The 45718-nt window shown below is 64.8% G+C and carries 49 protein-coding genes, 1 tRNA gene and 1 pseudogene; 32 read left to right on the top strand and 19 right to left on the bottom strand.

Features of this window, described 5'->3' with window-relative positions; all coding sequences use genetic code 11:
- Positions 1–75: 75 nt before the first annotated feature.
- Positions 76–1173 carry a two-component system sensor histidine kinase NtrB gene (locus U1E69_RS07020; RefSeq protein ID WP_322243639.1) on the bottom strand — a complete coding sequence of 366 codons (1098 nt, stop codon included), beginning with the start codon at positions 1171–1173 and terminating at the stop codon, positions 76–78.
- Positions 1170–2120, bottom strand: a complete 951-nt coding sequence (dusB, locus tag U1E69_RS07015) for a tRNA dihydrouridine synthase DusB (protein WP_322243638.1) — start codon at positions 2118–2120, stop codon at positions 1170–1172. The genes U1E69_RS07020 and dusB overlap by 4 nt, the downstream gene beginning before the upstream one ends.
- A gap of 206 nt (positions 2121–2326) precedes the next feature.
- Between dusB and U1E69_RS07010 the strand changes: the two genes are divergently transcribed.
- The 5 genes from U1E69_RS07010 to U1E69_RS06990 all read left to right on the top strand — a co-directional run bounded on the left by U1E69_RS07010 (position 2327) and on the right by U1E69_RS06990 (position 6462).
- The gene (locus U1E69_RS07010) at positions 2327–3445 is read left to right on the top strand and encodes a bifunctional 2-C-methyl-D-erythritol 4-phosphate cytidylyltransferase/2-C-methyl-D-erythritol 2,4-cyclodiphosphate synthase (RefSeq protein ID WP_322243637.1); all 1119 of its coding nucleotides are present in this window, start codon (positions 2327–2329) and stop codon (positions 3443–3445) included.
- Positions 3442–3948 (top strand): phosphatidylglycerophosphatase A, encoded by a 507-nt coding sequence (locus tag U1E69_RS07005; protein WP_322243636.1) that lies wholly within the window; start codon positions 3442–3444, stop codon positions 3946–3948. Before U1E69_RS07010 ends, U1E69_RS07005 begins: the two co-directional genes overlap by 4 nt.
- Positions 3936–4412, top strand: coding sequence for a nicotinamide-nucleotide amidohydrolase family protein (locus U1E69_RS07000; protein WP_322243635.1), 477 nt, complete (start codon positions 3936–3938; stop codon positions 4410–4412). The genes U1E69_RS07005 and U1E69_RS07000 overlap by 13 nt, the downstream gene beginning before the upstream one ends.
- Before the next feature lie 108 nt (positions 4413–4520).
- Entirely contained in the window at positions 4521–5447 is a 927-nt protein-coding gene (locus U1E69_RS06995) for an IS1595 family transposase (RefSeq protein ID WP_322243634.1), read from the top strand.
- Positions 5440–6462 (top strand): P63C domain-containing protein, encoded by a 1023-nt coding sequence (locus U1E69_RS06990; protein ID WP_322243633.1) that lies wholly within the window; start codon positions 5440–5442, stop codon positions 6460–6462. The genes U1E69_RS06995 and U1E69_RS06990 overlap by 8 nt, the downstream gene beginning before the upstream one ends.
- 523 nt (positions 6463–6985) lie before the next feature.
- Here the strand turns inward: U1E69_RS06990 and U1E69_RS06985 are convergent.
- Together U1E69_RS06985 and U1E69_RS06980 are read right to left on the bottom strand one after the other, a co-directional pair.
- Positions 6986–7852 carry an alpha/beta hydrolase family esterase gene (locus U1E69_RS06985; protein WP_322243632.1) on the bottom strand — a complete coding sequence of 289 codons (867 nt, stop codon included), beginning with the start codon at positions 7850–7852 and terminating at the stop codon, positions 6986–6988.
- A 56-nt stretch (positions 7853–7908) separates the two neighbouring features.
- Complete coding sequence (locus U1E69_RS06980; protein WP_322243631.1) at positions 7909–8367, bottom strand: type II toxin-antitoxin system RatA family toxin; 459 nt, start codon at positions 8365–8367, stop codon at positions 7909–7911.
- Positions 8368–8490: 123 nt separating this feature from the next.
- Here U1E69_RS06980 and hpt point away from each other — a divergent pair, with 123 nt between their 5' ends.
- The 5 genes from hpt (at position 8491) to U1E69_RS06955 (ending at position 11806) form a co-directional block, all read left to right on the top strand.
- Positions 8491–9036 carry a hypoxanthine phosphoribosyltransferase gene (hpt, locus tag U1E69_RS06975; RefSeq protein ID WP_322243630.1) on the top strand — a complete coding sequence of 182 codons (546 nt, stop codon included), beginning with the start codon at positions 8491–8493 and terminating at the stop codon, positions 9034–9036.
- Positions 9033–9209, top strand: coding sequence for a hypothetical protein (locus U1E69_RS06970; RefSeq protein ID WP_322243629.1), 177 nt, complete (start codon positions 9033–9035; stop codon positions 9207–9209). The genes hpt and U1E69_RS06970 overlap by 4 nt, the downstream gene beginning before the upstream one ends.
- Positions 9210–9268: 59 nt before the next feature.
- Complete coding sequence (locus U1E69_RS06965; protein ID WP_322243628.1) at positions 9269–10156, top strand: c-type cytochrome; 888 nt, start codon at positions 9269–9271, stop codon at positions 10154–10156.
- 140 nt (positions 10157–10296) lie between these two features.
- Positions 10297–10761 carry a c-type cytochrome gene (locus U1E69_RS06960; protein WP_322243627.1) on the top strand — a complete coding sequence of 155 codons (465 nt, stop codon included), beginning with the start codon at positions 10297–10299 and terminating at the stop codon, positions 10759–10761.
- A gap of 169 nt (positions 10762–10930) precedes the next feature.
- Positions 10931–11806, top strand: coding sequence for a hypothetical protein (locus U1E69_RS06955; RefSeq protein ID WP_322243626.1), 876 nt, complete (start codon positions 10931–10933; stop codon positions 11804–11806).
- 47 nt (positions 11807–11853) lie between these two features.
- Here the strand turns inward: U1E69_RS06955 and lipA are convergent, their stop codons facing one another.
- Positions 11854–12804, bottom strand: a complete 951-nt coding sequence (gene lipA / locus U1E69_RS06950; protein WP_322243642.1) for a lipoyl synthase — start codon at positions 12802–12804, stop codon at positions 11854–11856.
- A 122-nt stretch (positions 12805–12926) separates the two neighbouring features.
- Here lipA and U1E69_RS06945 point away from each other — a divergent pair, with 122 nt between their 5' ends.
- The 3 genes from U1E69_RS06945 (at position 12927) to U1E69_RS06935 (ending at position 15149) form a co-directional block, all read left to right on the top strand.
- Positions 12927–13610: an aquaporin gene (locus U1E69_RS06945; RefSeq protein WP_322243625.1), complete on the top strand. Its 684-nt coding sequence runs from the start codon at positions 12927–12929 to the stop codon at positions 13608–13610.
- 191 nt (positions 13611–13801) lie between these two features.
- The gene (locus U1E69_RS06940) at positions 13802–14455 is read left to right on the top strand and encodes a hypothetical protein (protein ID WP_322243624.1); all 654 of its coding nucleotides are present in this window, start codon (positions 13802–13804) and stop codon (positions 14453–14455) included.
- 121 nt (positions 14456–14576) lie between these two features.
- Positions 14577–15149 carry a hypothetical protein gene (locus U1E69_RS06935; protein WP_322243623.1) on the top strand — a complete coding sequence of 191 codons (573 nt, stop codon included), beginning with the start codon at positions 14577–14579 and terminating at the stop codon, positions 15147–15149.
- 9 nt (positions 15150–15158) lie between these two features.
- Here U1E69_RS06935 and U1E69_RS06930 read toward each other — a convergent pair whose 3' ends face one another.
- Positions 15159–16124, bottom strand: a complete 966-nt coding sequence (locus U1E69_RS06930; protein WP_322243622.1) for a DUF6456 domain-containing protein — start codon at positions 16122–16124, stop codon at positions 15159–15161.
- Positions 16125–16526: 402 nt separating this feature from the next.
- Here U1E69_RS06930 and U1E69_RS06925 point away from each other — a divergent pair, with 402 nt between their 5' ends.
- Complete coding sequence (locus tag U1E69_RS06925; RefSeq protein ID WP_322243621.1) at positions 16527–16811, top strand: DUF6477 family protein; 285 nt, start codon at positions 16527–16529, stop codon at positions 16809–16811.
- 51 nt (positions 16812–16862) lie between these two features.
- On the opposite strand, the gene U1E69_RS06920 is transcribed toward U1E69_RS06925, so the two are convergent.
- Complete coding sequence (locus tag U1E69_RS06920) at positions 16863–18404, bottom strand: trimethylamine methyltransferase family protein (protein WP_322243620.1); 1542 nt, start codon at positions 18402–18404, stop codon at positions 16863–16865.
- A gap of 165 nt (positions 18405–18569) precedes the next feature.
- Here U1E69_RS06920 and guaA point away from each other — a divergent pair, with 165 nt between their 5' ends.
- Positions 18570–20144 (top strand): glutamine-hydrolyzing GMP synthase, encoded by a 1575-nt coding sequence (guaA, locus tag U1E69_RS06915; RefSeq protein WP_322243619.1) that lies wholly within the window; start codon positions 18570–18572, stop codon positions 20142–20144.
- A gap of 22 nt (positions 20145–20166) precedes the next feature.
- Positions 20167–20907 (top strand): class I SAM-dependent methyltransferase, encoded by a 741-nt coding sequence (locus U1E69_RS06910; RefSeq protein ID WP_322243618.1) that lies wholly within the window; start codon positions 20167–20169, stop codon positions 20905–20907.
- A gap of 76 nt (positions 20908–20983) precedes the next feature.
- On the opposite strand, the gene U1E69_RS06905 is transcribed toward U1E69_RS06910, so the two are convergent.
- Complete coding sequence (locus U1E69_RS06905; protein ID WP_322243617.1) at positions 20984–21577, bottom strand: nitroreductase family protein; 594 nt, start codon at positions 21575–21577, stop codon at positions 20984–20986.
- A gap of 126 nt (positions 21578–21703) precedes the next feature.
- Here U1E69_RS06905 and U1E69_RS06900 point away from each other — a divergent pair, with 126 nt between their 5' ends.
- From U1E69_RS06900 to U1E69_RS06860, 9 genes are all read left to right on the top strand, one after another.
- Positions 21704–22723: a zinc-dependent alcohol dehydrogenase family protein gene (locus U1E69_RS06900; RefSeq protein WP_322243616.1), complete on the top strand. Its 1020-nt coding sequence runs from the start codon at positions 21704–21706 to the stop codon at positions 22721–22723.
- Between the two features lie 79 nt (positions 22724–22802).
- Positions 22803–23690 carry a DMT family transporter gene (locus U1E69_RS06895; RefSeq protein ID WP_322243615.1) on the top strand — a complete coding sequence of 296 codons (888 nt, stop codon included), beginning with the start codon at positions 22803–22805 and terminating at the stop codon, positions 23688–23690.
- Positions 23691–23784: 94 nt separating this feature from the next.
- Positions 23785–24861 (top strand): hypothetical protein, encoded by a 1077-nt coding sequence (locus tag U1E69_RS06890; protein WP_322243614.1) that lies wholly within the window; start codon positions 23785–23787, stop codon positions 24859–24861.
- A 103-nt stretch (positions 24862–24964) separates the two neighbouring features.
- Positions 24965–25822, top strand: coding sequence for an ATPase (locus tag U1E69_RS06885; protein WP_322243613.1), 858 nt, complete (start codon positions 24965–24967; stop codon positions 25820–25822).
- A gap of 72 nt (positions 25823–25894) precedes the next feature.
- On the top strand, positions 25895–26812 hold the full coding sequence (gene metA / locus U1E69_RS06880; RefSeq protein WP_322243612.1) for a homoserine O-acetyltransferase MetA: 918 nt from the start codon (positions 25895–25897) through the stop codon (positions 26810–26812).
- A complete protein-coding gene (locus U1E69_RS06875; protein WP_322243611.1) occupies positions 26787–27719 on the top strand; it encodes an alpha/beta hydrolase in 933 nt (310 codons plus the stop codon). Before metA ends, U1E69_RS06875 begins: the two co-directional genes overlap by 26 nt.
- A gap of 43 nt (positions 27720–27762) precedes the next feature.
- Positions 27763–28632 (top strand): polyphosphate kinase 2, encoded by an 870-nt coding sequence (gene ppk2, locus U1E69_RS06870; protein ID WP_322243610.1) that lies wholly within the window; start codon positions 27763–27765, stop codon positions 28630–28632.
- Positions 28629–29243 carry a TetR/AcrR family transcriptional regulator gene (locus U1E69_RS06865; RefSeq protein WP_322243641.1) on the top strand — a complete coding sequence of 205 codons (615 nt, stop codon included), beginning with the start codon at positions 28629–28631 and terminating at the stop codon, positions 29241–29243. The genes ppk2 and U1E69_RS06865 overlap by 4 nt, the downstream gene beginning before the upstream one ends.
- A gap of 258 nt (positions 29244–29501) precedes the next feature.
- Complete coding sequence (locus tag U1E69_RS06860) at positions 29502–30074, top strand: SH3 domain-containing protein (RefSeq protein WP_322243609.1); 573 nt, start codon at positions 29502–29504, stop codon at positions 30072–30074.
- A gap of 83 nt (positions 30075–30157) precedes the next feature.
- Here U1E69_RS06860 and U1E69_RS06855 read toward each other — a convergent pair whose 3' ends face one another.
- From U1E69_RS06855 to U1E69_RS06835, 5 genes are all read right to left on the bottom strand, one after another.
- Entirely contained in the window at positions 30158–31231 is a 1074-nt protein-coding gene (locus tag U1E69_RS06855) for an ABC transporter ATP-binding protein (protein ID WP_322243640.1), read from the bottom strand.
- Positions 31232–31254: 23 nt separating this feature from the next.
- Positions 31255–32064: an ABC transporter permease gene (locus tag U1E69_RS06850; RefSeq protein WP_322243608.1), complete on the bottom strand. Its 810-nt coding sequence runs from the start codon at positions 32062–32064 to the stop codon at positions 31255–31257.
- Positions 32061–32924 (bottom strand): ABC transporter permease, encoded by an 864-nt coding sequence (locus U1E69_RS06845; RefSeq protein WP_322243607.1) that lies wholly within the window; start codon positions 32922–32924, stop codon positions 32061–32063. Before U1E69_RS06845 ends, U1E69_RS06850 begins: the two co-directional genes overlap by 4 nt.
- Before the next feature lie 145 nt (positions 32925–33069).
- Positions 33070–33330, bottom strand: a complete 261-nt coding sequence (locus U1E69_RS06840) for a hypothetical protein (protein ID WP_322243606.1) — start codon at positions 33328–33330, stop codon at positions 33070–33072.
- A gap of 122 nt (positions 33331–33452) precedes the next feature.
- Positions 33453–34856 (bottom strand): PLP-dependent aminotransferase family protein, encoded by a 1404-nt coding sequence (locus tag U1E69_RS06835; protein ID WP_322243605.1) that lies wholly within the window; start codon positions 34854–34856, stop codon positions 33453–33455.
- 91 nt (positions 34857–34947) lie between these two features.
- On the opposite strand from U1E69_RS06835, the gene U1E69_RS06830 reads away from it, so the two are divergent.
- Positions 34948–35151 carry a DUF1127 domain-containing protein gene (locus U1E69_RS06830; protein ID WP_322243604.1) on the top strand — a complete coding sequence of 68 codons (204 nt, stop codon included), beginning with the start codon at positions 34948–34950 and terminating at the stop codon, positions 35149–35151.
- Between the two features lie 68 nt (positions 35152–35219).
- On the opposite strand, the gene U1E69_RS22600 is transcribed toward U1E69_RS06830, so the two are convergent.
- The 5 genes and pseudogenes from U1E69_RS22600 to U1E69_RS06810 form a co-directional block, all read right to left on the bottom strand.
- Positions 35220–35648: a CatB-related O-acetyltransferase gene (locus U1E69_RS22600; protein WP_416200263.1), complete on the bottom strand. Its 429-nt coding sequence runs from the start codon at positions 35646–35648 to the stop codon at positions 35220–35222.
- A gap of 354 nt (positions 35649–36002) precedes the next feature.
- A pseudogene (rpsI, locus tag U1E69_RS06825) lies at positions 36003–36484 on the bottom strand (30S ribosomal protein S9).
- Between the two features lie 2 nt (positions 36485–36486).
- On the bottom strand, positions 36487–36951 hold the full coding sequence (rplM, locus tag U1E69_RS06820) for a 50S ribosomal protein L13 (protein ID WP_322243603.1): 465 nt from the start codon (positions 36949–36951) through the stop codon (positions 36487–36489).
- Positions 36952–37142: 191 nt separating this feature from the next.
- A complete protein-coding gene (locus tag U1E69_RS06815; protein WP_322243602.1) occupies positions 37143–37937 on the bottom strand; it encodes an SseB family protein in 795 nt (264 codons plus the stop codon).
- Positions 37937–38515, bottom strand: coding sequence for a uracil-DNA glycosylase family protein (locus tag U1E69_RS06810; protein ID WP_322243601.1), 579 nt, complete (start codon positions 38513–38515; stop codon positions 37937–37939). The genes U1E69_RS06815 and U1E69_RS06810 overlap by 1 nt, the downstream gene beginning before the upstream one ends.
- Before the next feature lie 410 nt (positions 38516–38925).
- Between U1E69_RS06810 and U1E69_RS06805 the strand changes: the two genes are divergently transcribed.
- From U1E69_RS06805 to U1E69_RS06785, 5 genes are all read left to right on the top strand, one after another.
- Positions 38926–40134 carry a Na+/H+ antiporter NhaA gene (locus U1E69_RS06805; protein ID WP_322243600.1) on the top strand — a complete coding sequence of 403 codons (1209 nt, stop codon included), beginning with the start codon at positions 38926–38928 and terminating at the stop codon, positions 40132–40134.
- A 139-nt stretch (positions 40135–40273) separates the two neighbouring features.
- Positions 40274–40927, top strand: coding sequence for an ABC transporter ATP-binding protein (locus tag U1E69_RS06800; RefSeq protein WP_322243599.1), 654 nt, complete (start codon positions 40274–40276; stop codon positions 40925–40927).
- The gene (locus tag U1E69_RS06795; protein ID WP_322243598.1) at positions 40911–42710 is read left to right on the top strand and encodes a capsule biosynthesis protein; all 1800 of its coding nucleotides are present in this window, start codon (positions 40911–40913) and stop codon (positions 42708–42710) included. The genes U1E69_RS06800 and U1E69_RS06795 overlap by 17 nt, the downstream gene beginning before the upstream one ends.
- A 10-nt stretch (positions 42711–42720) precedes the next feature.
- On the top strand, positions 42721–43551 hold the full coding sequence (gene kdsA, locus U1E69_RS06790; protein WP_322243597.1) for a 3-deoxy-8-phosphooctulonate synthase: 831 nt from the start codon (positions 42721–42723) through the stop codon (positions 43549–43551).
- A gap of 53 nt (positions 43552–43604) precedes the next feature.
- Complete coding sequence (locus U1E69_RS06785; protein ID WP_322243596.1) at positions 43605–44084, top strand: VOC family protein; 480 nt, start codon at positions 43605–43607, stop codon at positions 44082–44084.
- A gap of 30 nt (positions 44085–44114) precedes the next feature.
- On the opposite strand, the gene U1E69_RS06780 is transcribed toward U1E69_RS06785, so the two are convergent.
- On the bottom strand, positions 44115–45281 hold the full coding sequence (locus U1E69_RS06780) for an NAD(P)/FAD-dependent oxidoreductase (RefSeq protein ID WP_322243595.1): 1167 nt from the start codon (positions 45279–45281) through the stop codon (positions 44115–44117).
- Positions 45282–45393: 112 nt separating this feature from the next.
- On the opposite strand from U1E69_RS06780, the gene U1E69_RS06775 reads away from it, so the two are divergent.
- A tRNA-Gln gene (locus U1E69_RS06775) sits at positions 45394–45468 on the top strand.
- Positions 45469–45718 lie beyond the last annotated feature (250 nt).

Here is a 45718-nt window from a genome sequence, read left to right as displayed (position 1 = left end):
GCGCGCGTCAGCGCCTGGGTCAGGACCGTGCGGATCGTGCGGTCGTCGTCGGCGACGAGAATGGTGCCATCCATTTCAGCGGGACTCCTTCTTCTTCTCGCGCGGCGCCATTGGCAGCGAGACGCGGAATACGGTGCGGCCAGGGGTGGAATCGACGGTGATCCAGCCCTCGTGGTCAGTGATGATCTTAGAGACAAGCGCCAGACCCAGGCCGGTGCCATTCTCGCGGCCCGAGACGAAGGGCTCGAAGATATTGGCGGCGATGTCGGGACGAATACCGGGGCCATCGTCGATGATCTCGACGTTCAGCGGCAGGGCGGCCGAGGGGCCATCCTTGCGGCGCAGGCGCAAGCTGAGGTCGTAGAAGGTGTGCAGGCGGATCGTGCCGCCGTTGCGGCAGGCCTCGGCGGCGTTCTTGATCAAGTTCAGGAAGACCTGCATCAGCTGGTCGCTGTCGGCAAAGGTGGGCGGCAGCGAGGGGTCGTAATCCTCGGTGATGGTCATGTGGGCGGCAAATCCTACCAGCGCCGACTTCCGGGCGCGGTCCAGCGCGTCGTGCAGGTTCACCGGCTTGCGGTCCGGGGGCCGCAGGTTGCCGAACTGCTCCACCTGTTCCAGAAGCTTCACGATGCGGCGGGTTTCCTCGACGATGAGGTCGGTCATCTCCTGGTCTTCGGGCGCGAGGTTCATCGACAGCAGCTGCGCGGCACCGGAAATCCCGGCGAGCGGGTTCTTGATCTCATGCGCCAGCATCTCGGCCATGCCGATGGCGGACCGGGCGGCGGTCTTGGCCCCCATCGAGCGGCCCAGACGGTCGGCCAGTTCCCGGGGCGACAGGATCAGCATCACGATGCCGGGATTGTCGTGCATCGGCGCGAGGTGGATCGTGCACTGAACCGGGGGCCGTTCGCCGGTGGTCACGTCGACGTCGTTGATGTTCAGGGGCGACTGGTTGGCGCGGACGCGGATCAACGCCTCTTCCATCGGGGCCTCGATCGACAGCCGGTCAAAGACCGGCTGGCCGATCAGGCTTTTCTGCGAGGTGTTGAGGAAGGTCTCGGCCGCGGGGTTCGCCTCCAGGATCATCGCGCCCTGGTCGATCAATAGCGTCGGTAAGGGCAGCGAGGCCCAGATGACACCGGGCACCGGATAGGGCGCGCGGTAGGGGGTCATGCGGCAAGCTCCAGCTCGGCGAAGGCCTGTTCCAGAAGCTGGATCACGTCGGCCGGGTCGGTGGAGGTCAGGATCGCCTCGCGGGCATGGGGCAGGCCCGCCTCGTCCAGGTACCAGCCAAGGTGCTTGCGGGCCATGCGCAGGCCAAGCTCGCGGCCGTAGAAGGTGAGCATGTCCTCATAATGATCCAGGATCATCCGGCCCAAGGCGCCGCCTTCGGGGACCTTCGGCGCGGGCGTGCCGTAAAGGTCGTGGGCGATCTGGGCCAGCTTCCAGGGTGCGCCCTGCGCGCCACGGCCGATCATCACGCCATCGGCACCGGACAGGCGCAGCGCCTCACGCGCCGTGGCGGTGTCGGTGATGTCGCCGTTGGCGATGACGGGGATGGTCACGGCCGTTTTCACCGCCCGGATCGCAGCCCAGTTGGCGGACCCCTTGTAGAACTGGCAGCGGGTCCGGCCGTGGATGGTGATCATCTGCACGCCTGCACCTTCCGCGCGCTGCGCAAGCTCGGGCGCGTTGTGCAGGGTGTCGTCCCAGCCAAGCCGGGTCTTCAGCGTCACAGGGACCTTGACCGCCTTGACCACCGCCTCGATCAGCGTCAGCGCCAGGTCCAGGTCGCGCAAGAGGGCCGAGCCGCAAAGGCCGGTCGTCACCCGTTTGGAGGGGCAGCCCATGTTGATGTCGATGACGCGGGCGCCCTGCCCTTCGACGAACTTCGCGCCTTCGGCCATCCAGTAAGGCTCGCGCCCCGCAAGCTGCACGCTGGTCGCCTGTTCACCCAGGCCAAGTTCGGCGCGGGCACGGGCCTCGGGCTGGGCGCGGACAACCTCGGCGCTGGCGACCATCTCGCTGACCACCAGCCCCGCGCCGAAGCGGGCGACAAGACGACGGAACGGCAGGTCGGTGATCCCGGCCAGGGGGGCCAGGAAAACCGGAGGTGTCAATGACAGTGGGCCAAGAGGCAGGGACAAAGCCTTATCCTTGTGCAGTTGCTTACGGTGCTAGCGCCGCCACCTGACAGGACCAAGGCAGCGCGACGGGATTATGACTGAAAAACATGCGATGCACAATTTTTAGGCGTCAGCAGGTGCAAAGCGCCAGATTGTCATGCAGGTCGGGCTGGATTAGGCAGAGGACAAAGGAAGGTGCCATGCAGACAGCCGTGATCATCGTGGCCGCAGGTCGCGGCAGCCGCATGGGCGGAGAGGTGCCGAAGCAGTGGCAAATGCTGGCGGGTAAGCCAGTGCTGGCGCATACCCTGGCAGCCTTTGCGGGGATGCGGGTTGTGCTGGTGATCCACCCCGACGACCGCGCCCGCGCGACGGGCCTTGGCGTCGAACTGGTCGAGGGCGGGGCGACGCGCGACGCCTCGGTCCTGGCCGGCTTGCGGGCGCTGGAGGGGGCGGGTGTCGAGGCGGTGCTGATCCATGACGGGGCTCGACCGCTGGTACCGCGCGCGCTGATCGACCGGCTGGTTTTGGCGCTGGAGGAGCACATGGGCGCGGCCCCTGCCCTGCCGGTCACGGATGCGCTGTGGCGCGGCGATCACGGCAAGGTCTCGGGGACGGTCGACCGGACGGGCCTGTGGCGCGCGCAGACTCCGCAAGCGTTCCGCTTTGCGCCGATTCTGGCGGCACATCGGGCGCATCCGGGCGCGGCGCTGGACGATGTACAGGTTGCGCGGGATGCAGGCCTTGACGTGGCCATCGTCGAGGGCGACGAAACCAATCTGAAGCTGACCTATCCCGGCGATTTCGCCCGGGCCGAGGCGATCCTGAAGGGGCAAGCGATGGATGTGCGGCTGGGAAATGGCTATGACGTGCATGCCTTCTGCGAGGGCGACCATGTCTGGCTGTGTGGGGTGAAAGTGCCGCATGGGAAGGGGTTGCTGGGCCATTCGGATGCCGATGTCGGGATGCACGCCCTGACCGACGCGATCTATGGCGCGCTGGCCGAGGGGGATATCGGGCGGCATTTCCCGCCTTCGGACCCCCAGTGGAAGGGCGCGGCAAGCCACATCTTCCTGGCCCATGCCATCGGGCTGGCGCGGTCACGCGGCTATGATCTGGGGAATTGCGACGTGACCCTGGTCTGTGAGCGTCCGAAGATCGGCCCGCATGCCCTTGCAATGCAAGCGGAATTGGCGCGGATCATGGGGGTGGATGCAGGCCGGGTTTCGGTGAAGGCCACCACCTCGGAGCGGCTGGGGTTCACCGGGCGTGAGGAAGGCATCGCGGCGATTGCCACGGCGACGCTGGTGAAGGCATGAGCCGCGCGATTGCCACCTTCTTCGGCGCAGGGTTTCTGAAACCGGCCAGCGGGACCTGGGCCTCTGCGATCACGGTGGTCTTGGCGGTGGCGGCCTATCAGGCGGGCTGGGCGCTGGCGGTGCCGGTGGGGTTCGTGGTCGCGACGGGGCTGGGGTTCTGGGCGGTGCCGCAGTATCTGCGGGCGACGGGGGGCGAGGACCCTTCGGAGGTGGTGATCGACGAGGTGGCGGGGCAGCTTCTGGCGCTTTCGTTCACGGTGATCCCGCTTTGGCGGCACGATGTCCCGGACCTCTTGTTCGGGGCCTGGCCGGGCTGGGTCGCGCCCTTCCTGTTGTTCCGGCTGTTCGACATCTGGAAGCCCTGGCTGGTGGGCCGGGCCGACCGCATGGCGGGGGCGAAGGGCGTTATGCTGGACGACCTTTGGGCGGGGCTGTTCGCCGGGCTTTGCTCGGTCGCGCTGGCGGGGCTTTATCACGGGGTGGTGCAGCCGTGGCTGGGGTAGAAGTCGCAGACCTGCTGGCGCGGGCGCGCTACTGGGGCGTCAGGATCGCCACGGCGGAAAGCTGCACCGGGGGCCTGGTCGCGGCGGCGCTGACCGATGTGGCGGGGTCCTCGGACGTCTTCGAGCGCGGGTTCGTGACCTATTCCAACGCGGCGAAGGTCGAACTTCTGGGGGTGTCCGAGGCAACGCTGGCCACATATGGGGCCGTGTCCGAAGAGGTCGCGCGCGAAATGGCCGAGGGGGCGCTTGCGCAGTCCGCGGCCGACCTCGCGGTCTCGATCACCGGGATCGCTGGGCCCGGCGGGTCCGAGTTCAAGCCCGAGGGGCGGGTCTGCTTTGGCCTTGCGCGCAGAGGTCAGGCGACACAGGTCGAGACGGTGGAGTTCGGGGCGCTGGGTCGGGCGCAGGTGCGCAAGGCCGCGACCGAGCACGTGCTGGGCCTGCTGGTCGCGGCGCTGGTGTAGGGCCAAATCCTTTCGAAAAGATTGGGACCTATATACTTAACTAGCCAAAAATCGCTTGACCCCGGCGCCCATTTTGGCTAGCTATATTCGTTAGCGATGGAGTTCACGATGCAAAAGCCCGAAACCCTCAGCACCTTTGAGTTCTTCCGCAAGTTCCCGGATGAGGAAGCGGCGCGCAGGTTCTTCGAAGAACGCCGTTGGGGTGGTGAGCCGGTTTGCGGCCACTGTGGCAGCGTCTCGGTCACTGAATGCAAAGACCACAAGCCGATGGCCTATCGCTGCAAAGACTGCCGCGCGCACTTCAGCGTCCGCACGGGCACTGTGCTTGCCGAAAGCCGCCTGCCGCTGCTGAAGTGGCTGCTGGCCATCTACATGCTCACCTGCGCCCGCAAGGGCATCCCATCGACCCAGATGGCCCGTGAACTTGGCATCACTCAGAAATCGGCTTGGTTTCTTGCACAGCGCATCCGCGAAACTTGGCTGAAAGACCGCGACGACCACATGGACGGCGATCTTCAGGTTGATGAAACCTACGTCGGCGGCAAGGAAAAGAACCGCCATATCGACAAGAAAACCAATCCCGGCGGTGGGGCGAAGGGCAAGGCTGTTGTCGTCGGTATCCGTGACAAGAACGGCGAAGTCCGCGCCAAGCATGTCGCCGATGCCAAGGGCGAAACCCTAAACGACTTCATCTGCGAAAACGCGGCAGTCGGCTCAACCGTCGTCACTGACCAACTGCGAGTCTACCGCGCGCTTCCTGGCCTTGGGTATCGCCATGTGACCGTCAATCACCAAGTCGGCCAATACATCAACGGCCAAGCCCATACAAACGGCATTGAAAGCTTCTGGGCGCTTCTGAAGCGCGGCCACTATGGCATCTATCACTTCATGAGCGCCAAGCACCTGCACCGCTACGTCAAGGAGTTCTCCTTCCGGCACAACACGTCGCAGGTTGGCGCCATGCAGCTCATCAACATGACCATCGACCGGATGGTTTCCAAGCACCTGTCCTATGAGGAGTTGATCCGTGGCTAAGAAACCCGAAGAAATTGCGCCGATTGATGACACCTTTGAGAGTGTCGTCGATGCGATGGTTGGCGTGGGCAGCGGACCCGCCGACGATGAGATCCCCGGCAAGGACCTCGCTGACATGGTTTCGGCAACCCACAAGGGGATACTGCCCATCGGTGGTTTGCAGTTGGAATGCTACGTCTTGGAAGACGGAAGGCGTGTTTTTCACAAGCGGGGCATGGCTAAGGCGCTTGGGTTGAAGTCGGAGGGCGGGAACGCCTTCATGAAGACTTTGGGCGGGAAGAAGCTTGGATCCGAAGTGGCAGAAGATCTTCTGAAAAAGATCGAAAACCCCATCCTTTTCAATGCTGTGGGGTCGGATCCAGCCCACGGCTACGAAGCGGAGATCCTGGTCGAGGTTTGCAAGGCTGTTATCCGCGCCCGCGACAGCGGGAAATTGAGCAAAGCGCAGGAGCCGATGGCTCGTCAAGCGCAGGCTATCATCAACGCTTTGGCGAAGGTCGGCATTGTCAGCCTTATTGATGAAGCTACCGGCTACCAGACGGAGCGCAGCCCCGACGCCTTGCGCCTCATGGTGCAAGCCTACATTGAGCAAGAAAAGCGCGAATGGGAAAAGGAGTTCCCGGATGACTTCTACATCACACTGAACAAGGTGTATGGCTCAAGCCAGTATGTGAAGAGGCAAGGCGGCGCTACCGTCATCAACAAGCCTCAGCACTTCGGTAACTTCACCAATAAGTACGTCTATGGCCCCCTTGAGCGGGGAGAAGTCCTCAAGGAACTTCAAAGGTTGAACCCCAAGATTGATGCGAAGGGGACGCGCAAGGAGCGGCTGCATCAATTCTTGAGCAAGGGCTATGGACTGGAGAAACTCAGAGCGCAGCGCCAAGAAGTTCTCACGATGCTGAAGCTGGCCGATGACATTGAAGACTTTAAGCGCCTTTACGAGAAGCGGTTCGGCCCCCTGGACGGCCAACTGTCACTTTTCCCTGATTTCTTCCCAAGCAAAGGCAAGTGAAACCAAGACGTGTAAACTACCTTAGACCAAAAACGCGGCCAATCTTCAATGCGGACTCATCATCTGGAATGCGCGCCAAAATGGTAACTGCCCCAGTTGCATCTTCTGTTTCCTCTTCGGTGAGGAAGTATCCCGCCGTATCACTCGGTGGTTCTGGGCATCGCGCCAGCATCCTCGACGTGATTGGAGCGATCATCAGCCGCTTTCCATTCTGCGACTTCCCGGTAAGATAAAGGTCCGCCATGTTTGCCTCAGGGGTTTTTTGGAATGAGTGAATCACCGACACATCGCTTGGTCAAGACACCCAGCCCCATCAGACGCGACCCGCCGCTTTCAGAACATGGAAGCGGCCTGCAAGACGATAGCGGAATGGTGGGATAGCATCGAGCCGCCAGAGGGCGCGATTTTCTGATACCCACCAAATGCCCGATGATTGGGCCGTAACTGGTTGGCCGGTGTGGCCAGTTCTGTATATAGACCCCAAAAGATTTGCAAATTCCTTCGAAGGAATTTGTCCCGGACGTCAGGGATGCGCCGCGAAAAAGCGCAGGATCTCGGTGTTGGCGTCGATCTCTTGCGTCTTTCCCTCGGTCAGCCGCGCCTTGCGGCCGCCGGGCCAATGGTGGCCCCCACCCTGGACGGTCATCAGTCGCAGGACGACTTTGCCGCGCCTTTGGTAGTCGGTCACGGTGATGGACGTGCCGTCGTCGCGAGTGTCGATGCTGCGCCGGGTCTCGGCCAGAACGCCGCCCCAGGGCGCCAGAAAAGCCTGCACCACGGATGGAACCGAGGCGAAATCGGTCCGCGTCAGGCTGGTGTCGCCCTGCCCACCCTCGTAGGGGACCATCGTGTCGGCGGTGCCGTGGATGATCAGCGCGGGGACCCGGCCTTGAACGCGGGTGCGGGACGTGTCCATCGTGCCCGAGACGCCCGCCACGGCACGGACAAGGTCCGGGTTCTGCGCAGCAAAGGTTTCCGCCAGGATCGCGCCGTTGGACATGCCGGTCAGGTAGACGCCTTGCCCGTCCACTCCGAACCGCTGGGCGGCGTCGGCGATCACCTGCTTCAGAAACCCCATGTCATCAACACCGCGACGTGCGGAAGGGCCGCAGCAGTAGCCGCCGTTCCAGGTCAGCAGCCGATCCCCCCGCCGACCGGTCCCTGCGGGAAAGACCACGGCAAAGCCTGCACGGGTCGCGACACGGGCCAGACCCGAGGCTTGCGCGAACTGGTCCGGGTCGCCTCCGCCCCCATGCAGCGCCAGGATCAGGGGCGCACCCTTGGGGTTCGCGGGCAGCTCGATCCGGTACCAGCGGTCTCCAAGCCGGACAGTTTCGGCGGCAAGCGGCTGGGACAGGACAAGGGCAATCAGCAGGGCAAGGATGCGCATGGAACCTCCGGACGGGTCGTTCGGGTTTCACGCCGCCGCGAGAGATTTCCGTCGCGTCAGATCGGCCCCGGCCCGTACAATTCCGCCGCGCGGCGCTCGAAGGCGCGGACGACACGCAGCATGGCATCGTTGAAGACCACGCCGATGATCCCCTGCAGGATCGCATTGCGAAACTCGAAGTCGACGTGGAAGTCGACCTCGCAGCCGCCGGGAATGTCGCGGAAGGCCCAGTTTGATCGCATGTGGCGGAAGGGGCCGTCCAGGTATTCGGTGTCGATCTTCTTCGCCTCGGCCCACAGCGTGACCCGGCTGCCGAAGCGTTCGCGGAAGACCTTGAAGCTGATCACGAGGTCCGCCTCCATCACTTCGCCCCCGCCCGCGATGGGCGTGCGCGAGCGGATGCGGGCGGCGGAATTCCAGGGCAGGAACTTCGGATAGGATGCGACATCGGCCACCAGATCATACATCTGCTGGGCGCTGTAGGGCAGGCGTTTGGTTTCGGAATGGGTGGGCATCTGCGTCTCTTTCGGCCCGAGATGTGGCCCGTCCCGGCGGCAAGATCAAGCGGGCGACATGTCACGGCCTTTGCATCTGTGGCTTTGGCGGCTAGGAAGGGGCGAAGTAACCGGATGACCGCAATGCCAGACCGCCCTTATGTGATCGACCAGATGATCAGCGCCAAGGCCATCGCGGCCCGGGTCGAGGCGCTGGCGCGCGAGATCACCACGCATTTCCACGGCACCGACAAGCTTGTGGTCGTGGGTCTTCTGCGGGGCTCTTTCGTCTTCATCGCCGACCTGGTGCGCGAGATCGAACTTCCGGTCGAGGTCGATTTCCTGGAGGCTTCGTCCTACGGCGACGCGATGCACTCCAGCCGCGAAGTGCGCATCCTGAAGGACCTGCGGGGCGAGATCGCGGGCCGCGACGTGCTGGTAGTCGAGGATATCATCGACACCGGCTTCACGCTGCACCATGTGATCCACCTCTTGCAGGCGCGGGAACCCAAGCGGCTGAAGGTCTGCGCCCTGCTGGACAAACCCTCGCGCCGGGAGGTTCCGGTCAAGGCCGACTGGACCGGGTTCGAGATCCCCGACGAGTTCGTGGTGGGCTACGGCATCGACTTTGCGCAACGCAACCGCAACCTGCCTTACATCGGCAAGGTGCGGTTCACCGAGGCAACATGAACGCCCTGACCTGGCTTTTGCGTGCCAAACGCTGGGCGCAGAACCCGCCCTCCGAGGGCCGGGTGAAGCTGGTGTTCGGGGTGGTGGCGCTGTGTCTGGTGCTGGTCGGGATTGAATACTTCATCGGCTGGCCTGACTGGATGACCGTCGACAGCCTACGCCAGAAACCGTGATTGGACGCGGGCGGCCTGTCGGTTAGGGTCGCCGCAAAGTTGTAGTCGGAGGTTGGGCGATGCGGATCATGCGCTGGCTGGTCGTTCTGGGTCTGGTCGGTGCCGGGGGGCTTTACGTGCTTGCCCGGCCCAATCCGCTGGCCGCCGCCGCCGTGTCGGACCTGACCGGTGATGCCGCGCGGGGCGAGTTGGTCTTCTGGGCCACCGGCTGCGCCTCGTGCCACGCAGCCGACAAGGCCGAGGGGGACGCCCAGCTGATCCTGTCGGGCGGGCAGCGCTTCCCCTCGGACTTCGGCACCTTCGTTGCCCCGAACATCAGCCAGGACCCCGAGCACGGGATCGGCGGCTGGACAGTTCTGGACCTCGCCAACGCCATCACCCGCGGGGTCAGCCCGGAAGGCGAGCATTACTACCCTGCCCTGCCCTATGCGTCCTACGCGAAGATGGAGATGCAGGATGTGGCGGACCTTTACGCCTTCATGCAGACCCTGCCCGCGGACGCGACCCCCAGCCAGCCGCATGAGCTGGGCTTTCCCTTTTCGCGGCGCGAAACCATCGGGGCCTGGAAGCTGCTGTTCCTTGACGACGACTGGGCGCTGCCGGGGAACCTGACGCCGACAGCCGCGCGCGGGCGCTACATCGCCGAGGCGCTGGCGCATTGCGGCGAATGTCACACGCCGCGCAACATGCTGGGCGGCATGGACACCGCCCGCTGGCTGGGGGGCGCGCCGAACCCGTCGGGTGACGGACGCATCCCGAACATCACCCCGGCCAAGCTGGGCTGGAGCGCTGGCGACATCGTGCAGTACCTGACGACAGGCTTCACGCCGGATTATGACAGCGTCGGCGGCCACATGGCGCATGTGGTCGAGAACATGGCCCGCCTTCCCGAAAGCGACCGGCAGGCGGTGGCCGAATATCTGCTGGCCGTGCCGAATGTCGAATAGGCGCGGACCGGCTTAACCCATCCCGACCAGGCGGTTTTTCGCCGTAAGCGCGAGCATATCGAGGCCCAGTACACCACAAGTTATATTGCGTGCGCCCGCGAAGACAGGCTTGGTGGCAGAACTCATGCAGGGAGACACCAATGAGACGTTTGCTTCTGATTGCCGCGGCAGGTGCCGTGCTGGCCTCGGGCGCGATTGCCCAGGAAGAGGATCCGTTCGCGGATGCGGTCGAAATGCGGCACGGTCTTATGCTGCAGATGGCGACAGACCTGGGCAAGGTCGGCGCGATGGCCAAGGACGAGGTGCCCTATGACGCCGCGGTGGCCGGCAAGGCTGCGGCCAACATCGCGGCCATCGCCTCGGTGCTGAGCATGGATCAGTTTCCGGCCGGGTCCGAATACCAGAAGTCGGCGGACAGCTTCGCACTGCCGGCAGTCTGGACGGCGCAGGATGACTTTCTTCAGAAGATTGCCGACCTCAACACTGCGGCTGCAGCGTTCCAGACCGCAGCGGCGACCGACCTTGACAGCCTGAAGGCGGGAATGGGCGGGATCGGCGGGGCCTGTTCGGCCTGCCACAAGGCCTATCGCCAGCCCGAGGAGTAACGCCTGAAACGCGTCGCTTGGGGGGCGGGCGGGGCTTGTCCCCGCCCGTTCCGCATTTATTGACCAGCGCGACGGCGCGGTTTCGCACAACATGTTGTTCAGACGGACTTTCCTTCTGCCGGGTTTTGTGTCATACTGCCAAAAAACCCGAGCAGAAAAGACAACAAACATGACCAGGCTTCTTCTTCCCGCGCTTGTCGCGGCTTTCGCGCTTCCCGCATCGGCTCAGGACTCCGGTCTGTCCTTCGGCGGTGACGTCAAGCTGGAGTATCTGGACGCCGACACCAACGCGGGCTTCGCGCTGGACGGCGACGTCGGTCTGAGCTGGCGGTCGGGCGGGCTTCTGGGCTTTGATGCCGCGCTGGACTCCACCTACCTGGACGATGGGTCGGACTTCACCAACGTCTGGGCCGCGCTGGTCCTGTCGACGGGTGCGGGCGAGTTTGCGGTTGGTGCCCCACGCCCCTTGTCGGACACCGAGCGGGTGATGCCGCGCTTTTCCACGTCGCGCGTGGTGGATCTTAGCTCGAACTTCCTGAGCGGTCCGCTGACTGGCCGTGTCAGCGCCGTGGATCGCGGCATGACCCCCGGCATCACCTGGAAGCAGGAGGCGGGCAGCCTTAGCTTCGGGGCCGGGTATCACCACATGAACGACCGGAACGTCGACGTGGCCGAAGGCTTCATGCACTATGCGGCTGGTGCGACGACGTTCTTCATCACTGGCGAGTTTGCCACGGCCCCCGGCCCCAATCCGTCGCTGATGCAGATCGGCGCGTTCCACGATGCCGACCGCTTCGACCTTGGGGCCTCGCTGGCGCAATATGATGCCGGCGACACCCGTCATACCGTGCGGCTTTACGGCAGCGTCGATGTCATGACGGCGCTGACCCTGCGCGGCGACATGCTGATGGTGCAAAACGCCAACGACGCCTACTCGGTCTCGGCGACCTACAGCCTGGACGGCGGTCTTTACGTTGAAGGCGGCGGCACCAAGGTCATGGGCTCGGACGAGCTGTTCGACATCGGCGTCGGCTACAAGTTCTAAGGCCCGCTGGGCCTTGACGAAAGGGCCGCCACGGGGCGGCCCTTTTGCTATCCCCGCCCTGCCTGCCGGGCGTCCCGCATCCGGGCGAAGTCGTCCCCGGCGTGGTAGCTGGACCGGGTCAGCGGCGTGGCCGAGACCATCAGGAACCCCTTGCCCCAGGCTGCCGTCTCGTAGGCCTTGAATTCGTCGGGCGTGACGAAGCGGTCAACGCGGTGGTGCTTGGGGGTCGGTTGCAGATACTGGCCGATGGTCAGGAAATCCACGTCGGCCGACCGCATGTCGTCCATCACCTGCAGCACGGCCTGCCGCGTCTCACCCAGGCCGACCATGATGCCCGACTTGGTGAACATCATCGGGTCCAGGTCCTTGACGCGCTGCAAGAGGCGAAGCGAGTGGAAGTAGCGCGCCCCGGGGCGGACCTCGTGGTACAGGCCGGGCACGGTTTCAAGGTTGTGGTTGAAGACATCGGGCCGCGCCTCGACCACCTTCTCCAGGGCCGAGGGCGGGCACTTCAGGAAATCGGGGGTCAGGACCTCGATCGTGGTGGTGGGTGAGCGGTGGCGGATCGCGCGGATGGTCTGGGCGAAATGGTCTGCCCCACCGTCATCCAGGTCATCGCGGTCGACGGACGTGACGACGACATGCGCAAGGCCCAGTTCGGACACCGCATGGGCAACGCGGCCCGGCTCGAAGGCGTCCAGGGTCTGCGGCTTGCCGGTCGCCACGTTGCAGAAGGTGCAGCCGCGGGTGCAGATCTCGCCCATGATCATCATGGTGGCGTGGCCCTGGGACCAGCATTCGCCGACGTTGGGGCAGCCTGCCTCCTCACACACGGTGACCAGCTTCTTTTCGCGCAGGATGTCGCGGGTCTTCTTGTAGCCCTCGGACGTCGGTGCCTTGACCCTGATCCAGGACGGCTTTTTCGGCTGGGCATTGTCGGGTCGATGCGCCTTTTCGGGGTGACGCTCTTCAGGAAGCTTGAGGTCGCGCACGGAAATTTCCCCCTGACCGGCTGGTTCCCCTTCAGATAAGCCTGTTTCGCGTCCAAGGCAACGCGGCAAGGCCCCACAGGGACGCCCGGAGCCCATGCAAAGGACGCACAGCTGGTGTGGAGTTTGTGATGACGAAGACATTTCTTGCCGAAGTGATCGGCACGGCGATCCTGGTGCTGTTTGGCTGCGGTGCGGCTGTGCTGATGGGTCCGCAGATCGGGATGACCGGCATTTCGCTGGCCTTCGGGTTCGCCATCGTGGCGGCGGCCTACGGGATCGGCCCGATCTCGGGCGCGCATCTGAACCCGGCGGTCAGCCTTGGGGCATATCTGGCCGGACGGCTGCCGGTTTCGGCGCTGGGGACCTATGTCGCGGCGCAGCTTGTGGGTGCGGTGATCGGCGCGGGCGTGCTGTATCTGATCGCTTCGGGCCAGGCGGGCTATGACATCGCAGTGAACGGGCTGGGCCAGAACGGCTATGGCGCTGGCTATCTGGGGGAATACTCGCTGACCTCGGCCCTGATGTTCGAGGCGGTTATGTCCTTCCTCTTCGTGACCGTGATCCTGGGGGCGACACAGGCGGGTGCGCCGTCGGCGATGGCGGGGCTGGCGATCGGGCTGACGCTGGCGGCGATCCACCTGGTCGGGATCAACGTCACCGGAGTCTCGGTCAATCCAGCGCGGTCCTTCGGCCCGGCGGTCTTTGTCGGCGGCAAGGCGATGGCCGACCTTTGGGTCTTCATCGCGGCTCCGCTGGCCGGCGGCGCGCTGGCCGGCGTCCTGCACCGGATCGGAATAACGCGCGCCGCCTGACATCAGACGACGGCGCGCGGGCCCGGGGACGGGGAAGCCCCGGAGCGAGGGGGATGCCTATTGAGGCATCCCCCTTTCGTTTTGCTTGACTGCACTACGGCCCTGTATGACCCTTCCGTGCATCGCCCCAGCCTTTGTCTTGCGCAGACCCGTGGTGTCTTCGCGCGGAATTTTTTCGGAAGGCCATTCCCATGCCAAACCTTGATTCACTGGTCGGAAAATACATCGATTACCGCATTCCCCCCGGAGGCACGCTGACCGCCGCAGAAACTGCCAGGATGATGCAGGGCTCCAAAGGGATGTTGCGGGGCAAAAGCCAGATGGTCACTGCACGGGTCTATGACGCGGCAAACAGTGCCGCATCAACCGGCGTCACGAACTTCCGGTTTCTGGAATACGGCCAGGGGGCAATCACCAACTGCCGGATGGATCAGCCGGTCCTGACCGGGCCGCTGTCAGGATGCTGGTGTTTCACCTACCTGCGCGGCGCCCAGAAGCGGGTTGCCCATGTCGGCACCCTGGTCTCGCCCACATCGCCCGAATCGATTTTCGTCAAGACCTCGTGGAAAGCGCGGATCGCGGCGCATCAGGGCGATGCCAGCCAAAGGATCACCCAGGTCAAGGGAAACAATGCCGCTCAGATCATGGGGGACGCCGAGACCCATGTCCTGTTCCAGCAGATTGGCGGCTCGCCCTACGACATCAACGTCTGCGCCTATTTCGTGAATGACCAGGCCTGGTCGATCCTGGTCTGCAAGGAGGGCGGCAAGACCCGCATCGTCAAGGTCAAGCCGATGCCGCTGGTGGACTGGGCGCGGGCGCAGCAGTTGGCCGTCTTTGGCTGAGCCTTGGGCCTGCGCGACCGACCAGAGCGACGGCATTTGCCCCTCGCCCGCGCCGGCTTGATGCGGATCAAGGTTGCCCGGCCGCCGGTCTGTCATCACCCGGTTCGAACGGGGGACGACGATGACCGGATTTGAGCTGACCCTTGCGGTGCTGGCGCTGCTGCTGACGCCGGGGCCGACGAACTCGCTGATGTTGCTGGCGGGGGCCGAGCGTGGCCTGACGGGTGCCATGCGACTGATCCCGGCCGAGCTTGCAGGCTATCTGCTGACCGTAGTCCCACTTTCCCTGGCCGGAGCCGCCCTGCTGGCGGATCACGACGGTCTGCGCACCGGCCTGACACTGGCGGCTGCGGTCTGGGTGGCGGTGCTGGCGGTGAAATTGTGGCGCGTGCCCGGCGAGGCGGGCGCGGGGCGCGCCGTGGATGGGCGGGCGCTCTTGGTGACGACGGCGCTGAACCCCAAGGCGCTGATCTTCGGGCTGGTGCTTTTGCCGTCGCCCGACCGGCTGGCGGCGAACCTTGTGCTTTTTGCCGGGCTGGTCGCCCTGGTGGCCGTGCTTTGGGCAGGGATCGGCGCGCTGATCCGGGCCGGGGGTACGCGCCAGCCGCGCGCAATGCTGGTGCTGCGGCGGCTGGCGTCGGTGTGGCTGGCGGCGATCTCGATCGCGCTGATCGCGCGCGGGGTCGGTGCCTGAAGGCAGGGCCTAGCCGATGAGCGGGCCGGACTTGCCGTAGGTTTCCTCATAGTGCCGCCGCAGCCGCATGAGGGCGATGCGCAGCACGATCTTGCCCGACCGCGCCGCCCAGCCCATGCGCTTTTCGGCGACCTCCAGCCCTTCCAGAAAGCAGCAGCAGCGCAGCGCCACGTCGCCAAGCCCCGGCCCCAGGTCGCGCAGCGCCGCGGCCACGCGGGACCGGGCCGAGGACGGGCCTTCCGCCAACCCGCTGTCCGCCTGAAACGCCCCCCGGTCGCCACCAGTCAGGAACCGGTCCCAGTTCTGCGCGACGCGGGGACCCATCTGGGCCAGCTCGAAATCCTCGCGCAGACGTTCGGCGGCAGCGACGAGTTCGGGTTCCAGGAAGGGTTTGCCGTCCCGGTCCCTGCGGCGACCCAGCAGCGCGACCGGGCTTTCCGCCAGGTTGTAGCGGACCCGGCGCGGACCGGCGTCGTCGATCACCTCGCGCTCATCCCAGGTGCGGTGCTGGTCGCCGAAGGGGGTTGCGGCCTCGGCCATGCCCTGACGGCGGCGGTCTTCCTCGTCCACCATCCGCTTCAGCGCGGCACGGCCTGCCGAGGTGATCTCGTAGGTCGAGACGCGGCCCGGCTTGCGGCAAGTGACCCAGTCCTTCAGCGCGAACGCATGCGCCACGGACCGTTCCAGCACCGCCGTGCGCAGGCTTTTCCCGTCTGGAAGGTCACGGATCACCACTGCCTTGTCGAGATCGGGCGCAATCGCCATCACTGCGTTCGGTTCGGCCAGGCGGCGCAGCACGCGCATGCCTTCACGCATCAGCGCCTGTTCGTCGCAGATCTCCGGGGCGTCGGGGCCGGACGTGTTTGTGGGGCCGGCAAGACGCGGGTGGACGGACATGATCGGATCATCCTTCTTGGCTGGGGCAGCGGCCTGGCGGGGAACGAGGCGGGAGACGGCAGAAAGGGCCTCGTCCATCAGCGGGTCTTCACGACGGTTCTCGAACCGACGCACCTGCCTGAGGATGGTCGAGGCATGCAGACCTTCGCGCCGCGCCAGTTCCCTGAGTGATGTGCCTTCTTCGGTGTGATCGAGGTAATGTCGCACAGCAGCAGGAAGCCAGTCTGGCAGGCTGGCAGCAGTCAATTCTGACAATTCAATCGTCCCGTATTTGTCCACACCGTGGCTGCAATACGTCCAGCCTTGGACATCTGCAACCTTGGGTGGAATTGGTTAGCCGTTCGTTAACCTCCCGGCCAACCTCGACAATTCTACGGAAATCTTAAACTCTTCAGTAACCTCCGCGCGCTGGAACTGAAAAATACGCAACGCAAGGTTGTGTTCGATAAGTATGCATCCGTCCAGACATGGAGGATCCCGATGACCGACTGCCGCACTATCCTTGCCACAATTCGCCGTCCGCGGCTTCTGATGCGTGCTGCGCGCTTCGGGTTGCAGGAATACCGCCGCGAGCGGGACCTGCGCCGCTATGTCGGCAACGCTGCCTCGCCCGAGGATACGGTGTCATCGCTGATGTCGGTCGAAGCGCGGCTGGAAGCGAACCGGCTTGCGGGCGACGCAGCCTATTCGGTCGCGCGCCACATCGAAGTGCTGATCGCGCTTTTGGCCGAGGCGCAGTTCCTGCGGCGCGGCGGTATGGCCTGAAGCTGTGCCAGGCCTTGAAAAGGGGCGGTTTTTCCGCCCCCTTTCCGGTTTTCAGATGAAGGCGTCGGGCATTTCCGACTTGCGACGTGCGACAAAGGCATCCAGCGCCTCGCGCGTGCCTGGATCGAGGTCGGGGGCCTGGTAATCGGCAAGCTGCCTCTTGACCCTTTCGTTCGCCAGGGCCTGCGTGTCGCGCGCGCCTTCCTCGGCCCAGGTCTCGAAGGGCTTGTAGTCGAAAAGGTCCGACCGCCAGAAGGCCGACTTGAAGTTGGCCTGGGTGTGTTGGCAGCCAAGGTAATGGCCGCCGGGACCCACTTCGCGGATCGCGTCCATCGCCTGGCCGTTCAGGTCGACCTGGATGCCCTGCGCAAGGTGGTGGAGCGTACCAAGCTGGTCGGCGTCCATCACGAACTTTTCATAAGAGCTAACGAGCCCGCCTTCCAGCCAGCCGCAGGCATGGAGCATGAAGTTGACCCCGGCAAGGAGCGCCATGTTGAGGCTGTTCGCGGTTTCATAGGCGGCCTGGGCGTCCGGAAGTTTCGAGCCGCAGAACGACCCGCCGGACCGATAGGGCAACCCAAGACGCCGCACCAACTGGCCTGCGCCATAGGTGATGTGCGAGGCCTCGGGCGTCCCGAAGGTCGGCGCGCCCGAGTTCATGTCGATGCTTGTCACGAACGCCCCCGCAATGACGGGCGACCCCGGGCGGACCAGCTGCGAATAGCTGACGCCCGCAAGGATTTCGGCCAGCACCTGGGTCAGCGTTCCCGCCACCGTCACCGGCGCCATCGCCCCGCCGACGATGAAGGGCGACACGATCGAGGCCTGGTTGTTGGCCGCATAGACCTCCAGCGCGCCCATCATGATGCCGTCAAACACCATCGGCGAGTTGATGTTGATGAGGGAGGTCATCACCGTGTTCTGCTGGACGAAGTCCGCGCCGAACAGGATCTTCGCCATGTCGACCGAATCCTGCGCGCGGCTGGGTTCGGTGACCGACCCCATGAACGGCTTGTCCGACAGCGTCATGTGGGCGTGCAGCATGTCGAGGTGGCGCTTGTTCACCGGCACGTCGGTCGGCTCGCACACCGTGCCGCCGGAATGGTGCAGCCATTTCGACATGTATCCCAGCTTCACGAAGTTCTGGAAATCCTCCAGCGTCGCATAGCGGCGACCACCTTCCATGTCGCGCACGAAGTGCGGGCCGTAGACCGGAGCGAGGACCAGGTTGCGGCCGCCGATGTCGACGTTGCGCTCGGCGTTCCGGGCGTGTTGGGTGAAGGTCTTCGGCGCGGTCGAGATCAGCTTGCGCGCCAGGCCCCGGGGAATGTGCACCCGTTCGCCCCTGACATCAGCCCCGGCATCGCGCCAGCGGGCCAAAGCGGCGGGGTTTTCGACGAAGTTCACGCCGATCTCTTCCAGCACCGTCTCGGCGTTGTGCTCGATGATCTGCAGCGCTTCTTCGTTCAGGATCTCGAAGTTGGGGATGTTGCGCTGGATGAAGCGCGCGGTCTCGAAGCTGACCGCGGTGCGTTCCGCCCTGCGGCTTGCCCCGCCCCCACTGCGCGACCTGCGCCCTGCAACTTCGTTCATGGTCCACCTCCGGGTGATGTTTGCCGCCCTTATGCCGCCAATCCCACAGGCACCGCCCCCCGAAACCGCCGCATGTCTGCCAAAACCGACATGCACCTTCGTCGCAAACGACACGGAGCGCGCGGGATATCTTGCACTCGGGCCGATCCCGTCCTAATCGGGCGCATGAGCCAGACACATGACCGCCTTCTGATCATCGACTTCGGTTCCCAGGTGACGCAGCTGATCGCGCGCCGCCTGCGTGAGCTGAACGTCTATTGCGAAATCCACCCCTACAACCGTGTGGACGAGGCCTTCCTGAAGGCCTTTGCCCCGAAGGCGGTGATCTTCTCGGGCGGGCCCGCCAGCGTCTATTGGGAGAACGCCCCGATGCCGCCGGCCGGGGTCTTCGACCTTGGCGTCCCGATCCTGGGGATCTGCTACGGCCAACAGGTGATGATGCATTGCCTTGGCGGCCACGTCGAAGGCGGCCACGGCACGGCGGAATTCGGCAAGGCCTTCGTCACCCCCACGGCACTGACCCATCCTTTCCTGTCCGGCTGGTTCCCGCCCGAAGCCGGCCCGCAGGCGCAGGAACAGGTCTGGATGAGCCACGGCGACCATGTCTCGAAGATCGCGCCGGGGTTCAACGTCTACGGCACCTCGCCCAACGCGCCCTTCGCCATCACCGCCGATCCGGCCCGCCATTTCTACGCCGTCCAGTTCCACCCCGAGGTGCACCACACCCCGAAAGGCGCGCAGCTTTACGAGAATTTCGTCAAGCTGGCGGGCTTCAAGGGCGACTGGACGATGGGCGCCTACCGCGCCGAGATGATCGAAAAGATCCGCGCTCAGGTCGGCGACAAGAAGGTCATCTGCGCGCTGTCCGGCGGGGTCGACAGTTCGGTCACCGGACTCCTGTTGCATGAAGCGATCGGCGACCAGCTGACCTGCGTTTTCGTCGACCACGGCCTTCTGCGCCTGGGCGAAGCCGAGCAGGTCGTCCAGATGTTCCGCGAGAACTACAACCTCAACCTGATCCACGCCGATGAACGCGACCTTTTCCTCGGCGCGCTGGAGGGGGTCTCGGACCCAGAGGTCAAGCGCAAGACGATTGGCAAGTTGTTCATCGACGTCTTTCAGAAATACGCGGCCCAGATCGAGGGCGCAGAGTTTTTGGCGCAAGGGACGCTTTACCCCGACGTGATCGAAAGCGTGTCCTTCTCGGGCGGGCCGTCGGTGACGATCAAATCGCACCACAACGTCGGCGGGTTGCCGGAAAAGATGGGCCTGAAACTCGTCGAACCGCTGCGCGAGCTTTTCAAGGACGAGGTCCGCGCCCTGGGGCGTGAGCTTGGCCTGCCGGCCAGCTTCATCGGCCGTCACCCCTTCCCCGGACCGGGTCTTGCGATCCGCTGCCCCGGCGAGATCACCGCTGAAAAGCTGGACATCCTGCGCAGGGCCGATGCGGTCTATATCGACCAGATCCGCAAGCACGGGCTTTACGACGAGATCTGGCAGGCCTTTGCGGCGATCCTGCCGATGAAGACCGTGGGCGTGATGGGCGACGGGCGGACCTACGACTACGCCCTGGCGCTGCGGGCAGTGACGTCCGTGGACGGCATGACCGCCGACTACTACCCCTTCACCCACGACTTCCTGGGCGAGACCGCCACCCGGATCATCAACGAGGTCAAGGGCGTGAACCGCGTCTTCTACGACTGCACCTCGAAGCCGCCCGGAACGATCGAGCTGGAATAGGCCGCACCGAGGAAAGCCGCAGATGAAGGGCGAAAACAGGCGCAAGATACAGGCTTTCGTCGAGAGCTTGCCCTTCTTTCGCAAGCGCCCTCGCATCGCCCCGCCCAATCTTGTCGGCCATTCCCAATGGGCGGACTTCCTGGAACGCGAGTTCAACAAGCCTGGCATGCGGGTGCTTGAAATCGGCTCACGCGTCGTCACCGGCGCGAACCATCGCAGCCGCTTTGCGCAAGCCGACTATGTGGGTTTTGATTTCTACCCCGGCGAGAACGTCGACGTGGTCGGCGACGCGCATCGGCTGACCGAGTATTTCCCGAAGGGTGAGCAGTTCGACCTGATCTTCTCCTCCGCCGTGTTCGAGCATCTGCACATGCCCTGGGTCGTCGCCGAAGAGATCACCAAACTTCTGAAGGTCGGCGGCCATGTCTTTGTCGAAACACACTTTTCCTATATCGCGCATGAACGCCCGTGGAACTTCTACCAGTTCTCGGACATGGGCCTGCGGGCGCTGTTCAACGCGGGTCTGGGCTATGATCTGATCGATTCCGGCCTAAGCAACCCGATGGCCGGGTTCTTCACCGAACACGCCGACCGCTACCTGCGCTATCGCCCGATCACCGAGCTTTACTGCCACAGCGAAATCCTCTGCCGCAAACGCGAAGAGGTGACAGGGTTCGACTGGCGGTCGCTGGCGGCGGATTCGGTGGTGGACGGGACACGCTATCCGCCTCCGGGTACGGCGGCGGGGTCCGGCACCGACTGACGGCGGGTGCGCAGGTGTCGGCGTCCCCTGGCGCAGGCCCCGCGACGAGGAGACGAAGTCGAACGAGGAGCAGTTCTTAAAACCGCCCGTGCACCGCAATCTCGGCCATTGGCTTGCGCCCGCTGGGTTTTTCCCGTGCACGCAGATCCTCTGGCAGCGCCTCTGCCGGCCCCTGTTCGCCCACCGCCACGACACAGTGCAGCGTGTGGCCCTCGGGCAGACCCACCGCTGGCGCCAGCTTGTCCTTGTCGAACCCGCCCATCGCGTGCGCGGCCAGGCCCATCGCCTGCGCCTGCAAGGCAAGGCTCATCCAGGCGGCCCCGGTGTCGAACCCGGCCGTGCGGTTCGCGGCCTCGGCGCCCTCGCGGTTGGTCACGGTATCCTTCGACGCCACGGCAAACAGCACTGCGGCCTGTCCGGCCCAGACCTGATTGCCCGCAGCCAAGGCCGAATGGATCGCCGCAAAGCCATCTTCCCCCCGCAGCGCCCAGACCAGCCGCCAGGGTTGGTGGTTCGAGGCCGAGGGGGCCCAGCGAACGGCTTCCAGAAGCGACATCACCTCGGCTTCGGACACCGCGCGGTCGGTGAAGGACCGCGGCGACCAGCGGGCCGGGAACTGCGGGGCGACCGGGTGGTCGGGCTGGCGACCGGCGGGCTGATCCAGGCTCATGCGGTGGGCTCCTATTTCTGTCTGTTCTTGCACATAGGACGCAAGCCCGTCCCGGACAACTGCACCGCCCGGCATCGCCCTGTTTGTCCATGCACAGATCACGCGACAGGTCCGTCAGGTCATGCCATGATCCGCCACAGCCAAGGAGGGGTGACGATGCGGGCAGTGCGGTTGCAGGCGGTTGGTCGGATCGAACTGGTCAAGGTCACCGACCCCCTCCCCGGTCCCGGAGAAGTGCTGGTCCGCGTTCTGGCCGCTGGGATCTGCGGCACCGACCGGCATCTGTACAAGGGCGAGTTTCCCTGCGCGCCGCCGGTCACTCTGGGTCATGAATTCGCAGGCGACGTGGTGGCGTGTGGCGAGGGCGTAACCCTGCCCCCCGGCACCCGCATCGCCTGCGACCCGAACATCGCCTGCGGGGCCTGCGACCAGTGCCTGCGGGGCCGGACCAACCTTTGCCTGCGCAACGTCGCCATCGGCATCCACCGCGACGGCGGCTTTGCCGACATGGCGGTGATCCCCGCCCACCGCGCCGTGACGGTCGCTGACCTTGACCCGCACCACGCGGCCTTCGCCGAGCCCCTGGCCTGCACGCTGCACGGCCTTGACCTTGGCGCGCCGGTCCCGGGCGAGCGGGTCATCGTACTGGGTGGTGGCGTCATCGGCCTTCTGGCCGTACAGCTGGCCCGCAATGCCGGGGCCGAGGTGACCCTTGTCACCCGCCACCCCGCCAAACGCGCCCTGGCGCTGACGGTCGGCGCGACCCACACCGCCGCGACCGAGGCCGAGGCGCGTGCCCTCCTGCCGCAGGGCGCAGACCTGGTGCTGGAGTGCGCCGGGGTGGCCGAGACGGTCGAGATGGCCCCGCGCCTGACCCGTTCGGGTGGGCGGGTGGTGATCCTGGGTGTCATGCCGCAAGGGCAGAAGGTCGGGATCGAACCCTTCGACCTTCTCTTCCGCGAAATCCGGCTTTTGCACAGCTTCATCAACCCCTTCACCCAGACCCGCGCCGCCGCGATGCTGATGGCGGGTCAGGTGCAGGTTGCCCCCCTGATCTCACGCATCATCCCGCTGTCCAAGGCCCCCGAGGTCATCGCCAACCCCGCCACACCGGGAGAGGTCAAGGTCCTGGTCGTTCCCGGCTAGGTCTTCGCTCCAAGACCGGCAGGCACCGACCGACCAACTGGGTCTGGACATTCCGGCCCCGCCCGGCAAGGGTTTCGCCATGACCCACCGCCCCCTTGCCGCCGCGCTCTGGATGATCGGAGCGATTGCCGCCTTCACGGCGATGGCTATCGCGACCCGTCAGATCAACGGCGTCCATGACACGTTCGAGATCCTGGCCTACCGGTCGATGATCGGCTGGGTGCTGGTCGTGGCGCTGGCCGCCGGGTTCGGCAAACTGTCGGACGTCCGCACCGACCGGTTGCCCAGCCACGTCGTCCGCAATGTCTTTCACTTCACCGGCCAGTCGCTGTGGTTCTGGGCGATCACCATGATCCCGCTGGCCCAGGTCTTCGCGTTGGAGTTCACCTCGCCGATCTGGGTGATCCTGCTGTCCCCGATCTTCCTTGGCGAACGCCTGACCCGCCGCAAGCTGGCCGCGGCGGCCCTTGGCTTTGCCGGGGTCCTGATCGTCGCGCGGCCCGACTTCGGCCGGATCGAGCCCGGTGTCCTTGCCGCCGCTGGCGCGGCCTTCTTCTTCGCCTCGACGACGCTGATGACCAAGCTTCTGACGCGCGGCGAGCCGATTCTGTCGATCCTGTTCTGGCTGACGCTGATGCAGGCGGTCTTCGGCACGGTGGCGATGACAGCTTTCGGCCCGGTGACGATGCCCACGCTTGCCACCCTGCCCTGGCTGGTCCTGATCGGCATCGCCGGTATCACGGCGCATTTCTCGCTGACCACGGCCCTGTCGCTTGCCCCGGCAAGCACCGTCGTCCCGGTGGATTTCGCCCGCCTGCCGATCATCGCCGTCGTCGGCGCGGTGTTTTACAACGAGACTGTGGCCCCGACGCTGTTTCTTGGCGCGGCCCTGATCTTCGCGGGAATCTGGATCACCTTGCGAAGTGGCGCATCCCGGCCACAGGACCCCCACGTCACAAAACCGTGACGCGGCGTCATTGATTGACGCAAAATGTCGCAGGTCTTAGCCTGTCTTCAAGGGGGAGTTCCCGGGTCGGGAATTCAATTCAGGGATGAGGACAATGAAACATTACGCAATGGTCACCGCCGCCATGCTTGCCGCCACCAGTGGGGCATATGCAGGTGGTGTGGAACGCTCGGCGCAGTCTGTCGCGATCCTGTTCGAACAGGGCCGCTACGTTGAACTCAGCTTCGGACGGTTCGCGCCGGACGTCAGTGGTGTTTCGCCACTTTCGCCCGGAGCAAGTTCGGGTGACATGGCCGGGGACTACAATTCCTGGAGCCTTGGCTACAAGATGGACATCGGAGACCGCATGGCCTTCGCGATGATCCTGGACCAGCCGATAGGCGCTGACGTTAACTATGCAGCTGGGACGGGCTATCCTCTGGGCGGATCGACTGCGAAGCTGTCGTCCAGCGCGGTCACGGCCCTTCTGCGTTACAAGTTCGACAACAATGTCTCGGTCTATGGTGGCCTGCGGTATGAGACGGTGCATGGCGAAGTCAGCCTGCCGTCCGTTGCTGGATACACTTTGGACACAAACTACGACTCAGAACTTGGCTATGTGGTCGGGGTTGCTTGGGAAAAGCCGGAAATTGCCGCCCGCGTCGCGCTGACCTACAACTCGGCGATCAATCACACGTTGGACGCGGTCGAGACTGGCCCAATCCCAGGTAGTTCAGATTTTGAAACCGAGGTTCCGCAGTCGTTGAATCTGGAGTTCCAGACCGGCATTGCGAAAGACACTCTTCTGTTCGGCTCGATCCGGTGGGTCGACTGGACCGCCTTCGTCATCAATCCGGATGGATATCCCCCTGCATTGGGCAATCTTGTCGACTACGCCAACGACCGGACGACCTACAACCTCGGCGTCGGTCGTCGCTTCAACGACAACTGGGCGGGTGCGGTGACCATCGGCTACGAAAAGTCCGATGGCGCGCGTACCGGCAACCTTGGACCGTCGGATGGGCTGAAAAGCATCGGCCTCGCCGCGACATACACGATGGACAACGTGAAGATTACTGGCGGCGTCCGCTATGTCGACATCGGCGACGCAACAACCAACCCGCTGGTCAGCGGCGTCTTCACTGACAATTCAGGCGTCGGTGTCGGGATCAAGATCGGCTACACCTTCTAACCATCCGGCCCCCTCGGCCCGTCAAACCCCGCCCAACGTGGCGGGGTTTTTCGTTGTGGAACGACTCGCGCGCGGCTAACAGAGGCCGCGAAGAGGTGACGCGATGATCTACCGCTCTGGTTCCGACTATCTGAAGGCCCCCCGCAAGCGGGTCATGCTGTTCGGCATGTCGGGCCTGGGCAAGACCTACCTGTCCACCCTTCTGCGCGATCATGGCGACTGGTTCCACTACTCGGTCGATTACCGGATCGGCACCCGTTACATGGGCGAATACATCGCCGACAACTTCAAGCGCGAGGCGATGAAGGTTCCGCTCTTGCGCGAGCTTCTGATGACCGACAGCGTCTACATCGCGTCGAACATCACCTTCGACAACCTGGCCCCCCTGTCCACCTACCTTGGCAAGCCCGGCGATCCGGCCAAGGGCGGCGTGCCCTTCGCCGAATACATGAAGCGCCAGGACCAGCACCGCGCCGCAGAAGTGGCCGCGACGCTGGACACCGCGCGGTTCATGGAGCGGGCCGAGGAAATCTACGGTTACCCGAACTTCATCTGCGATACCTCGGGGTCGATCTGTGAGGTGGTCGAGGCGGAGGACCCGGCCGACCCGGTGATGAAGCAGCTTTCGGAAACCCTGCTGATGGTCTGGATCAAGGGCTCTGACGCGCATACGGCGGAACTGGTGCGCCGCTTCGACCGGGCGCCAAAGCCGATGTATTACCAGCCGCACTTCCTTCATGCGGCGTGGGAGGAATACCGCGCAACCCATTCCGTGACCGAGGAAACCTGCGATCCCGATCACTTCGTCCGCTGGACCTACGCCCGTGCCCTGGCGCACCGCCAGCCGCGCTATGCCGCGATGGCGCGCTGGGGTGTGACCGTGACCGCCGAAGATGTGGGCAAGGTCTCGACCACGCAGGATTTCGACGCCCTCATGGCCCGCGCCATCGACCGGGCCTGACCGCAGCCCCGACCTTGCAACCCTGACACGAAACCCCTAGCTCTTGGCCCTCTGGCCCCAAGGACCCCGACCATGCCGATCACCTTGCCCGAAACCCTGCCCGCCTATGACGTGCTGCGGTCCGAGGGTGTCATGGTCATGTCCCCGGCCCGCGCTGCGAACCAGGACATCCGTCCCCTGCGGATCGGCCTTCTCAACCTGATGCCGAAAAAGATCCAGACCGAAAACCAGTTCGCCCGGCTGATCGGTGCGACGCCGCTGCAGATCGACCTGCACCTGATCCGCATGTCCGAGCATACGACAAAAAACACTGCCGCCGAGCATATGGCGACCTTCTACCGCCCGTTCCAGGCGGTGAAGGCCGAAAAGTTCGACGGCCTGATCATCACCGGCGCGCCCATCGAGCATCTGCCCTTCGAGGACGTCACCTATTGGGACGAGCTTTGCGAGGTGATGGACTGGACCCAGACCAACGTGCAATCCACCTTCGGCGTCTGCTGGGGCGGGATGGCGATGATCAACCACTTCCACGGCGTGAAGAAGCACATGCTGCCCGCCAAGGCCTTTGGCTGCTTCCGCCACCAGAACCTGTGCCCGACCTCGCCCTATCTGCGCGGCTTCTCGGATGATTTCGTCATCCCGGTCAGCCGCTGGACCGAAATGCGCCAGGCCGAGATTGACGCAGCCGCCGGCCTGAAGACCCTGCTTGGATCGGACGAGGTCGGCCCCTGTCTGGTCGAGGATGCCGCCCACCGCGCACTCTATATCTTCAACCACTTCGAATACGACAGTGACACGCTGAAGCAGGAATACGACCGCGACGTGGCCAACGGCACGCCGATCAACGTGCCCCTGAACTACTACCCCGATGACAACCCCGCGATGCCGCCGCTGAACCGGTGGAGAAGCCACGCCCACCTGCTATATGGCAACTGGATCAACGAGATTTACCAGTCCACGCCCTATGACATTGAAGAGATTGGCCGCTAGTTTTCTCATCGCCGCCGCGGCCCTTGCCGGTGTCACCCACTGGCGGGCCTCGACGCGCGAAGCGGCGGCCGAGGCGGCCTATCCGCCTAGCGGCCAGTTCGTCACCGTGGACGGCAAGCGCCTGCATTACGAGACGAAGGGCCAAGGTCCCGACCTGGTGATGATCCACGGCGCAAGCGGGTCCTTGCGCGACCTGACCTTCGCCTTGCGCGACCAGTTGACCGACCGCTTTCGCGTGACCGTGGTCGACCGGCCCGGCCTTGGCCATTCCGATGCCCTGGACGAAACCAGCCTTCTGGCCCAGGCCCGTTTCATCAAGGCGGGTGTTGCGCAGCTGGGCGTTACCGACCCGGTCGTCCTGGGCCAAAGCTACGGTGGCGCGGTGGCGCTTGCCTGGGCGCTGGACGGCGGGCCAAAGGCTTTGGTCCTGGTCGGCTCGCCTTCGATGCCTTGGCCCGGCAAGCTGGACATCTGGTACCGCGCCACCGACAACCCGGTGGGCCGCGCGCTGGCGATCCCCCTTGCCTCGGCCTTTGTGCCGGACAGCTATGTCCGCAGCGCCATCGACGCGGTCTTTGCCCCCGACCCGGTTCCGCCAGGCTATGACGACCACCTTGGCACCGCCCTGACCCTGCGGCGCGAGACGCTGGCCGCCAATGTGGCGCAAGTGAACGCCCTTCGCGCCGAACTGGTGACGATGGAGCCCCGCTACCCCTCGCTGGCGCTGCCCGTCGAACTGATCCACGGCACTGCCGACACCATCGTGCCGCTTGATATCCACTCGGCCCCCCTGTCGCATCTTCTGCCGAACGCCACGATCACCGTCATCCCCGGTGCGGGCCACATGCCGCACCACAGTCACCCCTCCCTTGTCATCGCCGCAATCCTGCGCGCCGCATTGCGCTGACCGGCCCAATCGCCATACTGGCGGCAATGCAAGGAGGCGACAGATGACCCTACCCTTCGACGGCGCAATCAGCCGCTACTTCCGTGAGGGCGCGCCGAAAGAGGTGCGCCAAGCCATCGAGAAGGCCGCCAAGGACGAGATCATGACGGCCTCCTATCCCTACCGGGAGGAGATGAAGGGCAAGGACTACACCGCCCATATGGATGCCTTGCAGATCGAGCTGGCGAAGATGCAGGCGGGTCTGAAGGCGTCGGGCAAACGCTTGATCGTGGTCTTCGAGGGCCGCGATGCCGCCGGAAAAGGCGGGACGATCAAGGCGGTGACGGAAAACATGAACCCGCGGCAGGCCTATGTCGTGGCGCTGTCGAAGCCGACGGACCGGGAAAGCCAGCAGTGGTACTTCCAGCGCTATGTCGACTGGTTCCCGGCCAAGGGCGAAGTCGCGCTTTACGACCGCAGCTGGTACAACCGCGCGATGATCGAGCATGTCTTCGGCTTCTGCAAACCCGAGCAGCGGGCGAAGTTCTTCAAGCAGCTGCCCGAGTTCGAACAGATGATCGTCGATGAGGGCATCATCTTCCTGAAGATCTGGCTGGAGGTCGGCCGGGCCGAGCAGCTGAAGCGCTTCCTGGACCGCGAGGGAGACTTGCTCAAGCAGTGGAAGCTTTCCCAGATCGACGTCGACGGGCTGGCGAAGTGGGATGACTACTGCACCGCCATTGACGAGACGATGGAGAAGACTCATTTCAAGCACGCGCCCTGGACGGTGATCCTGTCGGACGACAAGAAGCGCGCGCGGCTTGCGGCGATCCAGACGATCCTGGGGGCGGTCGACTATGCTGGCAAGGACACGGCGGCCATCGGCAAGGTCGACGCCAGGATTTGCGGTGGGCCGAAGCTTCGGAAAGGCTGATGAAGCGCGGCTATCATCACGGCAACCTCCGGCAGGCCCTGGTCGAGGCAGCTCTGGCGCTGATCGCCGAAAAGGGGCCGCAAGGGTTCACCCTGTCCGAGGCGGCGAAGGCTGCCGACGTGACCCCGGCGGCGGTCTACCGGCATTTCGCGGGACGCGATGACCTGCTGGCCGAGGTCGCTCGGCAGGGGTTCGACATCTTTGCCGCGTTGCTGGAATATGCCTACGACGAGGGCCGGCCCTCGCCGCTGGCCGCCTTCGAGGCGACGGGGCGGGCCTACTTTGCCTTCGCGCGCAAGTATCCGGGCCACTATCAGGCGATGTTCGAAAGCGGCCTGCAGCCCGGCAAGCACCCCGATCTGGCGCAGGTGTCGGCCAAGGCGCGCGCGACGATGGACCGGGCGGCGGAAAGCCTGGTGAAGGGGCTGCCCGAGGGGCGGCGTCCGCCTGCCAGCATGGTATCGGCCCATGTCTGGGCGGTCAGCCACGGAGTGGTGGAGCTGTTCCTGCGCGGCAACGGTGGTCCGCAGCCCTGGCCGGCAGAGGACCTCCTGGAAACCGGGATCGGGATCTATCTGCGCGGGCTGGGCTTGCTGTCGCCAGATCGCTGAAGCCGAGGCATCCATGATGGACGCGCCGTGCTTCTTCAACAGAACCAGCCGGTTACCCGCCGATGTTCGGGACGCGTCAGTCTTGTGCTTGCCCGGGCTTCCCCCTCACCCTGACCCTCTCCCCACGGGGGAGAGGGTCAGGGGGCTGAGGTTGCGCCTTTGTTGATCGCCGGTGGCGGGGTCAGGGACTCCGCAGGTGACAACCGCGCTTCGGACAGCGAAAGTGCTGGTGCAAGATTGGTCCTGAAAGGATTTGCCATGCCGCTTCGCATTCTCACCTTCCCGCTAGCGCTGCTGACAACGGCTGAAGTGGCGCTGGCCTGCGGCGGGGCCCCGGTCTGCACGGTGGCCGACCCGACGGGCACGCCGCTGAACATCCGGATGTCGCCGAACGGTCCGGTGGTGGGGACGGCGACGAACGGCACGCAGTTGATGTTTGTCGAACACCGCGAGGTGGATGGCAAGCTCTGGGCGCTGGTGGAACGCTTTCACGAGGGTGAGCTGGCGACGGACTTTGACGGAGCCTGGGTCTTCGGCAGCTACCTTGACTGCGCGGCCACAACCAGCGCCCTGCCCGCAGAACCCTTTTCAACAGAAGCCGATCCGGTGTCCTGCACCGTGGCCGATCCGACCACTACGCCTCTGAACGCCCGCACCGACCCGGGTGGTGAGGTCTTTGCGACCTTGCGCAACGGAACCGTGGTGCGTGCCATCGCCCAGAGACAGCACGAAGGCAAGCAGTGGATCTACGTCGAGAAATGGTCCGGCGACAATGCCGTGGGCTGGGTCTTTGACGCCTATATGGCCTGCGAGGAAGACGAGAGCCACTAGGGACCGCTCGTCGTTCGACTTCGTCGCTCCTCGCTGGGGCAGCCCCAACGACGAGAAGACGAAGTCGCACGAGGAGTGTCGCCTTAGCGGAACAGTACCAGCGCCGAGGGGCTCCACGCCACGCGGACCTTGGTGCCCACATCCAGGACCGGACGACCGGGGACGTTGCGCATCGACAGGCGCACCTCGACATCGGTGCCGCCCAGGTAGACGTCGTAATAGGTCATGTCGCCGAAATAGATCACCTCGTCGATCACCCCGTCTGTCTCGCGCTCGGCGGCCTTCTGGTCGTCGTAGAGCAGCGTCAACGTCTCGGGGCGGAGGCCGACGACCGGGCTTTCGCCCGTCTTCTCGGGCGCCTGCGCGATATCCAGCGCCACGTGGCCCAGGCCCTTGGCGTTGACTTCCACCTTGTCGCCCGCTTCGGACAGGATCTCGGCGGGGATGAAGTTCATCGTGCCGATGAAATCCGCGACCTTCCGGGTCGCCGGGCGGCGATACAAGGTTTCGGGGTCGGCCAGCTGGGCGATCTCGCCTTCGAACATCACGGCGATGCGGTCGGACATGACCAGAGCCTCTTCCTGGTCATGCGTCACCAGGATGAAGGTGATGCCGACCTGGCGCTGCAGCTTGATCAGCTCGACCTGCATATGTTCGCGCATCTTCTTGTCGAGGGCGCTGAGCGGTTCGTCCAAAAGCAGCACCTTCGGCTTCAGGATCAGCGCGCGGGCAAGCGCCACCCGCTGGCGCTGGCCGCCCGACAGCGCATGGGCGGCGCGTTTGCCATAGCCTTTCAGGCCGACCATCTCCAACGCCTCGGCCACGGCCTTGGCCTTTTCCTCTTTCGACCGCGGGTCCTTGCGCAGACCGAAGCCCACGTTTTCCTCGACGCTCATATGCGGGAAGATCGCGTAGCTTTGGAACACCATGTTCGTCGGGCGGACGTTGGCGGCCACATCCGCCATGTCCTTGCCGTCAATCATGATCACGCCCGAGGAGATGTCCTCGAACCCCGCGATGGTGCGCAGAAGCGTGGTCTTGCCACAGCCCGAGGGACCGAGAAGCGAGAAGAACTCACCGGCCTTGATCGTGCCGTTGATCCCGCGCAGGGCGTGATAGTCGCCGTAGTATTTGTGGACGTCCTTGAACTCGATCATCGTGGGACGGTCATCGGAAAAGGTCACAGGAAGCCTCCGGAATCTTTACCGCCGGCCTTGGCGATGCCACGGCGGCGCATGTACTCGGCAAAGCCAAGCAGGATGATCGACATGCAGACAAGCACGGTCCCCAGCGCCAGCATCGACGGCACTTTGGCGGGAAAGCGGAACTGGCCGAAGATGTAGACCGACAGGATCGGCTGGCCGGAGCCGAGGAAGTTCGAGATGATGAATTCGTCGAACGAGATGGTGAAGCAGATCAGGAACGAGGCCATGATCCCCGGCATGACCAGGGGCAGGATGATCAGACGGAAGGTGCTCCACGCGGTTTCGCCTAGGTCCATCGCCGCCTCTTCCAGCGACTTGTCCAGGCTTTGGAAGGCCGAGGTCAGGATCGCCACCGCGAAGGGTGTGCAGATCAGCACCTGGCCCAGGATGACAGTGAACAGCGACAGCGGGATGCCGATGGACAGAAGCACGACCAGAAGCGCCATCGCCACGATCATCTCGGGCAGGACCAGCGGCAGCATGATCATGCCCATCAGCGGCCCCTTGCCGGGGAAGCGGTAGCGCACGCTGGCGCGGGCGGCAAAGATGCCAAGCACCGTAGAGATCGTCGCGACTGACAGCGCGATGATCAGGCTGTTCTTCGCGGCGATGCGCAGGTTCTGGTCGGCGGCCATCTCGGCAAACCAGCCCGTCGTGAAGCCCTGCAGCGGGAAGGCCACGACCCGGCTGTCGTTGAACGCGAAGATCGGCAGCAGGATGATCGGGCCGTAGAGGAACATCAGATAGAACAGCGTGTAGCCGCGCAAGCCAGAGGCCTTCTTCATTTCGAGCCCCCGATGAACCGCTTGTTCCAGAAGACGAAAGCGACCGATACGATCCCCACCATCAGCATCGAGGCCACCGCGAAGGCCGACCCTTGCGGGAAGTTCTGCAGCTTCAGCAGTTGCGTTTCGATCAGGTTGGCGATCATCGGCTCTTTGCCATCGCCCACCAGCTCCGGCGTCACGTAGTCGCCCACGGTGGGAATGAAGACGATCAGCGCCGCGGCGATCACGCCGGGCATCGACAGGGGCAGCGTCACGCGCAGGAAGGTGATCCAGCGGCTTTCGCCAAGGTCCTGTCCGGCCTCCAGAAGGCTGCGGTCGACCTTCTCGAGGCTGACGAAGATCGGCAGCACGGCGAAGGGGGCGTAGGCGTGGGCCAGCACGATGATGATCGACAGGATCGAGTAGCTGGCAACGTTCAGCGGTTGCAGGCCGATGGCGGTCAGAGTGGAATCAAGCACGCCGCCGTAGCCCAGGATCACGAACCACAGGCTGACGCGGATGATGTAGCTGGTCCAGAACGGGATGGTGATCAGGAACAGCCACAGGCTCTTGCGTTCCGGCTTGACGTGGAAGCTGACGAAATAGGCGACCGGGTAGGCCAGGATCACGGTGATGGCGGTCACGACCAGCGCCACCAGCAGCGACTTCAGCATGATGTAGCCGTAGACTGACTTCGACCACAACTCGGCATAATTCTCGCCGGTCAGTGGGAGCGAGACGTTGCCCCGCCCGCCGGTCATCACCGAATAGACCAACACTGTCGCCAAGGGCACGGCGAGCAGGAGAATCACGTAGATTGCTGTCGGAGAGATCAGCTTGAGGCCCGTCCTGGCCTCGGATCCCGGCGTTTGCGCCATCATTCCCCCTGTTCGACTGCACTCCGGCAGCCTTGTCATTTGATCAAATTAGACCGAACGCTTGGCTTTAGGCAAGAGGGCCATCAAAACGGTGGGAAATCAAGCTGTGGCGGCGGGGACAGGGGGCGGTGCCCCCCCGGCCCGGTCAGCCTGCGACGCGCTCGATGGCGATCGCCCGTTTCTTCAGCTCGTCATAAAGCGTGGGGACGACTCGGATGGATCCGACGGCGACGCGCAACGCTTCGATGATGCGGGCTTCGGACGGATCGTCGGTGGCCACGCGCCAGATCATGCGGCGGGCGACGCCATCATCATAGACGATTTCCGTGGCACCCTGACGGGTCTTGCGCCAACCAAGAAAATCCGCGCCGCCATGCGGCGCGTGGAATGCGTGTTGAAGTCCCATTTTTCGGGCTCTCTTTTTATACTGCTCGTGTCCAGACTGTGAGGCAGGGCTTGCCCTTCGGTCAACTCACGCTTTGGCCATTCTGTGTGAGCGAGTCCCAAATGCAACAGGTCGGGATTTCCCTATACGGAGAGGTCCGAGGGCGGACGGCCAAGAAGATCGGACAGCGTCTGCACGGCGGCCTCGAACGCCTCACGCGGAAGGTTGGCGGCGATGGCCAGGCGGACCGCGTTCGGGGCGCGGCCGTGGACAAGGGCATATTCGTCGGCCGACCGGACCAGAACCCCCCGGGCCTCGGCTGCGCGCACAAAGGCCGAAGCGCGCCAGCCGATCGGCAGACGCAGCCAGACGAAGGGCACACCGGGCTGCCAGCCCAGGTCATAGGCACCCAGGCGGTTGACCAAAGTCTGCAGGCGGGCGGCGAATTCGGCCTGCACCTCGGTCCTTATCCGCTGCGCCGCGCCCGAGCGGAAAAGGTGCAGCATCAGGTCGGCCACCGGGCGCGACAGTGCAAAGAACCCGTGCTGCGCGGTCAGCCGCCCCGCCTCGCCCATGCCCGCCGGGCAGATCACATAGCCGAACCGCAGCGCCGCCGAGATCGTCTTCGAGACCGACCCCACCAGCCAGACCCGTTCCGGTGCCAGCGCGCGCAGGGACGGGATGTCGCTTTCGGCGACCGAATAGCAGTCGTCTTCCAGAATCTGCACGTCATAGCGCCGCGCGATCTCGGCCACTTCCTGACGCCGCTTCACCGGCATCCGGCCGGTCGAGGGGTTCTGCGCCTCGGTCGTCAGGCACAGGACCTGCGCACCGTGGCGGCGACAGGCGGCCTCAAGCGCCTGGGGGACAATGCCGTGTTCGTCGATCTCGACCGGGACCACCTCGGCCCGCGCCGCCCGGGCGGCGTAGCGAAAGCCGGGATAGGCCAGTTCCTCGATCAGGACGACGGGGCGCTCGCCGCGCAGGCAGCAATCGAAGATCAGGCTGATCGCGTTCTGCCCGCCGTGGGTCAGCGCCACATCCTCGGGTCCGATGGGCCCCAGGATGCGGTCACCCATCCAGGTCACGATCTCGGCCCGCAAGGCGGATTCGCCCATCTGGCTGGTGTAGTCCAGCCAGCCCTGCCCTGTCGTTTCGGCCATGTCGAGAAGGGCCGCGCGGAAGGCCTCGGCCTGGCCGACCTCGGGGACCTGCGGCGGGCGGAAATCAACCAGGCCGGTTGTCCCACCCGTGACACGCTCGGTGTACAAGGCCTGGGTCGGCCCCAGTCGCGGCGATTGTGCTGCTACAAATGTCCCGCGCCCCACGGTGGCTGCAAGCAGCCCCTCTTGCGTCGCAAGCTGGTAGGCGCGGGCCACTGTGCCGGGCGTCAAGTGCAGTCTCCACGCCAGATCGCGGACCGTCGGCAGCTGCGAATTGGCCGGAAGATCCCCCGCACGGATCGCATCCCGGAGGGCACGCGACAGGGCCAGATACTTCGGGCCGGGGAATTGAGTCAGATCGGGTGCCCAAGTTGTATCAGTCACAATAATCCTCTGGCGACTCATTCGGTGGAGATATTACATTGTTCTTACCGAAGCAGGCTTATTGTATCAATACAAATCGAAGGAGGCACAAATGCCCCAGACGCATATCACGACCTTGCCGCTGCACACCCCTTCCGGGGTTCTTTCGCGCGTGCGCACTGCATTGATGACCGCCCTCACCCGCCACCGCGAGCGTCAGCGCCTGGCCCATCTGGACGCGCACCTGTTGCGTGACATCGGCCTGGACCCGCAGGAAGTGCGCCGCGAATGCACCAAGCCCTTCTGGCAACCCTGACACCAGATCCCCCGAGCGACGTTCGCTCTTACCCCTGACTGGGCCGGGTTTTCCCGGCCCTTCTTTTTTTAAACTTCGTTTTGCATTACAATGGCTTCCAGTTCGTCGAGCAAGGATTCACGGGGCGGGCTAGAAAGAAGCGGGGCGATCCGTCTTACAACATCGGTTGGAAGATCCCACCATCGCAAGTCACGCAGCCTAGCTGATATTTCTGGCCCAAAGCGATGACGGATCATGACGGCGGGGTTTCCCCCCCACACTTCATAGCTCCCGACAGATCTGGTAACGGTTGCAGTTGCTGCAATCACTGCTCCATCGCCAATCTCGATCCCAGAGAGCAGAGTCACGTTGGCGCCGATCCACACATCGTTGCCAACAAGAATGTCGCCCCTGGAACGTGGGTGCCCGACAATGTCCTGTCCTCGTAGCTGATCTTGATAGACGTGGCCGAAAGGGAAGGTAGAGGCCCAATCTGTCCGGTGATTCCCACCCAGCATGACAGTCAGTCCGTCCGCAATGGAGCAGAAGGCTCCTACTTTCAACGCAGATCCTTCAGACCATTGTCTAATTCTTGCGCTCTCGATGCCGTAGCTAAAGCGTCCTACTTCGACACTTGAGGACCCAACCTTGCCAGTCCATCCCGTTTCGGCAGACCCGAACAGCTGAAGCTTGTCCGAACCCCGTCGTGACTTCGGCCACCAACCCATTTCATCAACCCCACGATCTGAAACTTGGGACCAATCTAGGCGTGCACCCATCAGGCTACAATCCGTCAGAAAAATGCAAAAGGCCCGCCACAAGGGCGGGCCTTCGCAAGGCAAGGTGCGCTGCAGCGCACCCTGCGATGATCATTAGCGCTTCGAGAACTGGAACGAGCGGCGGGCCTTCGGCTTGCCGTACTTCTTGCGTTCGACGACGCGGCTGTCGCGGGTCAGGAAGCCGGCTGCCTTCAGTGCCGCGCGGAGCGTGGGCTCGTACAGCTGCAGCGCCTTCGAGATGCCGTGCTTCACTGCGCCAGCCTGGCCGGAAAGGCCACCACCGGCGACGGTTGCGTAGACGTCGAACTGGCCTTCCACGTTGGCGACGGTGAAAGGCTGCTTAGGATCATCTGCAGCACGGGACGGGCGAAGTAGACCGCCATTTCCTTGCCGTTGACCACGACCTTGCCCGAACCGGGCTTGACCCAGACGCGGGCGACCGCGTCCTTGCGCTTGCCGGTGGCGTAGGACCGGCCCAGCTTGTCACGGACCGGAACGCGGGGCGCAGCTTCGACGGCGGCAGGTGCCGAACCGACAGCCGACTTCAGGTCATCAAGAGATTTGATATCGGCCATGATCACGCGCTCCGGGTGTTCTTCGGGTTCAGGACCTTGACGTCCAGAACGGTGGGCTGCTGTGCTTCATGCGGATGGGCGGCCCCGGCATAGACGCGCAGGTTGGTCATCTGCTGACGGCCCAGGCGGTTGCGGGTGATCATCCGCTCGACGGCCTTTTCGACCACACGCTCGGGGTGGTTGCCTTCCAGCACCTGCCGCGCGGTGCGCTGCTTGATGCCGCCCGGATGGCCGGTGTGCCAGTAGTAGATCTTGTCGTTGCGCTTGTTGCCCGTCATCTGGATCTTGTCGGCGTTGATGATGATGACGTTGTCACCCATGTCCATGTGGGGGGTGAAGGTCGGCTTGTTCTTGCCGCGCAGGATGTTGGCGACGATCGTGGCAAGGCGGCCCAGAACAACGCCCTCGGCGTCGATCAGGATCCACTTCTTCTCGATGTCCGCCGGAGTAGCGGTGAAGGTTTTCATGGTTTTCCCAAAGAAGAAGGGGGCACCACTGCCCCCGGAAACTCGGATGCGGGCTTATCGCCGATGCCACAATGCGCGTCAAGCGCCGCAATCAAGATTTAATCTCATATAGACAACGGCTTACAATAAAGGTATCCTGATACCCCACCAAAAGCCCGTTCATCCTTGTCCAGATATCCCCGCCAGAGGCATCACCTCAGTTTCGGGGGGCGCGACGGGTCCATGCCCGGCGCCGGGGGGGCTGCGGGGGTCGCGGGCGTCTGCGGCGCAGGCAGATTGAACCGCAAACCCACGCGGGCCATCGCCTTGGCCGCCGGGTCCGCGCTGGCCAGGAAGACCACGTCCAGCTCGCCCGCCTCGATGCCCGAGAAGACCAGCGCCTCGTTCATTGCGCGGGCCAGAGCGGCCTCCGCCCCGTCCACCGCGTCCAGCAAGGCCAGCAAATGGCCGCGCCGCCCGCCCGCATAGACCACCCCCGCCAGCACCGCCGCCGCCGCCAGCCCCCCAGCGCGGGCAAGCTTGCCGTCCAGCGCCGCGATCACCGCTTCGGGCACTGTGGGGGCCAGGAATTCCTGCGGCCGCGCCTCGACCTCTTCCGGGCCGCCGTCCAGCGTCTCGGCAAGCCAGTCCATCGCCTCGGGCGGCAAGAGCATCGAGGACGGGGCCACGCCCAGGTTCACGCCCATCCCGATCCCCTGCCCCTTCAGAAGCCCCGCAATCACCCGGCCCGGCAGCGCGGCATAGGGCGCGATGCCGCCCGTAAAGCTGGCCAGCCGTTCTTCGCGGTCAAAGACCAGGACGACCGGGCCGTCTTCCAGATCGAAGATGCGCGGCTCCAGATTTTCGCCCACCGCCTCGCGCTCCAGAAGCAGGACCATCTCGCCATCGGCCAGCCGCTCGAAGAAACGCAGGCGCAGGGCCTCGTTCTCGGGGTCGGACGAGACGGCGGCATGGGCCGCATCAAGCAGGGTGACAAGGTCAGACATCAAAGAACCTCTCGGACCCGGGCGCGCAAGGCGGGCAGAAGCTCGGCCTCGAACCAGGGATGGCGTTTCAGCCACCCCGTATTCCGCCACGAAGGATGCGGCAAGGGAAAGACGCCCCGCGCGGCATGGGCGCGCCAATCGGCCACGACCCCCGTCACATCCCGAAGACCCGTGTGCCAGCGGATCGCGGCACCGCCGACCAGTAGCGTCAGCGGTATGTCGCCAAGGGCGTCAAGCACCCGCCCCCGCCACGTTGCCGCGCAGATCGGCGGCGGCGGGAGGTCGGCGCCCTTCGCATCATAGCCGGGAAAGCAGAACGCCATCGGCACGACGGCCACCCGGTCAAGGTCGTAGAACTCGGCCTCGGTCGCCCCCATCCAGTCGCGCAACCGGTCGCCGGACCGATCCGTGAAGGGCCGCCCGCTGTCATGGACCCGCAGGCCAGGCGCCTGGCCGGCCACCAGGACCCGGGCACCGGGCCGGAACCACGCGACCGGGCGCGGGGCATGACCGGTTGCGGTCGCCGCAAAACGCGCCGCGCAAAGGCGGCAGGCGGTGATTTCGTCTGTCAACTGCATCTCCCAAGCCTGCCGTCAGGCGTCACGCCCCGCAACCCCGGCAACGACCGCGCCAGGACCGCGCCGGTCTGTGGATATCCCTTGGGCACACTGCTCAACCCAGTCCCGGCCCGCCACTCGGCCTCCCGGCGTCTCGGCCAGATGCCCGATCCAGTGCCCTTGACCACTGCCCGCGAGCACCCAGACCCCGGTCGGCCTCACCCACGCCAGAAGCTTCCCCCCCTGCCCCCGCAGTCCCGCCCCGTCCAGCCATGCCGCGGCAGCGCCGTTGCTGGGGGTTCGATGCCCCCTGCAACGGCTTCCCGCCGGAAGATCGGGCCACCCATTGCGGCGCGCGGAAAAGCCGGTCAAATGGAACCCTGCGCCCTGCCCCAACCCATCGTCCCCTGGTCCGTACCCCGAGTCCGCCGATGTATCGCGTTTCTTCCTTCGTGCCCCGTTTCGCCAAGGCGCTTCTCGGTGGCGCGGCTCTGGCCACACTTTGGGTCAATCTTGCCCCGGCAAGCTATTACGACAGCATCGAGCTTCGGCTGCTTGATCTGACGCTGCCTGCCTGGCTTGCCCCCCTTCCCTTCAGCCTCACGCCATTGAACCTGGTGGCCGATGTGGCGATGTCGCTGTTCCTCTTCTTCATCGGCAAAGAGCTGTGGGAGGCGCTGACGCTGGAACACGGTGCGCTGAAGGGGCGGCAGGCGGTCCTGCCGGCCAGTCTGACCCTCGGCGGGCTTGCCGGGGCGGCGGGGATGTGGATCCTGGTCGGCAGCCTGATCGAGACGGCCGAGGAGGCGCACTTTGCCTCCGGCTGGCAGGTGCCTCTGGGCAGCGATGTGGTCCTGTGCTTCCTGGTCGGTCGTGCGGTCTTCGGGGCGGGCCATCCGGCCCTGCACCTTCTTTTGTTGCTGTCCATCGCGACCGACATCCTGGCGCTGCTTGTCGCGGGCCTTTCGCATCCCGGCTTTTCGCTGCGGCTGGCCTGGCTGATGTTGCCGCTTGCCGCGGCCCTTGTGACCTGGGCGCTGTTTGGCCGGACCCCTGACCCCGGAGTGTCCGAGACCCGGCGGCGGGCCAGCCAGCGGCTGTTTCCTTACGTCATCGCGGGCCTGCTGTCCTGGATCGGTGTTGCGGCCTCGGGCCTGCCGCCGGTGCTGGGGCTGTTGCCGGTGATCCCCGCCATTGCCCATGCCGACCGCAGCTTCGGGCTTTTCGCAGAAGCCGAAGAGGTGCTGCATGATCCCCTCAACCGTCTGACCCACGCGCTGGCATGGCCGCTGACGGGGGTGCTTTTCCTTTTCGGCCTGACGCGCGGAGGCGTCGATCTCTTCGCCTTTGCGCCCACGACCCTGACAGCACTTGCCGCGCTTTGGCTGGGTCGGCCGCTCGGGATGATCCTGATCGGGCTTGGCCTTGCCGCCGCCCTTGGCCTGCGCCTGCCCAAGGGCGTCAGCCTGCGTGATGTTCTGCGGATCACGCTGATCATGGCGATGGGGTTTACCGTCCCCGTCCTCAGCCTTGCGACAGCACTGCCCGGCGGCGCAATGCAAGAGGCCGCGCGGCTGGGCCTTGCCCTCAGCCTGCTGGCCGGCCCGGCTGCCCTTCTGCTGGCCCGTCCGCGCCCCTGACCGGTGTCCGGCGTGGCTGCCCCGACACGCCGATGCAAGCCCATGTTTCGTTCTCGGCCCTTTTAAGGCCACAAACCCAATGTTAACGATATGGTCGTAGCAAGAGAAAGACGCCCGATCTACGGGCGCCGAGGCCATGATGATCGAGTTCCGGGACGTATCAAAATCCTTCTGGACGGGAACGCAGCGCAAGGTGATCCTTGACCGCGCCTCCTTTCGCGTTGAACTGGGCAACTCGCTTGGCATCCTGGCCGGAAACGGCACTGGAAAGACCACGATCATCAACATGATGGCGGGCCTGGAAAAACCCGACGAAGGCACGATCCGCAAGACGTCGCGCGTGTCCTTTCCCCTGGGGTTCATGGGGGGTGTCAACAACAAGCATTCGGCCAAGGAAAACTGCCGTTACATCGCCAGGCTTTACGGTCTGGACCCCGACTACGTCGAAAGCTTCTGCCGCTGGGTCTGCGGACTTGGCGAATACTTCGAAATGCCGCTGGCGACCTATTCTTCGGGCATGCGCAGCCGGTTCTCCTTTGCGCTGCTGCTGTCGATCGAGTTTGACATCTATCTGATCGACGAAGGCATGCCCGCCACCTCTGATGTCGAATTCAACCGCAAGGCCGGCAATATCCTGCAAGAGCGGCTGAAACGCTCGACCGTCGTCATCGTCTCGCACTCGCCCAAGACGCTTGAGAAATTCTGCCGCACGGCCGCCGTGCTGCGGAATGGCAAGCTCTACCAGTTCGAGACCCTGGAAGAAGCGAAACGCCTCTATGACTACGACGCCTAAGGTTCCGCGCTACAACACCCGCCCGGTGGACCGGTCTGCCGTCCCGCAGGACGCAGGCAACAGCGGCGGCCAGCTTTTCGACACCCATGACGACGGCTTTGGCAACCTGGACTTCCGTCGGCCCGAGGATCAGGCCGCCAGCCGCGCCGAGGCGCCCGAACCGACACCTGCACCGATGCCAGCCCCGCCGGTCGAGGCCACTTCGCCCGAACCCTCTGCCGAACGCATAACCCGCGCAGTCACCCCCGAAGAGATCGCCCGCGTCAATGCCGCGATCCTGACAGAAGGCCTGACCGAACGGCAGTTGCGCCGGGCCATGCTTGTTGCGCAGCGCAGCCACCTGTCCCCCACGTCCGAGGCCGATGCCGTGCGCCTCTTGCGCGAAGCGGGGGTCGATCCCTTCTCGCGCGCGTCGATCCTGCGTGTGGTCACCCCCTCGCCCGAAGCTGCGGCGCCCGATGCTGCCTCCGACACTGCGGCGCCTGGAGCGCACCCCCAGCGTGGTTTCCCGCCCCAGACCGAGGCACGTGAGCCGGGGCGTGAAATCGCCCGCCTGCCCGGCGACGTGGTGCAACTGCCGAAAAAGGCCAAGCCCATCGCGCTGCCTTCGACCGAACAGCGCGCCGAAGTGAACCAGGCTGCCGAAATCCTGCGCATGCAGCAGGACATCGCCCGCCGCCGCCGTCGGCGCCTGGCCCTTCTGGGCGCGCGGCTTTTTGCCTTCGTCCTTCTGCCCACCATCCTGGCTGGCTGGTACTTCTACATGATGGCGACACCGATGTATTCGGTGCGCTCGGAATTCGTGATCCAGCAGGCCGGCCCCAGCGGTGGCGGCGGGTCGATGGGGGGGCTCTTTTCCGGCACCGCCTTTGCGACCTCGCAGGATTCGATCGCCGTGCAAGGCTATCTTCAATCGCGCGAGGCGATGGGTCGCCTGGACGAAGACCTGGGCTTCCGCAGCCATTTCCAAAGCCCCGAGATCGACCAGCTGCAGCGGATGGCCCCCGACGCCGGGCTTGAAGCGGCCTACAAGGTCTACAAGAAGTTCCTGAAGATCTCGTTCGACACGACCGAGGGCGTGATCCGCATGGACGTCGCCGCCGCTGACCCGATGGTGGCAGCGGCCTGGTCAAGACAGCTCATCGCCTATGCCGAGGAACAGGTCGACCACCTGACCCAGCGGCTGCGCGCCGACCAGATGAATGATGCCCAGGCGGGCTACGAGGCCGCGCAGAAAGCGTTGACCGACTCGCAAAGAAAGCTGATCGAGCTGCAGGAGAAGTTCAAGATCCTGTCCTCGGAAACCGAAGTCGGGCTGATCGTCGGCCAGATTTCGGGGCTTGAGAACCAGCTGACCCAGGAACGTCTGGCCCTGGCGCAGATGGAATCCAACGCCGAGCCGAACCAGGCCCGGATGGACCCCATCAAGCGCCGCATCGCGACGCTGGAAGGCGAGGTTGCCGACCTCCGCGCCCGGATGACCGAAACCTCGGCAGGCTCGACCAGTCTGGCTGAAATCCAGGGTCAGCTTCTTGTCGCGCAGGCCGATCTGCAAACCCGCCAGCTCTTGCTCGCCCAGGCGCTTCAATCGATGGAGACGTCCCGCGTCGAGGCGAACCGGCAGGTCCGCTATCTGTCGCTGTCCGTCAGCCCGATCCCCCCGGACGAGCCCGCCTTCCCCCGCGCCTTCGAGAACACGCTGGTGACCCTGTTGATCATGCTGGGCATTTACCTCATGGTCTCGATGACCGCCGCGATCCTGCGGGAACAGGTCTCTTCGTAGGGACGCGTGCATGACTGACGTGAAGATCGGCGGGCTGACCGTCGGCAATGACCAACCGCTTCTGGTCATTGCGGGCCCCTGCCAGCTGGAAAGCCTGGATCACGCCCAGATGATCGCCGGGGCGATGGCCGAGGCGTGCAAGGCCGCAGGCGCGCAGTTCGTCTTCAAGGCCAGCTACGACAAGGCCAACCGCACCTCGCTGTCGGGCAAGCGCGGCCTCGGGATGGAGGCGGGGTTGCAGGTGTTGGCGGCCGTCCGTGCGATGGGGCTGCCGGTGCTGACGGATGTCCACGACGCAGGCCAGGCGCGCGAGGCGGCGACCGTGGTTGACGTGATCCAGATCCCGGCCTTCCTCTGCCGCCAGACCGACCTTCTCCTGGCTGCGGGCGAAACGGGCGCTGTGGTCAATGTGAAGAAGGGACAGTTCCTGGCGCCCTGGGACATGGCCAACGTCGCCGCCAAGGTCGCCTCGACCGGGAACGACCGCATCCTTCTGACCGAGCGGGGGGTCAGTTTCGGCTACAACACCCTGGTGGCTGACATGCGCGCCCTGCCGATCATGGCGCGGACCGGATATCCGGTGATAATGGACGCAACCCATTCGGTGCAGCAGCCCGGCGGTCAGGGGAACTCTTCGGGTGGTCAGCGAGAATTCGCTCCCGTGATGGCGCGTGCGGCGGTCAGCCTTGGCATCGCCGGGGTCTTCATCGAGACGCACGAAGACCCCGACCGCGCGCCATCGGACGGGCCGAACATGATCCCGCTGGCCCAGATGCCCGCGCTGGTGGCCAGCCTGATGGCCTTCGACCGCCTCGCCAAGGCCGACCCGCTGCGGATCTAGGGAACACTTCGGCGCGAATCTGGTTTTCCCTGACACGCTCAAGGAGATCACCCATGCCCGCCCCCAAGGCCACCGTCTGTCTCTGGTTCGACACCGAGGCCGAGGCCGCCGCCCGGTTCTACGCCGATGTCATCCCCGACAGTGCAGTGCATGCGGTGCTCCGCGCACCGACAGACTTTCCCTCGGGCAAGGCGGGCGATGTGCTGACGGTCCACTTCACGATCGCGGGCATCCCCTGCCTTGGTCTGAACGGCGGCCCGGCCTTTTCGCAGAGCGAGGCGTTTTCCTTCCAGATCGCAGCCGATGATCAGGCCGAGACAGACCGGCTGTGGAACGCCATTGTCGGCAACGGCGGCCAGGAAAGTGACTGCGGCTGGTGCAAGGACCGCTGGGGCCTGAATTGGCAGATCACGCCCCGGGTCCTGACCGAGGCGCTTTCGGCCGGAGGGGATGAGGCAAAGCGTGTCTTTGCTGCGATGATGACGATGCAGAAGATCGACGTCGCCGCGATCGAAGCCGCGCGGCGGGGCTGACGGCCGAACCGCGCGATTCGCCCACCCTGGTCACAGGACCTGCCCCGCCGCCCAGCCCGAAGACCAGGCCCATTGGAAGTTGTAGCCCCCAAGCCAGCCCGTCACGTCCACCACTTCGCCAATGAAATAAAGCCCCGGCACGCCCTTCGCTTCCATGGTCCGCCCGTCCAGCGCCCCAGTGTCGACGCCGCCCAGCGTGACCTCGGCGGTCCTGTAGCCCTCGGAGCCGACCGGCACCAGCCGCCAGTCCCGGATGCCCGCCGCCACCCGGTCAAGCACTGCGCCGGGCAGGTCCGCCATCGTCCCCGTCACCCCCGCCGCCTCTTCGAGATGCCGCGCCAGCCGCTCGGGCAGCCAGCGCCCCAGCACCGTCCGCAGCGCCACCTTCCCCCGCGCCGCCCGCAGCTCGGCCGCCACGTCGCGGCCCGGCATGAGATCGAGATGGATCGCATCGCCCTCGCGCCAGTAGGACGAGACCTGCAGCACCGCAGGCCCCGAAAGCCCCCGATGGGTGAACAGCACCGCCTCGTCAAACCCGGTGCGGCCGCACGCGACCCGCCCCGGCAAAGCGACCCCCGCCAGAGGCCGCATCCAGGCCAGTTCCTGATCGGCAAAGGTCAGGGGCACCAGCGCAGGCCGGGTCTCGACAAGGGGCAGGCCGAAAGCCTCGGCCACCCGGTAACCATAGCCCGTCGCCCCCATCTTGGGGATCGACTTCCCCCCCGTCGCCACCACGACCCTCCGCGTCCGCTGCGGCCCGCGCGCCGTTTCGACCTCGAACCCGTCGCCGACCCGCCTCATATCCCCCAGGCCGCAGCCAAGCCACAGCGTCACCCCGGCACGCTCCATGTCCCGGACCAGCATCTCCACCACCTGCGTGGCCGAGCCGTCGCAGAACAGCTGGCCCAGCGTCTTCTCGTGCCAGGCGATCCCGGCGGCATCCATCCGGGCGATGAAATCCCACTGAGTGAACCGCTTCAGGGCCGACAAGGCAAAGCGCGGATTTTGCGACAGAAATCGTTCGGGAGCGATGCCAAGGTTGGTAAAGTTGCACCGCCCGCCGCCCGAAATCCGGATCTTTTCGCCCGGGGCCTTGACATGGTCGATGACCAGCACCCTGCGGCCCCGGCGACCCGCCTCGATGGCGGCCATCATGCCGGCAGCCCCGGCCCCAAGAATGATTGCGTCCCAGATCATGCTTCGTCCTAGCCGCCCGCGCCCACCCCGGCAAGGCATGTCAGAGACGCGAAAATTTCGCGGATCGCCCCTTGCACGCCCCCACCCGCTTCGCTAAACACCCCGGCACGGTTGGGGCGTCGCCAAGTGGTAAGGCATCGGTTTTTGGTACCGACATACCTAGGTTCGAATCCTAGCGCCCCAGCCAACCACTCACTTCGTTCGTGGTGTCAACCTTCCCTGTAACCAACTCCTAACTGGAGTGCTCTGATTGCCCCACGTGATGCCCCACAGGTAGCGTGGTCTGCCCTGCCGTGTGGACTTGCCCGGAAGAAGTGGAGAGCACCAACTGAGGAACCAGGAGGTGTTCTATGGGAAACGGAAACAGGCCGACGCCGGAATTTCGGCGTGAAGCTGTGCGGCTTGCACTGACCAGTGGCCGGACGCGACGAGAGATC

It is taken from the genome of Tabrizicola sp. (assembly GCF_034366665.1).
Lineage (GTDB): Bacteria > Pseudomonadota > Alphaproteobacteria > Rhodobacterales > Rhodobacteraceae > Tabrizicola.
This window is presented reverse-complemented; position numbering and strand designations above follow the sequence as displayed.

Bases quoted from the DNA above. Each gene is read 5' to 3' on its own strand.
- U1E69_RS07020 (WP_322243639.1), bottom strand. From the start codon at position 1,173: ATGACCCCCTACCGCGCGCCCTATCCGGTGCCCGGTGTCATCTGGGCC.
- U1E69_RS07010 (WP_322243637.1), top strand. From the start codon at position 2,327: ATGCAGACAGCCGTGATCATCGTGGCCGCAGGTCGCGGCAGCCGCATG.
- U1E69_RS07005 (WP_322243636.1), top strand. From the start codon at position 3,442: ATGAGCCGCGCGATTGCCACCTTCTTCGGCGCAGGGTTTCTGAAACCG.
- U1E69_RS06995 (WP_322243634.1), top strand. From the start codon at position 4,521: ATGCAAAAGCCCGAAACCCTCAGCACCTTTGAGTTCTTCCGCAAGTTC.
- U1E69_RS06985 (WP_322243632.1), bottom strand. From the start codon at position 7,852: ATGCGCATCCTTGCCCTGCTGATTGCCCTTGTCCTGTCCCAGCCGCTT.
- U1E69_RS06980 (WP_322243631.1), bottom strand. From the start codon at position 8,367: ATGCCCACCCATTCCGAAACCAAACGCCTGCCCTACAGCGCCCAGCAG.
- hpt (WP_322243630.1), top strand. From the start codon at position 8,491: ATGCCAGACCGCCCTTATGTGATCGACCAGATGATCAGCGCCAAGGCC.
- U1E69_RS06970 (WP_322243629.1), top strand. From the start codon at position 9,033: ATGAACGCCCTGACCTGGCTTTTGCGTGCCAAACGCTGGGCGCAGAAC.
- U1E69_RS06965 (WP_322243628.1), top strand. From the start codon at position 9,269: ATGCGGATCATGCGCTGGCTGGTCGTTCTGGGTCTGGTCGGTGCCGGG.
- U1E69_RS06960 (WP_322243627.1), top strand. From the start codon at position 10,297: ATGAGACGTTTGCTTCTGATTGCCGCGGCAGGTGCCGTGCTGGCCTCG.
- U1E69_RS06955 (WP_322243626.1), top strand. From the start codon at position 10,931: ATGACCAGGCTTCTTCTTCCCGCGCTTGTCGCGGCTTTCGCGCTTCCC.
- U1E69_RS06945 (WP_322243625.1), top strand. From the start codon at position 12,927: ATGACGAAGACATTTCTTGCCGAAGTGATCGGCACGGCGATCCTGGTG.
- U1E69_RS06940 (WP_322243624.1), top strand. From the start codon at position 13,802: ATGCCAAACCTTGATTCACTGGTCGGAAAATACATCGATTACCGCATT.
- U1E69_RS06935 (WP_322243623.1), top strand. From the start codon at position 14,577: ATGACCGGATTTGAGCTGACCCTTGCGGTGCTGGCGCTGCTGCTGACG.
- U1E69_RS06930 (WP_322243622.1), bottom strand. From the start codon at position 16,124: ATGGACGAGGCCCTTTCTGCCGTCTCCCGCCTCGTTCCCCGCCAGGCC.
- U1E69_RS06925 (WP_322243621.1), top strand. From the start codon at position 16,527: ATGACCGACTGCCGCACTATCCTTGCCACAATTCGCCGTCCGCGGCTT.
- U1E69_RS06920 (WP_322243620.1), bottom strand. From the start codon at position 18,404: ATGAACGAAGTTGCAGGGCGCAGGTCGCGCAGTGGGGGCGGGGCAAGC.
- guaA (WP_322243619.1), top strand. From the start codon at position 18,570: ATGAGCCAGACACATGACCGCCTTCTGATCATCGACTTCGGTTCCCAG.
- U1E69_RS06910 (WP_322243618.1), top strand. From the start codon at position 20,167: ATGAAGGGCGAAAACAGGCGCAAGATACAGGCTTTCGTCGAGAGCTTG.
- U1E69_RS06905 (WP_322243617.1), bottom strand. From the start codon at position 21,577: ATGAGCCTGGATCAGCCCGCCGGTCGCCAGCCCGACCACCCGGTCGCC.
- U1E69_RS06900 (WP_322243616.1), top strand. From the start codon at position 21,704: ATGATCCGCCACAGCCAAGGAGGGGTGACGATGCGGGCAGTGCGGTTG.
- U1E69_RS06895 (WP_322243615.1), top strand. From the start codon at position 22,803: ATGACCCACCGCCCCCTTGCCGCCGCGCTCTGGATGATCGGAGCGATT.
- U1E69_RS06890 (WP_322243614.1), top strand. From the start codon at position 23,785: ATGAAACATTACGCAATGGTCACCGCCGCCATGCTTGCCGCCACCAGT.
- U1E69_RS06885 (WP_322243613.1), top strand. From the start codon at position 24,965: ATGATCTACCGCTCTGGTTCCGACTATCTGAAGGCCCCCCGCAAGCGG.
- metA (WP_322243612.1), top strand. From the start codon at position 25,895: ATGCCGATCACCTTGCCCGAAACCCTGCCCGCCTATGACGTGCTGCGG.
- U1E69_RS06875 (WP_322243611.1), top strand. From the start codon at position 26,787: ATGACATTGAAGAGATTGGCCGCTAGTTTTCTCATCGCCGCCGCGGCC.
- ppk2 (WP_322243610.1), top strand. From the start codon at position 27,763: ATGACCCTACCCTTCGACGGCGCAATCAGCCGCTACTTCCGTGAGGGC.
- U1E69_RS06860 (WP_322243609.1), top strand. From the start codon at position 29,502: ATGCCGCTTCGCATTCTCACCTTCCCGCTAGCGCTGCTGACAACGGCT.
- U1E69_RS06855 (WP_322243640.1), bottom strand. From the start codon at position 31,231: ATGATCGAGTTCAAGGACGTCCACAAATACTACGGCGACTATCACGCC.
- U1E69_RS06850 (WP_322243608.1), bottom strand. From the start codon at position 32,064: ATGAAGAAGGCCTCTGGCTTGCGCGGCTACACGCTGTTCTATCTGATG.
- U1E69_RS06845 (WP_322243607.1), bottom strand. From the start codon at position 32,924: ATGGCGCAAACGCCGGGATCCGAGGCCAGGACGGGCCTCAAGCTGATC.
- U1E69_RS06840 (WP_322243606.1), bottom strand. From the start codon at position 33,330: ATGGGACTTCAACACGCATTCCACGCGCCGCATGGCGGCGCGGATTTT.
- U1E69_RS06830 (WP_322243604.1), top strand. From the start codon at position 34,948: ATGCCCCAGACGCATATCACGACCTTGCCGCTGCACACCCCTTCCGGG.
- U1E69_RS22600 (WP_416200263.1), bottom strand. From the start codon at position 35,648: ATGCTGGGTGGGAATCACCGGACAGATTGGGCCTCTACCTTCCCTTTC.
- rplM (WP_322243603.1), bottom strand. From the start codon at position 36,951: ATGAAAACCTTCACCGCTACTCCGGCGGACATCGAGAAGAAGTGGATC.
- U1E69_RS06815 (WP_322243602.1), bottom strand. From the start codon at position 37,937: ATGTCTGACCTTGTCACCCTGCTTGATGCGGCCCATGCCGCCGTCTCG.
- U1E69_RS06810 (WP_322243601.1), bottom strand. From the start codon at position 38,515: ATGCAGTTGACAGACGAAATCACCGCCTGCCGCCTTTGCGCGGCGCGT.
- U1E69_RS06805 (WP_322243600.1), top strand. From the start codon at position 38,926: ATGTATCGCGTTTCTTCCTTCGTGCCCCGTTTCGCCAAGGCGCTTCTC.
- U1E69_RS06800 (WP_322243599.1), top strand. From the start codon at position 40,274: ATGATCGAGTTCCGGGACGTATCAAAATCCTTCTGGACGGGAACGCAG.
- U1E69_RS06795 (WP_322243598.1), top strand. From the start codon at position 40,911: ATGACTACGACGCCTAAGGTTCCGCGCTACAACACCCGCCCGGTGGAC.
- kdsA (WP_322243597.1), top strand. From the start codon at position 42,721: ATGACTGACGTGAAGATCGGCGGGCTGACCGTCGGCAATGACCAACCG.
- U1E69_RS06785 (WP_322243596.1), top strand. From the start codon at position 43,605: ATGCCCGCCCCCAAGGCCACCGTCTGTCTCTGGTTCGACACCGAGGCC.
- U1E69_RS06780 (WP_322243595.1), bottom strand. From the start codon at position 45,281: ATGATCTGGGACGCAATCATTCTTGGGGCCGGGGCTGCCGGCATGATG.